At 66.4% G+C, this 56,211-nt stretch carries 48 protein-coding genes and 1 pseudogene (2 of these 49 cut by a window edge); 20 read left to right on the top strand and 29 right to left on the bottom strand.

Features of this window, described 5'->3' with window-relative positions:
- The 8 genes from IB255_RS27920 to IB255_RS27885 all read right to left on the bottom strand — a co-directional run.
- Positions 1–912: the 5' portion of a sigma-54-dependent transcriptional regulator gene (locus tag IB255_RS27920; protein WP_081517278.1), read on the bottom strand. It extends 414 nt beyond the left edge of the window; only the first 912 of its 1,326 coding nucleotides appear in the window; its start codon is at positions 910–912; its stop codon lies beyond the left edge, outside the window.
- Positions 909–2,801, bottom strand: coding sequence for a sensor histidine kinase (locus IB255_RS27915; RefSeq protein ID WP_139791557.1), 1,893 nt, complete (start codon positions 2,799–2,801; stop codon positions 909–911). Before IB255_RS27915 ends, IB255_RS27920 begins: the two co-directional genes overlap by 4 nt.
- An 80-nt stretch (positions 2,802–2,881) precedes the next feature.
- A complete protein-coding gene (gene ggt / locus IB255_RS27910; RefSeq protein WP_081517279.1) occupies positions 2,882–4,555 on the bottom strand; it encodes a gamma-glutamyltransferase in 1,674 nt (557 codons plus the stop codon).
- 85 nt (positions 4,556–4,640) lie between these two features.
- Positions 4,641–5,375 (bottom strand): amino acid ABC transporter ATP-binding protein, encoded by a 735-nt coding sequence (locus tag IB255_RS27905; RefSeq protein WP_081517280.1) that lies wholly within the window; start codon positions 5,373–5,375, stop codon positions 4,641–4,643.
- Positions 5,372–6,040, bottom strand: coding sequence for an amino acid ABC transporter permease (locus tag IB255_RS27900; protein ID WP_139791518.1), 669 nt, complete (start codon positions 6,038–6,040; stop codon positions 5,372–5,374). Before IB255_RS27900 ends, IB255_RS27905 begins: the two co-directional genes overlap by 4 nt.
- Positions 6,037–6,783 carry an amino acid ABC transporter permease gene (locus tag IB255_RS27895; protein WP_081517282.1) on the bottom strand — a complete coding sequence of 249 codons (747 nt, stop codon included), beginning with the start codon at positions 6,781–6,783 and terminating at the stop codon, positions 6,037–6,039. The genes IB255_RS27900 and IB255_RS27895 overlap by 4 nt, the downstream gene beginning before the upstream one ends.
- 194 nt (positions 6,784–6,977) lie before the next feature.
- Positions 6,978–7,886, bottom strand: a complete 909-nt coding sequence (locus IB255_RS27890; protein ID WP_081517283.1) for a glutamate/aspartate ABC transporter substrate-binding protein — start codon at positions 7,884–7,886, stop codon at positions 6,978–6,980.
- Positions 7,887–8,124: 238 nt separating this feature from the next.
- A complete protein-coding gene (locus tag IB255_RS27885) occupies positions 8,125–8,739 on the bottom strand; it encodes a phosphatase PAP2 family protein (protein WP_081517284.1) in 615 nt (204 codons plus the stop codon).
- Between the two features lie 143 nt (positions 8,740–8,882).
- On the opposite strand from IB255_RS27885, the gene IB255_RS27880 reads away from it, so the two are divergent.
- Positions 8,883–9,476 (top strand): MFS transporter permease, encoded by a 594-nt coding sequence (locus IB255_RS27880; protein ID WP_174824617.1) that lies wholly within the window; start codon positions 8,883–8,885, stop codon positions 9,474–9,476.
- On the opposite strand, the gene ada is transcribed toward IB255_RS27880, so the two are convergent.
- On the bottom strand, positions 9,420–10,508 hold the full coding sequence (gene ada, locus IB255_RS27875) for a bifunctional DNA-binding transcriptional regulator/O6-methylguanine-DNA methyltransferase Ada (protein ID WP_081517285.1): 1,089 nt from the start codon (positions 10,506–10,508) through the stop codon (positions 9,420–9,422). The two genes, IB255_RS27880 and ada, sit on opposite strands and share 57 nt — an antisense overlap.
- A 135-nt stretch (positions 10,509–10,643) precedes the next feature.
- On the opposite strand from ada, the gene IB255_RS27870 reads away from it, so the two are divergent.
- From IB255_RS27870 to IB255_RS27850, 5 genes are all read left to right on the top strand, one after another.
- The gene (locus IB255_RS27870; protein WP_081517286.1) at positions 10,644–12,995 is read left to right on the top strand and encodes an ATP-binding protein; all 2,352 of its coding nucleotides are present in this window, start codon (positions 10,644–10,646) and stop codon (positions 12,993–12,995) included.
- 101 nt (positions 12,996–13,096) lie between these two features.
- Positions 13,097–14,278, top strand: a complete 1,182-nt coding sequence (locus IB255_RS27865) for a two-component system response regulator (protein WP_081517287.1) — start codon at positions 13,097–13,099, stop codon at positions 14,276–14,278.
- Between the two features lie 72 nt (positions 14,279–14,350).
- Positions 14,351–15,247 carry a PA4780 family RIO1-like protein kinase gene (locus IB255_RS27860; protein ID WP_081517288.1) on the top strand — a complete coding sequence of 299 codons (897 nt, stop codon included), beginning with the start codon at positions 14,351–14,353 and terminating at the stop codon, positions 15,245–15,247.
- A 5-nt stretch (positions 15,248–15,252) separates the two neighbouring features.
- The gene (locus tag IB255_RS27855) at positions 15,253–15,804 is read left to right on the top strand and encodes a nucleotidyltransferase family protein (protein WP_081517289.1); all 552 of its coding nucleotides are present in this window, start codon (positions 15,253–15,255) and stop codon (positions 15,802–15,804) included.
- A 246-nt stretch (positions 15,805–16,050) separates the two neighbouring features.
- Positions 16,051–16,941 (top strand): EamA family transporter, encoded by an 891-nt coding sequence (locus IB255_RS27850; protein WP_081517290.1) that lies wholly within the window; start codon positions 16,051–16,053, stop codon positions 16,939–16,941.
- Positions 16,942–17,087: 146 nt separating this feature from the next.
- Here the strand turns inward: IB255_RS27850 and IB255_RS27845 are convergent, their stop codons facing one another.
- The 5 genes from IB255_RS27845 to IB255_RS27825 form a co-directional block, all read right to left on the bottom strand.
- A complete protein-coding gene (locus IB255_RS27845) occupies positions 17,088–17,414 on the bottom strand; it encodes a type II toxin-antitoxin system HicB family antitoxin (RefSeq protein ID WP_081517291.1) in 327 nt (108 codons plus the stop codon).
- Entirely contained in the window at positions 17,411–17,665 is a 255-nt protein-coding gene (locus IB255_RS27840) for a type II toxin-antitoxin system HicA family toxin (RefSeq protein WP_081517292.1), read from the bottom strand. Before IB255_RS27840 ends, IB255_RS27845 begins: the two co-directional genes overlap by 4 nt.
- A gap of 91 nt (positions 17,666–17,756) precedes the next feature.
- Complete coding sequence (gene cueR, locus IB255_RS27835; protein ID WP_081517293.1) at positions 17,757–18,158, bottom strand: Cu(I)-responsive transcriptional regulator; 402 nt, start codon at positions 18,156–18,158, stop codon at positions 17,757–17,759.
- 51 nt (positions 18,159–18,209) lie between these two features.
- Complete coding sequence (locus tag IB255_RS27830; RefSeq protein ID WP_081517294.1) at positions 18,210–20,615, bottom strand: heavy metal translocating P-type ATPase; 2,406 nt, start codon at positions 20,613–20,615, stop codon at positions 18,210–18,212.
- 103 nt (positions 20,616–20,718) lie between these two features.
- Entirely contained in the window at positions 20,719–21,201 is a 483-nt protein-coding gene (locus tag IB255_RS27825) for a hypothetical protein (RefSeq protein WP_081517295.1), read from the bottom strand.
- A 153-nt stretch (positions 21,202–21,354) separates the two neighbouring features.
- Here IB255_RS27825 and IB255_RS27820 point away from each other — a divergent pair, with 153 nt between their 5' ends.
- Complete coding sequence (locus IB255_RS27820; protein ID WP_081517296.1) at positions 21,355–21,552, top strand: heavy-metal-associated domain-containing protein; 198 nt, start codon at positions 21,355–21,357, stop codon at positions 21,550–21,552.
- 36 nt (positions 21,553–21,588) lie between these two features.
- On the opposite strand, the gene IB255_RS27815 is transcribed toward IB255_RS27820, so the two are convergent.
- Positions 21,589–22,221, bottom strand: a complete 633-nt coding sequence (locus IB255_RS27815) for a TetR family transcriptional regulator (protein ID WP_081517297.1) — start codon at positions 22,219–22,221, stop codon at positions 21,589–21,591.
- A gap of 156 nt (positions 22,222–22,377) precedes the next feature.
- Between IB255_RS27815 and IB255_RS27810 the strand changes: the two genes are divergently transcribed.
- The 3 genes from IB255_RS27810 (at position 22,378) to IB255_RS27800 (ending at position 28,114) form a co-directional block, all read left to right on the top strand.
- Positions 22,378–23,562, top strand: a complete 1,185-nt coding sequence (locus IB255_RS27810; protein ID WP_081517298.1) for an efflux RND transporter periplasmic adaptor subunit — start codon at positions 22,378–22,380, stop codon at positions 23,560–23,562.
- A gap of 12 nt (positions 23,563–23,574) precedes the next feature.
- Positions 23,575–26,727: an efflux RND transporter permease subunit gene (locus IB255_RS27805; RefSeq protein ID WP_081517299.1), complete on the top strand. Its 3,153-nt coding sequence runs from the start codon at positions 23,575–23,577 to the stop codon at positions 26,725–26,727.
- Between the two features lie 211 nt (positions 26,728–26,938).
- Entirely contained in the window at positions 26,939–28,114 is a 1,176-nt protein-coding gene (locus IB255_RS27800) for a multidrug effflux MFS transporter (RefSeq protein WP_081517300.1), read from the top strand.
- Here the strand turns inward: IB255_RS27800 and IB255_RS27795 are convergent, their stop codons facing one another.
- Positions 28,115–28,294, bottom strand: coding sequence for a hypothetical protein (locus tag IB255_RS27795; RefSeq protein WP_045217315.1), 180 nt, complete (start codon positions 28,292–28,294; stop codon positions 28,115–28,117).
- A 303-nt stretch (positions 28,295–28,597) separates the two neighbouring features.
- On the opposite strand from IB255_RS27795, the gene IB255_RS27790 reads away from it, so the two are divergent.
- On the top strand, positions 28,598–30,493 hold the full coding sequence (locus IB255_RS27790) for a propionyl-CoA synthetase (protein WP_081517301.1): 1,896 nt from the start codon (positions 28,598–28,600) through the stop codon (positions 30,491–30,493).
- 151 nt (positions 30,494–30,644) lie between these two features.
- Positions 30,645–31,079, top strand: a complete 435-nt coding sequence (locus IB255_RS27785; RefSeq protein ID WP_081517302.1) for a response regulator — start codon at positions 30,645–30,647, stop codon at positions 31,077–31,079.
- Positions 31,080–31,110: 31 nt separating this feature from the next.
- Here IB255_RS27785 and IB255_RS27780 read toward each other — a convergent pair whose 3' ends face one another.
- On the bottom strand, positions 31,111–32,016 hold the full coding sequence (locus tag IB255_RS27780) for a neutral zinc metallopeptidase (RefSeq protein WP_081517303.1): 906 nt from the start codon (positions 32,014–32,016) through the stop codon (positions 31,111–31,113).
- A 67-nt stretch (positions 32,017–32,083) separates the two neighbouring features.
- A complete protein-coding gene (locus IB255_RS27775) occupies positions 32,084–32,944 on the bottom strand; it encodes a PhzF family phenazine biosynthesis protein (RefSeq protein WP_081517304.1) in 861 nt (286 codons plus the stop codon).
- A 172-nt stretch (positions 32,945–33,116) separates the two neighbouring features.
- On the opposite strand from IB255_RS27775, the gene alaC reads away from it, so the two are divergent.
- A complete protein-coding gene (gene alaC / locus IB255_RS27770) occupies positions 33,117–34,334 on the top strand; it encodes an alanine transaminase (RefSeq protein ID WP_081517305.1) in 1,218 nt (405 codons plus the stop codon).
- Between the two features lie 176 nt (positions 34,335–34,510).
- Here alaC and IB255_RS27765 read toward each other — a convergent pair.
- Positions 34,511–34,962: pseudogene (locus IB255_RS27765) on the bottom strand (DUF411 domain-containing protein).
- A gap of 184 nt (positions 34,963–35,146) precedes the next feature.
- Between IB255_RS27765 and IB255_RS27760 the strand changes: the two are divergent.
- Positions 35,147–35,605 (top strand): DUF4345 family protein, encoded by a 459-nt coding sequence (locus tag IB255_RS27760; protein ID WP_081517307.1) that lies wholly within the window; start codon positions 35,147–35,149, stop codon positions 35,603–35,605.
- 101 nt (positions 35,606–35,706) lie between these two features.
- Positions 35,707–36,009, top strand: a complete 303-nt coding sequence (locus tag IB255_RS27755) for a DUF1883 domain-containing protein (RefSeq protein WP_017521653.1) — start codon at positions 35,707–35,709, stop codon at positions 36,007–36,009.
- Between the two features lie 3 nt (positions 36,010–36,012).
- Here IB255_RS27755 and IB255_RS27750 read toward each other — a convergent pair whose 3' ends face one another.
- The 3 genes from IB255_RS27750 to IB255_RS27740 form a co-directional block, all read right to left on the bottom strand.
- Positions 36,013–36,510 carry a DUF4136 domain-containing protein gene (locus IB255_RS27750; protein ID WP_081517308.1) on the bottom strand — a complete coding sequence of 166 codons (498 nt, stop codon included), beginning with the start codon at positions 36,508–36,510 and terminating at the stop codon, positions 36,013–36,015.
- Positions 36,511–36,598: 88 nt separating this feature from the next.
- Positions 36,599–37,684: a tRNA (uridine(54)-C5)-methyltransferase TrmA gene (trmA, locus tag IB255_RS27745; protein WP_015475624.1), complete on the bottom strand. Its 1,086-nt coding sequence runs from the start codon at positions 37,682–37,684 to the stop codon at positions 36,599–36,601.
- Between the two features lie 124 nt (positions 37,685–37,808).
- A complete protein-coding gene (locus tag IB255_RS27740) occupies positions 37,809–39,104 on the bottom strand; it encodes an NCS2 family permease (RefSeq protein ID WP_081517309.1) in 1,296 nt (431 codons plus the stop codon).
- A 401-nt stretch (positions 39,105–39,505) separates the two neighbouring features.
- Here IB255_RS27740 and IB255_RS27735 point away from each other — a divergent pair, with 401 nt between their 5' ends.
- From IB255_RS27735 to IB255_RS27725, 3 genes are all read left to right on the top strand, one after another.
- Positions 39,506–39,901, top strand: a complete 396-nt coding sequence (locus IB255_RS27735; protein ID WP_230986119.1) for a SecDF P1 head subdomain-containing protein — start codon at positions 39,506–39,508, stop codon at positions 39,899–39,901.
- Between the two features lie 118 nt (positions 39,902–40,019).
- Complete coding sequence (locus tag IB255_RS27730) at positions 40,020–41,723, top strand: molecular chaperone HscC (RefSeq protein WP_081517311.1); 1,704 nt, start codon at positions 40,020–40,022, stop codon at positions 41,721–41,723.
- Positions 41,724–41,735: 12 nt separating this feature from the next.
- A complete protein-coding gene (locus tag IB255_RS27725) occupies positions 41,736–43,457 on the top strand; it encodes a J domain-containing protein (RefSeq protein WP_081517312.1) in 1,722 nt (573 codons plus the stop codon).
- Positions 43,458–43,516: 59 nt separating this feature from the next.
- Here IB255_RS27725 and glyA read toward each other — a convergent pair whose 3' ends face one another.
- Both glyA and IB255_RS27715 read right to left on the bottom strand, forming a co-directional pair.
- Positions 43,517–44,770, bottom strand: coding sequence for a serine hydroxymethyltransferase (gene glyA, locus IB255_RS27720; protein WP_024763060.1), 1,254 nt, complete (start codon positions 44,768–44,770; stop codon positions 43,517–43,519).
- Positions 44,771–45,037: 267 nt separating this feature from the next.
- Positions 45,038–49,201, bottom strand: coding sequence for an EAL domain-containing protein (locus IB255_RS27715; protein WP_225595083.1), 4,164 nt, complete (start codon positions 49,199–49,201; stop codon positions 45,038–45,040).
- Positions 49,202–49,633: 432 nt separating this feature from the next.
- On the opposite strand from IB255_RS27715, the gene ettA reads away from it, so the two are divergent.
- Positions 49,634–51,298: an energy-dependent translational throttle protein EttA gene (ettA, locus tag IB255_RS27710; protein WP_192211144.1), complete on the top strand. Its 1,665-nt coding sequence runs from the start codon at positions 49,634–49,636 to the stop codon at positions 51,296–51,298.
- Positions 51,299–51,362: 64 nt separating this feature from the next.
- Here the strand turns inward: ettA and IB255_RS27705 are convergent, their stop codons facing one another.
- Positions 51,363–51,659, bottom strand: a complete 297-nt coding sequence (locus tag IB255_RS27705) for a hypothetical protein (protein ID WP_225595075.1) — start codon at positions 51,657–51,659, stop codon at positions 51,363–51,365.
- 215 nt (positions 51,660–51,874) lie between these two features.
- On the opposite strand from IB255_RS27705, the gene gdhA reads away from it, so the two are divergent.
- Positions 51,875–53,209 carry an NADP-specific glutamate dehydrogenase gene (gene gdhA, locus IB255_RS27700; protein ID WP_192211143.1) on the top strand — a complete coding sequence of 445 codons (1,335 nt, stop codon included), beginning with the start codon at positions 51,875–51,877 and terminating at the stop codon, positions 53,207–53,209.
- 42 nt (positions 53,210–53,251) lie between these two features.
- On the opposite strand, the gene IB255_RS27695 is transcribed toward gdhA, so the two are convergent.
- From IB255_RS27695 to IB255_RS27680, 4 genes are all read right to left on the bottom strand, one after another.
- Positions 53,252–54,283, bottom strand: coding sequence for a cytochrome-c peroxidase (locus IB255_RS27695; RefSeq protein ID WP_081517316.1), 1,032 nt, complete (start codon positions 54,281–54,283; stop codon positions 53,252–53,254).
- Positions 54,284–54,408: 125 nt separating this feature from the next.
- Complete coding sequence (locus tag IB255_RS27690) at positions 54,409–54,774, bottom strand: hypothetical protein (RefSeq protein ID WP_192211142.1); 366 nt, start codon at positions 54,772–54,774, stop codon at positions 54,409–54,411.
- A 102-nt stretch (positions 54,775–54,876) separates the two neighbouring features.
- On the bottom strand, positions 54,877–55,902 hold the full coding sequence (rtcA, locus tag IB255_RS27685; RefSeq protein ID WP_192211141.1) for an RNA 3'-terminal phosphate cyclase: 1,026 nt from the start codon (positions 55,900–55,902) through the stop codon (positions 54,877–54,879).
- Positions 55,899–56,211: the 3' portion of a nucleotidyltransferase domain-containing protein gene (locus tag IB255_RS27680; protein ID WP_192211140.1), read on the bottom strand. It continues 488 nt past the right edge of the window; the window shows 313 of its 801 coding nt (coding positions 489–801); its start codon lies off the right edge, out of view; it ends in the stop codon at positions 55,899–55,901. The genes rtcA and IB255_RS27680 overlap by 4 nt, the downstream gene beginning before the upstream one ends.

Genomic DNA, 56,211 nt, shown 5'->3' with positions numbered 1-56,211 from the left:
GAGATCGCTGCGGAAGCTGCCTTCGCGGCCCATGGCGGCGAGGTCGGATTTGGTCGCGGCGATCACCCGGCAGTCCACGCGGATCAGTTCGTTGGAGCCCAGGCGTTCCAGCTGCTGTTCCTGCAGCACGCGCAGCAGCTTGATCTGCAGGTTCAGCGGCATGCTCTCGATCTCGTCGAGGAACAGGCTGCCGCCGTCGGCGTGCTCGATCTTGCCGATCCGCCGCTTGCCGGCGCCGGTGAAGGCATGGGCCTCGTGGCCGAAGATTTCGCTGTCGATCAGGCTTTCCGGCAGGCCGCCGCAGTTGAGCGCGACGAAGGGTTTGGGCTGGCGCCGGCTGGAGTCGTGCAGGCAGCGCGCGACCAGTTCCTTGCCGGTGCCGGTCTCGCCTTCGATGAGCACGTTGGCGGAAGTGTCGGCGACATTGGCGATCAGTTCGCGCAGCGCCTGCATGGCCGGCGAGCGGCCGATCAGCCGGCTCTCCAGGGCCTGCTTGCCGGCGAGCTGGCGCCGCAGCTGGCTGACTTCGCGGGTCAGCGCGCGCTGGGCGAGGGCGCGGCGCGCGGTGTCCACCAGCTTCTCGGGGGAGAAGGGTTTCTCCATGAAGTCGTAGGCGCCGTCGCGCATGGCCTTGACCGCCATGGCGATGTCGCCGTGGCCGGTGATCAGCACCACCGGCAGGCTGGGGTCGAGCGCCTTGAGTTTCTCCAGCAGTTGCAGGCCGTCCATGCCGGGCATGCGGATGTCGCTGACGACGATGCCGGGGAAGTCGACGCCGACCTTCTTCAGCGCTTCCTCGGCGCTGCCCACGCTGTCGGTCTCGATGTCTTCCAGGGCCAGCGCCTGCTGGCAGCCGAGGCGCACGTGGGGGTCGTCCTCGACGATCAATACGCGCAGGGAAGGGTCGCTCATGCGGGTGTCTCCATGGCGGGCAGCAGCGGCAGGTTCAGCTCGAAGGCGGTGCCGCCGGCCTCCGGGTAGGCCACGCCGAGGCTGCCGCCGGCGGCGGTGGCGAGGCTGGCCGAAAGGGTCAGGCCCAGGCCCAGGCCGAGTTCGCCGGGCTTGGTGGTGAAGAAGGGTTCGAACAGGTGCTGGCGCGCATCCTGCGGGATGCCGGGGCCGTTGTCGCGGACCACCAGACGGTAGTGGCCGTCGCCTTCGCTGCGGCCTTCCAGCCAGAGCTGGCGGTCGACCTGCGGGCCCATGGCGTCGAGGGCGTTGGCGATCAGGTTGACCAGGATCTGTTCCAGGCGCGTCTGGTCGATGGCCAGTTGCGCGTCGGGGTAGTCGCGGTGCAGGGTCACCGGCACTTCGGAGAGTCGCCCCTGCAGCACCATCACGGCGGCGTCCACCGCCTTGCTCAGGGTTGCCTGGCCGTGGTCGTCGGCGCGTCGGGCGAAGGCGCGCAGGCTGGCGGTGATGCGGCCCATGCGGTCGACCATTTCGGCGATGGCTTCGAGGTTGCTGCTGGCGACGTCCAGCTTGCCGCGCTCGAGGAAGCGCACGCTGTTGCTCGACAGGGTGCGCAGCGCCGCCAGCGGCTGGTTGAGTTCATGGGCGATGCTGGTGGACATCTGCCCGATCACCGCCAGCTTGCCGGCCTGCACCAGGCGGTCCTGGGCCTTGCGCAGGGTGTCCTCGGCCTGCCGGCGTTCGCGGATCTGCTCGCGCAGGTGCTGGTTGCTGGCGCGCAGGTCGGCGGTGCGGTCGGCGATGCGCCGCTCCAGGGCGTTGTTGGCCTGCTCCAGTGCCTCACGGGCGGCGAGGCGGGTGGCGATGACCTTGCGCCGCTCGTTCCAGGCGATCAGCAGGAAGGCGAACAGGGCGAAGCCGACGGCGGCCAGCACGCCGTGCATCAGTGCTTCGCGGCGCAGGTCGGCCAGTGGAGTGAGCAGGGTGAAGTTCCATGGCGTGTCGCTCAGGCTGCGCGTCTGCATCAGGTAGCTGAGCGGCTTGTGGCTGTCGGCATGCTCGCCCGGCGGGAAGCTGATTTCCTCGACGCCCTCGCCCAGTGGCTGGCGTGACAGTGGCTGCCATTCGTTGAGCGCCCACCAGTAGTACTGCAGGCTGCGGGCGAGGCGTTCCTTGTCCTGGTCGCTGAGCGGGCGCACGGCCTTCAGGCGCAGGGCCGGATCGCTGGAGAGGATGATGATGCCGTTCTCGTCGCTGACGAAGGCTTGCAGGCGCGCCTTCTCCCAGCGTTCTTCGAGGGATTCCATGCGCACCTTGACCACCGCCACGCCGACGATCCTGCCACCGTGAACCAGGCCGTGGGCGAGGTAGTAACCTGGCTCGCCGGTGGTGCTGCCGATGCCGTAGAAGCGTCCGGGGCGGCCGTTCACCGCTTCCTGGAAATAGGCGCGGAAGGACAGGTCTTCACCCAGGTAGCTGTCGGCGTCCTGCCAGTTGCTGGTGGCCAGCACCCGGCCGGAGGTGTCCAGCAGGTACACGGCGCGGCTGCCAGCGCGGCGGTTGAGGCCTTCCAGGTAATGGTTGACGCGGTCGCGGTGCAGCGGCGTCGGGTCCACCAGCAGGCGGCTGACGCTGCCTTCGAGTTCCAGCAGGCTGGGCAGGTAGGTGTAGCGGCTGATCTCGCTTTCCACGCCACGGGCGTGCAGTTCCAGCTGGCGTTCGCCGGTCTCGATCAGGGTGCGGGTGCCGGCGCCTTCGCTGATCAGGTAGCCGCCATAGCCGAAGCCCAGGGTGAGCAGGAGCAGGAGGAAGGGCAACAGGTAGTTGCGCACGAGGCGTGGCTTCACGGTGAGCGGCGGCGGCAGTGGGCTGGAAGCGCATTGCAGCACAGTCGCTGGGGCCGAACCAGCCCAACGCCGGGGGGCGGCGATGGACTGGCTCGGGTACCACACGGTGCGCGTCCGCAGGCTTAGGGTTTAACCACCATGCCGACGCCGCGGCCGCGCGGATCGGAGGCGGTTTCCAGAGCCTTGCCGTTCACACGGATGGCCTGGATGTCACCCATGTTCCAACCCTGGTCTTCCAGGGTGTAGCCCATGGCTTTGAGCTCGTCGGCAACCTTGCCGGTGAGCGGCGCGTATGCGTCGTAGTAGATGGTGTCCTTGGGCAGCAACTGGTGATGCACGCGCTGCGCGGCGACGGCTTTTTCCAGGGGCAGCTTGTAGTCGTAGACGTTGTTCAGCACCTGGAAGATCGAGGTGAAGATCCGCGAGCCGCCGGGGGTGCCCAGCACCAGGCTGACGTGGCCGTCGCGGGTGACGATGCTCGGGCTCATGGAGGAGAGCATGCGCTTGCCCGGCTCGATGGCGTTGGCGTCGCTGCCCACTACGCCAAAGGCGTTGGCCACGCCCGGCTTGGAGCTGAAGTCATCCATCTCGTCGTTGAGCAGGAAGCCGGCGCCCTTGACCACCACGCCGCTGCCGAAGTCCCAGTTGAGGGTGTAGGTGTTGCTGACGGCGTTGCCGTCCTTGTCGACGATGGAGAAGTGCGTGGTCTGGTGCGGCTCCAGGCCGGGACGGACTTTCTCGGTGGCCGAGATGGCGTCCGGGTTCACTTCTTTGGCGCGCTTGGCGATGTACTTGGGGTCGGTCAGTTGGGCCACCGGCACCTTGGAGAACTGCGGGTCGCCCAGGTAGTCGGCGCGGTCGGCGAACACGCGCTTCTCGATTTCCGCGAGCAGGTGGATGTACTTGGCGGAGTTCAGTTCCACACCCTTGAAGTCGGCGGCGCGCTGTTCCTTGATGCCGATCAGCTGGGCCAGGGCAATGCCGCCGGAGCTGGGCAGCGGCGCGGTGTAGAGGGTGTTGCCCTGCCAGTCGATGCGCATCGGTTCGCGCCACTTGGCTTGGTAGCTGGAGAGGTCGTCGGCGCTGATCAGGCCGCCGTCCTGCTTCATCTGTGCGATCAGCAGCTTGGCGGTCTCGCCCTTGTAGAAGTCGTCCGGGCCCTTGTCGGCGATGCGCTCCAGGGTCTTGGCCAGCTCGGGCTGCTTGAAGGTCTCGCCCGGCTTCATGGTGCCGAAGTAGTCGCCGAAGTTGGTCTTGCCGTTGAACAGCGCGATGGCGTCCTGGCGGTACTGGTACTGCTGGTCGGCGACGCGGAAGCCGCTCTGCGCGTAGCCGATGGCCGGGGTCAGCAGCTCGCTCCACTTCAGCTTGCCGAAGCGCTTGTGCGCTTCCCACAGGCCCATCACGGTACCCGGCACGCCGGCGGCCTTGGCGCCGACCAGGCTGAGGTTCTCGATCACCTCGCCCTTGTCGTTCAGGTACATGGTCTTGGTCGCCGCCTTGGGGGCGATCTCGCGGTAGTCGAGGAAGTACGGCTTGCCGTCGACATACAGGGTCATGAAGCCGCCGCCGCCGATGTTGCCGGCTTCGGGGTAGGTGACCGCGAGGGTGAAGGCGGTGGCGACCGCGGCGTCGACGGCATTGCCGCCTTTCTTGAGGATCTCGGCGGCGACCTTCGCACCGTACTGGTCGGGGGAGGCGACCGCGCCGCCGTCGAGGGTGACGGCGAACACCGAAGAACTCGCCGCGAGGATCGCGACGCCCAGGGGCAGCTTGCTGAAGTGGAACACGCGCATGGAACTTCCTTATTTATTCTTGTGCTTGCGGTGAGGTTGAACGCCCCGGCGAACCGGGGCCTTCGGGTGAGTCAGAACGGCTGGATCAGTGCGGCAGGATCTTGGCGAGGAACTGCTGGGTGCGCTCGGCGCGGTTCTGCAGGTCGCCGAAGAATTCCTCCTTCGGGCAGTCCTCGACGATCTGCCCGCGGTCCATGAAGATCACCCGGTCGGCGACCTTGCGCGCGAAGCCCATCTCGTGGGTCACGCACATCATGGTCATGCCTTCCTGGGCGAGCTGGACCATCACGTCGAGCACTTCGTTGACCATCTCCGGGTCGAGCGCCGAGGTCGGTTCGTCGAACAGCATGACGATCGGGTCCATCGCCAGCGCGCGGGCGATCGCCACGCGCTGCTGCTGGCCGCCGGAGAGCTGGCCGGGGTGCTTGTGCGCGTGAGCCTTGAGGCCGACGCGGTCGAGCAGCTTCATGCCCTTGTCCATCGCCTCTTCCTTGCTCCGCCCCAGTACCTTGCGCTGGGCGATGGTGAGGTTCTCGGTGATGGTCAGGTGCGGGAACAGCTCGAAGTGCTGGAACACCATGCCGACCCGCGAACGCAGTTTCGGCAGGTCGGTCTTCGGGTTGGCGATGGAGGTGCCGTCGACGGTGATGTCGCCCTTCTGGAAGGGCTCCAGCGCGTTGACGCACTTGATCAGGGTCGACTTGCCCGAGCCGGACGGCCCGCAGACCACCACCACTTCACCCTTGGACACCTTGGTGTTGCAGTCGGTGAGCACCTGGAAGTCGCCGTACCACTTGCTGACGTTATCGATGGAGATCATACGGTTAACCTTTTCTGCAGGCGCTTCACGCCGAAGGACGCGGCGAAGCTGATGACGAAGTAGACGAGTCCGGCGAAGATCAGGAACTCATGGGGCTGGCCGATGATGTCGCCACGGGAGCGGGCGGCGTTGAGGAAGTCCATCAGGCCGACGCTGTAGACCAGCGAGGTGTCCTGGAACAGGATGATGCTCTGCTGCAGCAGCAGCGGGGTCATCTTGCGGAATGCCTGGGGCAGGATGATCAGGCGCATGGACTGGCCGTAGGTCATGCCCAGCGCGTAGGACGCGCCGATCTGGCCCTTGGGGATGGCCTGGATGCCGGCGCGGACGATCTCGCAGTAGTACGCCGCCTCGAACATCATGAAGGCCACCAGGCACGAGGTGAACGCACCCACGGGGGTGTCCTGGCCGGTGATCCAGCGCAGGATGAACGGCACCGCGAAGTAGAACCAGGTGATGACCAGCAGCAGCGGGATCGAGCGGAAGTAGTTCACGTAGAAGCCGGCGATGTTCGACAGCACCTTGCTGCTCGACAGCCGCATCAGCGCGAGGATGGTGCCCAGCACCACGCCGCCCAGCACGCCCAGCACCATCAGCTGCAGGGTGGTGAGCATGCCTTCCCAGAGGCCGGGGAGGGCGGGGACGATCTGACTGAAGTCCATCATTTACCTCCCACGGAGATCAGGCCCGGCACCGCTACCTTGCGCTCGACGAAGCGCATGATCAGCATCAGGCTCATGTTCAGGGTGAAGTAGATCGCGGTGGCGAGGGTGAAGGCCTCGAACAGGTTGGCGCTGAATTCGGCGGTCTGCTTGGTCTGCGCCAGCAGCTCCATGAGGCCGATCAGCGAGGCCACCGACGAGTTCTTGAAGACGTTGAGGAATTCCGAGGTCAGCGGCGGAATGATGATCCGGAAGGCCTGCGGCAACAGCACGTGGCGGTAGATCGACGGCAGGCGGAAGCCCACGGCGCTGGCGGCGGCGAGCTGGCCCTTGGGCAGCGCCTGGATGCCGGTGCGCACCTGTTCGCAGACCCGAGCGGCGGTGAACAGGCCCAGGCACACGACGACGCTGATGAAGGCCGAGGTTTCCGGGGCGATGCCCAGCTTGAACCAGTCCTGGATCGGCTGCGGCAGGTAGTCGGGTACGAAGAAGTACCAGAGGAACAGCTGCACCAGCAGCGGCACGTTGCGGAACAGCTCGACGTACGCCGTGGCGATGCCCGACAACCAGCGGTTGGGCAGGGTGCGCATCACCCCCAGCAGCGAGCCGAGCGCCAGGGCGATGACCCAGGCCGCGAGCGACACGGCGATGGTCCAGCCCAGGCCGGTGATGTACCAGTCCAGGTAGCGTTCGTCGCCGATCCCGGTGGACTTGAAGAACACGCCCCAGTCCCAGTTGTAATCCATGACGGGTTTCCCCTCGATAGCTTTGCACGGTGGCTTGGTACGGTACGGGGCCGGACGCGGGCGCAAGGTCGCCCACCACCCGCGGGTAGCGGGTGTTCCGGCATCGTCATCAGGAGTAGTGGGCTCGGGAACGCTGGCGTGCGCTCCCGATCCCCCGCGTGGCTACGCCTTGTGGGCGCAGCCGCGCGCGACCGTTACATCTGCTCGGCAGACTTGTCGGTCGGATTGGCGATCAGCTTCTTGAGCTCATCACTCATCGGGAAGTTGAGGTTCAGGTTCTTCGGCGGGATGGGCTGCATGAACCACTTGTCGTAGATCTTGTTGATCTCACCCGAGGCGAAGGTGTCGGAGATGGCCTTGTCGACCACCTTCTTGAACGGTGCGTCGCCCTTGCGAACCATGCACGCGTAGATCTCGAAGGACTGCGGCTTGCCGACCACGTGCCAGTCGTCGGGCTTCTTGGCCTTGGCCATTTCGCCGTAGAGCAGCGCGTCGTCCATCATGAAGGCCACGGCGCGGCCGGATTCGAGCATCAGGAAGGACTCGCCATGGTCCTTGGCCGAGATGATGTTCATGCCCATCTTCTGGTCGGCGTTCATCTGCTTGAGCAGGCGCTCGGAGGTGGTGCCGGCGGTGGTCACCACGTTCTTGCCCTTCAGATCCGGGAAGTCGTTGATGCCCGAGCTGGTCTTGGTCAGCAGGCGGGTGCCGACCTCGAAGATGCCGACGGAGAAGTCGACCTGCTTCTGGCGCTCGAGGTTGTTGGTGGTGGAGCCGCACTCGATGTCCACGGTGCCGTTCTGCACCAGCGGGATACGGGTCTGGGAGGTCACCAGGTTGTAGCGGACCTTGAGGTCGGGAACGTTCAGCTCTTTCTTCAGGGCTTCGACGACCTTGATCTGCAGGTCGTGGGAATAACCTTCCGGCTGACGCGGATCGCTGCCGAGGTAGGAGAAGGGGATGGAGGCGTCACGGTGGCCGAGAACGATGGTGCCGGAGTCCTTGATCTTCTTCAGGGTACCGGTGAGTTCTTCGGCGACGACGGGAGTGGCGAGCAGGGCCGCGACAATGGCGACGCCCAACGCACGGGGTGCGAAACGCATGGAGACTACCTCGACTGGTTGTGTTTGTTATTCAGTCCTGCGCCGACGAGGCTCACTCCAGGCCGGTCGCATGTTCGAGGTGGAGCAGAGCAGGCTCCGTGCCAAGCTTTTCCTGTTTTAGTAACTTATTGAATTATAAGGATTAATTGTTTTTCTTTGGGCGTAGTGAAGCAACGCCTCGTTCGGTCATCCGGATATTCGTGGAATTCTCGTTCGGAAATCCGAACGAATCGCCCGCTCAGACGTCCGGCTGGCCGGCCCACTGGCCGCGCTGATACGGCTGGTCGCGATCGGCCAGGTGCGCGGCGATGCGCTCCAGCAGTTGGTGCGTGGGGGCGCGCACGCCGGTGACCGCCTGGCCCAGCCCCAGCGCGATGACCAGCAGCAGAAGCGCGGGCTGGAAGGCCGGCAGGTGGATGCGCGTGGCGCCGAGGAAGGCTGCGCTGGTGCCCAGGCCCAGCGCCAGGCCGGCGTAGACCTCTGCCGGCGAGTGAACGTTGATCGCCAGCCGCGAGAGGCCCACCAGCACCGCGACCAGCGCCGCCAGCCCGGCGGCGGCGAGGCCGGCGCGCCGCGAGCTGAACAACTGCGCGGCCAGGGTCGGCAGCACGGCGCCGGCCATCATGCTATGGCCGGAGATGCCGGTGAAATTGAGGTTCGGAATCCCGATTCCCCAGCCCATGAAGGCCAGCTTCGAACCCACCACCAGCGCGGTCGAGAATCCGAACAGCAGCGCCCACAGCCCGGCCTTGGCGGTCTCGCGGCGGTACAGCAGCCAGCAGAAGACGAACACGGCGGCGGGCGCCAGCAGGGAGCTGTCGCCGAGGCGGGTGATCAGGGGCCAGAAGGTCATGGGGCGTCGGATGGGGGGACGAAGGCTGGCAACGGTAGCACAGGCCGGCACCGTCACTGGTCTCCAGGCGACGGGATGTGCCCCTTGGCCGTGATCCGGGTGCTGGCCCACAATGTCGGCCTCAGCCCTCAGGAATGCCTGCCATGGAAATGGAAAACCCCTACCGCGCCCCGGAAGCCCCGCTGGTCGAGGAGCGTACCGGCGCCGCGCAGGCCAATCGATTCTTCGTCATCTCCATCACCAAGATGATCGTGCTCTACGTGGCGACGCTGGGGCTGTTCAACCTGTACTGGATGTACAAGCACTGGTCGATCCAGAAGCCGCACATGCCGGGCAAGATCAACCCGCCGCTGCGCAGCCTGTTCATGATCTTCTATATCCACTCCCTCGCCCGGCGCGTGCACGAGGCCTTGCCCGAAGAGCAGCGCAAGGGCTGGAGCTACAGCAGCGATGCCACCTGGGCGGTCGTGCTGCTGATCGTCTCCAATGTCGCCGACAAGCTGACCAGCCGCATTCCCGAGCTCAGCCACTACAGCCTGCCGTTCATCGTCCTGGGGCTGGTGCCGCTCATTCCGCTGACGAACATCCAGCGCCGCGCCAATGAGGCCAGTGGTGATCCGCTGGGCCAGGGCAATGCCTCGATCACCCGCTACAACGTGCCGTTCCTGATCCTCGGCGGCCTACTCTGGGTGCTGATCGTGATTGGCTCGGTGGCGGAGTTCGCCGGCGTCGCCTGAGCCACCTTCGCGGCGCAGCAGTTCGCGCTTGCGCGGCAGGCCCCAGCGATAACCTCCTTCGCCAGTGCCGCCAACCACGCGGTGGCAGGGCACCAGCAGGCCGACATTATTGCTGGCGCAGGCACGGGCGATGGCGCGTGGGTGCGTGCCCAACTGTTCGGCCAGTTCGCCATAGCGCCGCGTCTCGCCGCTGGGGATGCGCGTGAGGGCGCGCCAGACGCGCAGCTGGAAGGCGCTGCCGTGCAGGTCCAGCGGCAGGTGCGCGGCCTGTTCGGGTTCCTCCAGCTGGGTGATCACCTCGCGCAACCAGTCGCCCAGGCCGGCGTCGTCGCGGCTGCGTTCGGCGGCAGTGAAGCGTTCTGCCAGCTGGCGCTCCAGTTCGCCTGCATCGTCGGCGAAGAGCAGGGCGCACACGCCCTTGTCGGTGGCCGCCAGCAGCACCAGCCCGAGCGGGCAGGGCGCGATGGCATAGCGCAGCCGCTCACCGGCGCCTTTCTGCCGGCGTTGCGCGGGGCTCAGCGGTGTGGCGTTTTCATAGAGGGCGCGGGTCCCGGAGTAGCCGGCTTCCAGCGCGGCGTCGAGCACCGAGCGCGCTTGCGGCAGGGCAGCGGCCAGGCGCTGCTCGCGGCGGGATTCCGCCCAGGCCCGTGGCGTGAGGCCGGTGCGGGCCTTGAAGGCGCGGGCCAGGTGCGAGGCGGACAGGCCGATGCGTCCGGCCAGCTCCTCCAGCGTCAGCGGTTTCTCGGCCTTGTCGAGCAGCTCGCAGGCCGCGGCGACCAGCGCATCCAGTTGTTCGCGCGGGCTCGGGCCGCGCGGCGAACAACGTTTGCAGGGGCGGAAGCCGGCGGCTTCGGCGGCTTCGGGGGCCGCGTGGAAGGCCACGTTCTCCCTTGATGGCCGGCGTGCCGGGCAGTTCGGCCGGCAGTACACACCGGTGGAGCGCACGCTGAAGACGAAGCGCCCTTCGTAGCGCTCATCGCGCTCGCAGACCGCCTGCCAGCAGCGCTCGGGGTCAAGTCGGGTGGTCGTCATGGCAGCTCTCCGGGGCAATGGCTGTTGGGGCGATTGTCCGTCCCGACACGAAGTGCAGCAATCCGCATCGCGTTTTCAAACTCGAAGCGCGGCGGCAGGGGCTACGCTTGCTGGGTATTCCCTGAAGAAGACCCCATGTCCTTGCGCCGATTCTGCCTGTGCTGCCTTCTGCTGCTGCTTGCACTGAGCGCCCAGACCCGTGCCGCGAGCCTGGCGCTGAGCGAGCAGGAGCGAGCCTTCATCTCAGCCCACGAGCCGATCCGCGTCGGCCTGTTCCGCGCCGGCTGGCCGCCGTTCGAGGTGATCGACGAGTTCGACCAGTTCCACGGCATCAGCGCCGATTACCTGCAGTTGCTGTCCGAGCGCCTGGGGATGAAGGTCCAGCCGGTGCTCTACAACACCTGGGAAGAGGTGCTGGCAGCGGTGAAGGCCGGCGAGGTGGACCTGCTGCCGTCCATGGCGGCCACCGAGGAACGCCAGCATTTCCTGAGTTTCACCCAGCCCTACGTCACCACCAGCAGCCTGATCTTCGCCCGGCGCGACAGCACCATCCGCACGCTGGACGACCTGTCCGGCCGCCGCGTGGCTGTTGAGCAGGGCTACGCCGTCCACGAGTTGCTGACCAAGGCGGTGCCGGGGATCGACTTCGTGCTGGTGGAGGATTCCCCCAGCGCGCTCAAGGCGGTCTCCACCGGGCGCGCCGATGCCTATGTCGGCAACCTCATCACCACCACCTTCCTGATCGAGCAGCTCAGCCTTTCCAACATGGAGGTGCGCGGCGACAGCGGGCTGGGCAACAGCCAGGTGCGCTTCGCCACGCGCAAGGCGCTGGAGCCCCTGGTGCCGCTGCTGGATCGCGCGCTGGGCAACATCACCCGCAACGAGCAGGAGGCGATCCAGGCACGCTGGCTGCCGTCGCTGGATGTCTTCGACTGGATGAACCTGCTGCAGATCGCCTGGCCGTGGGTGGTGGGTTTCCTCGCCCTGCTGACCTTCGTGCTGGTGTGGAACCGCCGGCTGTCGATCCAGGTGACCGAGCGCGCCCGCGCCGAAGCGGAGGAGCGGCGCCAGCGCAGCACGCTGCTGGCGCTGATCAACTCGATCCCCGATCCGATCTGGTTCAAGGACACCCAGGGCCGTTACCTGGGGGTCAACCAGGCGTTCGCCGATTGCCTGGGGCGCGCGCCGGAGGACATAGTCGGGCGCAGCGACCAGCAGATGTTCAGCCGTGCCGCCGGCACCGGACGCCAGGAGCGCGACCGCCAGGCGCTGACCGAGCGCGAGCCCTACGCCAGCGAAGGCTGGGTGGTCTATCCCGATGGCCGGCGGGTGCTCTTCGATACCCTGCGCAGCGCCTTTCACGATGACCAGGGGCGGTTGCTCGGGCTGGTGGGCGTCAGCCGCGACGTCACCGCACGCAAGTCCACCGAGCTGGCACTGGCCGAGGCCCGCGACCTGGCGGAAGAGGCTGCGCAGCTCAAGAGCGACTTCCTGGCCAACATGAGCCATGAGATCCGCACGCCGCTGAACATCATCATCGGCCTGGCGCACCTGCTCCAGGAAACCACCCTGGACCCGCAACAGGTGGACTACCTGGGCAAGATCCAGGGGTCGGGCCAGTACCTGCTGGAACTGATCAGCGACATCCTCGACCTGTCCCGCGTGGAGGCCGGCAAGCTGGAGTTCGAACACATCGGCTTCGACCTGGAGCGCCTGCTCGGCGAGCTGTTCGACCTGTTCAACATCCGTGCGGCGAGCAAGGGCCTGGCGGTGCGCTGCGAGATAGACCCACGGGTGCCGGCCCAGGTGGTGGGCGATTCGCTGCGCCTGCGGCAGATCCTGATGAACTATGGCAACAACGCGCTGAAGTTCACCGAGCAGGGCGAGGTGGTGCTGATCGTCCGCCTGGAAGACGAGGACGAAGACAGCCTGCAGCTCTACTTCGCCTTCCGCGACACCGGCATCGGCATCACCGAGCCGCAGCAGGAGCGCCTGTTCGAGTCCTTCCAGCAGGCGGACAGCTCGATCACCCGCCGCTATGGCGGCTCCGGCCTGGGCCTGGCGATCTGCAAGAAACTGGCGGAGGCGATGGGCGGCAGCGTCGGGGTGGAAAGCGAGCCGAACCGCGGCAGCCTGTTCTGGTGCCGGCTACCCATGGGCCGGGTGGACGACTCGGTCAGCCTGAGCCTGCAGAACATCAGCCACGAACCGCTGCCGGTGCCGATGCTGCCGGCGGCCTCGGCCGCTCCGGCGCTGCTGGAGAGCGGCAACGTCGCCGAGGTTGAGCAGGTCTGCCGGCGCCTGGCGCACCTGCTGGCGGCGGACGACCCGCGCGCCGGACGGTTGCTCGGCGAACGTGCAAGCCTGCTGCGCAGCGTCTTCAATGAGGGCTACGAAGGCATTGCCACGAGCGTTCGGCGTTTCGAGTTCGAGCGGGCCCTGGAAAGTCTGGTGAATCTCGCGAGGGAGCGCGACATCCGGATCTGACGGGGCGGATAGACAAGAAAGGTGCGACAGGAACACGCGGACAGGGCCGTGGTCCGATCACCCATGGCATGTCACGAATCTGACCGATGCGAGGAGTTGCGATGGATAGCATGCTGGACCGGCCGGAGCAGGAGATGATCCTGGTGGTGGACGATCAGCCCGACAACCTGATGCTCATGAGCGAGCTGCTCATGGACCGCTATCAGGTGCGCGTCGCCTCCAGCGGGCCGAAGGCGCTGCGCCTGATGCAGAGCGACCCGCGCCCGGACCTGGTGCTGCTCGACATCATGATGCCGGAGATGGACGGCTACGAAGTCTGCCGCCAGCTCAAGGCCGACCCGCTGACCCGCGACATCCCGGTGATCTTCCTCACCGGCATGGTCAGCGCCGCCGATGAACAGAAGGGGCTGGACCTGGGCGCGGTGGACTACCTGACCAAGCCGATCAGCCCGCCGGTGACCCTGGCGCGCATCCGCGCGCACCTGAACCTCAAGTCCAACGCCGACTTCCTGCGCGACAAGAGCGAGTACCTGGAGCTGGAGGTGCGCCGCCGCGCCCGCGAACTGCAGGCCATCCAGGACGCCACCCTGGAAGCCATGGCGACCCTCTGCGACCTGCGCGACAACCCACACAGCAACCACCTGGTGCGCATCGAGCACTACATGCGCCTGCTGGGTAGCGCGTTGTCCCTGCACAGCGAGTTCGCTGCCGAGCTGTCGGTGGAGAACATCGAGCTGCTGGTACGCTCGGCGCAGCTGCACGACATCGGCAAGGTCGCCGTGCCTGACCGCATCCTGCACAGCCCCGGCCAGCTGGAGGAGGCTGACCGGCTGATCCTCGAAAGCCACACCACCGTCGGTCGTGACGCCCTCGAGGCTGCCGAGCGCAAGCTGGGCTCCCCGGCGGAATTCCTGCGGTACGCCAAGGAGATCGCCTACAGCCATCACGAACACTGGGACGGCAGCGGCTTCCCCGAGGGGCTGGCAGGCGAGCAGATTCCCCTGGGCGCGCGGATGCTCTCGCTGATCGACTGCTATGACGAACTCACCTGCCGCCATGCCTACCGCACCTCGCTGACCCCGGATGAGGCCGCCGGACGCATCACGGCCGGCGCCGGCAAACAGTTCGACCCGCGCGTGGCCGAGGCCTTCAGCGAGGTCGCCGAAGGCTTTGCCAACATCGCCCAGCGCTACGCCGACAGCGACGAGGCGCTGGGGCTGGAACTGCAGCGGCTGGAAGACGCGGTGGTGGAAAGCATCGAGCTGACGCCGCCTGAACCCTGATCGCGCTGGGCGGTTGTCGAGGATTGCCGTATAAGGAGCGCAGCGCCCCAGAGAGGTACGCCAGGAAGCCTGATGAAAACCCCGAAACGCCTGGAGCCGTTGATCGAAGACGGCCTGATCGATGAAGTATTGCGCCCGCTGATGAGCGGCAAGGAAGCAGCGGTCTACGTGGTGCGCTGCGGCGCCGAGCTGCGCTGCGCCAAGGTCTACAAGGAAGCCAACAAACGCAGCTTCCGCCAGGCCGCCGAGTACCAGGAAGGCCGCAAGGTGCGCAACAGCCGCCAGGCCCGCGCCATGGCCAAGGGCACCAAGTACGGCCGCAAGGAGCAGGAAGACGCCTGGCAGAACGCCGAGGTGGCTGCGTTGTTCCGCCTGGCCAACGCCGGGGTACGCGTACCCAAGCCTTACGATTTCCTCGACGGCGTGCTGTTGATGGAGATGGTCGCCGACGAAGAGGGCGACGCCGCGCCGCGCCTGAACGACGTGGTGATGGAGCCTGAGCTGGCCCGTGACTTCCACGAATTCCTCATCCGCCAGATCGTCATGATGCTCTGCGCGGGCCTCGTGCACGGCGACCTGTCGGAATTCAACGTGCTGGTCGGCCCGGACGGTCCGGTGATCATCGACCTGCCGCAGGCCGTGGACGCCGCCGGCAACAACCACGCCTTCCGCATGCTCGAGCGCGACGTGGGCAACATGGCCGCTTACTTCGGCCGCTTCGCCCCGGAGCTCAAGTACACCCACTACGCCAAGGAAATGTGGGCCCTCTACGAGGACGGCAAGCTGCAGCCGGACACCCCGCTGACCGGGCACTTCGACGATCCGGAAGACGAGGCGGACGTGGATTCGGTGCTGCGTGAGATTGCCGAGGCCATGCGCGAGCAGGAGCGCCGTGAAGCCGGCCGCGCCGCCCAGGATGCCCCGCCGCAACGCGACGAGCCTCCGCCTCCGCCGTGGGAGCAGGCCTGAACCCATTGCCCGGCGAGCCAGAGTTGCTCGCCTTGATCGCTGGGCAACCTCAACGCCTGCACCTGCTGCGGGTGGTGCGCGATCACGGTCCGCAAGGCGCCTGGATCGCTGCCGGCTTCGTGCGCAACGTGGTGTGGGACGCCTTGCATGGCTATGACGAGCCCACGCCGCTCAGCGATATCGATGTGTTGTACTTCGCGGCCGACAACCTGGAGCCCGAAGCGGACTGCGCCTGGGAGCGCCGGCTGCTGGAGGCCTGCCCGGACCAGCCCTGGTCGGTGCGCAACCAGGCGCGCATGCACCTGCGCAATGGCGATGCGCCGTACAGGGATTGCGGCGATGCCATGTGTCATTGGGTGGAAGTGAGCGCAGCAGTAGCGGTACGCCTGCTCGGCGAGTCTCTGGAGTTGCTGGCTCCGCTGGGGATAGATGACATCTGGCAGCTGCGCGTCCGGCCAACCGAGCACTTCCGCGCCAAGCCGCAGATCTACCGCGAGCGCATCGCCGCGAAGAACTGGCCGGCGCGCTGGCCGAAGCTGCACATCGAGACCCTGTAAATCCTTTTCGCCGAAATCGCCGTCATGCTCTGCGTCGGATGGGTGGAGCGCAGCGATACCCGTGCTGATGGTTTCCCGGGATTGATGGGCATCGCTTCGCTCCACACCATCCTACTCACGGTTCCTGCTTTGGCCTGGGTTGGATTCCCGTCTGGTCCTGCGAAAGAACTGTAAGCCTTCAACTGTATCCATACATTTCAGACGCGGGCTGTTAGTTTTGCCTGATCCCACCCCGAGCGCTCTGCCATGCCCCTCCGCCACGTTCTTCTTGCCCTTTTGGTGACCCTGATCTGGGGCGTCAACTTCGTCGTGATCAAGGTCGGCCTGCACGACTTCCCGCCGCTGCTGTTCTGCGCCCTGCGCTTCGCCCTGGCGGCGCTGCCGCTGATCTTCCTGCGCGGCCCGCTGCCGGCGCCGTTCTGGCGTATCGTGCAGATCGGCGTACTGCTGGGTGTGGTCAAGTTCGGCCTGTTGTTCGTCGGCATGCACATCGGCATGCCCGCCGGCCTGTCGTCGCTGGTGCTGCAGAGTCAGGTGTTCTTCACCGTGCTGATCGCCGCCGCCTTCCTCGGCGAGCGTCCCAGCCCGCGCGCCCTGATCGGCCTGGCGCTGGCCGCCGGCGGCCTGCTGCTGATCGGCCTGGAGCGCCCCATGGGCGACAGCCTGGTAGCCTTCCTGCTGGTGATTGCCGCCGCGCTGGCCTGGGCCTTCTCCAACATCGCCACCAAGCGCTCCGGCGCCAGCGACATGCTGCGCCTGATCAGTTGGGTCAGCCTCATCCCGCCACTGCCGCTGCTGGTCCTCTCGTGGATATTTGAAGGCCAGGAAGCCATCGAGCACGCCGTGCTGAACATCAGCTTGAGCGGGATGGGCGCGCTGCTCTACATCGCCTTCCTCGCCACCACCGTCGGCTTCGGCCTGTGGAGTTTCCTGCTGCGCCGCTATCCGGCCAGCCAGGTCACACCTTTCGCCCTGGCGGTACCGGTGTCGGGCCTGCTGTCGGGCTGGCTGTTCCTTGGCGAAGACCTCACCACCCAGGACTGGATGGCCTGCGTGCTGGTGTTCGTCGGCCTCGCCGTGACGGTGCTGCCGGCCTCCATCTGGCGTCGCCGTGCGGTGGCCAGCGCACAAGGCTGATCGCTCCTGCGATTTTTCGTAGGGCGGATAAAGCGGAACGCTTTATCCGCCGTTGCCGGTTTCGGCGGATAACGCCAGAGGCGTTATGCGCCCTACGGTCTAGCGAGTGAGGCTGACAGGAGGATTGCAGGAGCGAGCCTGCGGTGTCAGACCGCTTCGCCGAGGCGGTCCACTACCCACTGGTTGATGCTCTGGTTGCTCAACTCCGCCTTGATCGCCACCTGCGCGTGAAGTTGCGGGTCGAGGCGCAGGCTGAGCTTGCCGGAGAATGGCCGTTGCGGCTCGCGACCAAGTTTCGCGCAAGTCGCCAGGTAGTCATCCACGGCCTCTTCGAACGCCCCGCGCAATTCGTTGACCGACTCGCCGTGGAAGCCGACGACATCGCGGATGCCGGCGATATGGCCGATGAACAGCCGGTCATCGTCGCTGTATTCGATCCGTGCGGCGTAGCCCTGATATTTCATGGGGGTCATGGGTGGATTCCTGACTGTTCGAGCAAGGCGCGTGCGTCACGCACCTGGTAAGGCTTGGCCTCCTTGGCCGGATGCGGGCGATGGAAGGTGGCGACTATGCCATTCAGCTCGAAGCGCACCCGCGAGCCATTGCCCTCGATCACCTGCGCGCCGAGCGCGATCAGCAGCGAGTCGATGCGTAGCCATTCCAGTGAAGCCGGGACGGGAAGGGAGAAGATCAGCTCCAGCGTCCTGCGGTGCCGGGCATTCATCCTGTGCTCCGGTGATTGGTATCAGATTATGCTACCAATCGATGCGGCTAGCCAGATATCGGACGCTTCGCCGAGTACGCCTGAAAATTCCTCAATGACAGCAATTCCCCGACTCCAGGTCCTTGAGGATCGGGCAGTCCGGGCGGTGGTCGCCCTGGCAGTGGTCGCTGAGCTCCTGCAGGGTGTCGCGCAGGCTGCTCAGTTCGGCGATCTTGCGGTTGAGTTCGTCGATGTGCCGGGCGGCCAGGGCCTTTACGTCGGCGCTGGCGCGGGCGCGGTCCTGCCAGAGGGCAAGCAGTTGGCCGACTTCCTCCAGCGAGAAGCCGAAGTCCCGCGAGCGGCGGATGAACGCCAGGGTGTGCAGGTCCTGCTCGCTGTAGTGGCGGTAGCCGCTGGCGCTGCGGCCGGCGGGGGCCAGCAGGCCGGTGGATTCGTAGTAGCGGATCATCTTCGCGGTCAGGCCGCTTTTCTTCGCCGCTTCGCCGATGTTCATGCCGATGTCTCCTGAACGAACGCCCCCGCTTCTCGGGCGGGGGCGTGGGGCTTATTGGTGATCACGCGGTTTCCAGCGCTTGAGCAGCAGGGCGTTGCTCACCACGCTGACACTGGAGGCGGCCATCGCCGCGCCGGCGACCATGGGGTTGAGCAGGCCGAAGGCGGCCAGCGGGATGCCCACCAGGTTGTAGATGAAGGCCCAGAACAGGTTCTGGCGGATCTTCGCGTAGGTGCGCCGGGAGATGTCCAGCGCCGCCGGAACCAGGCGCGGGTCGCCGCGCATCAGGGTGATGCCGGCGGCGTGCATGGCGACGTCGGTGCCGCCACCCATGGCGATGCCCACGTCTGCCGCAGCCAGTGCCGGGGCGTCATTGATGCCATCGCCGACCATCGCCACGACCTTGCCTTGCTGGCGCAGCGCGCCGACCACGGCAGCCTTGTCGCCGGGCAAAACCTCGGCGTGTACGTCGTCCAGGCCCAGGGCGTCGGCCACGACCTTGGCGCTGCCACGGTTGTCGCCGGTGATCAGGTGACTGGCGATGCCGCGCTCGCGCAGGGCGTCGATGGCGGTCTTCGCGCCTTCCTTGAGGCTGTCGCCGAAGGCGAACAGGGCGATCACCCGTGCCTGCGGCTCGCGTTCGATGAGCCAGGACAGGGTGCGGCCTTCTGCTTCCCAGCGCTGTGCCGATTCAGTGAGCGCGCCGGGCTGAAGCTGGGCTTCGTCGAGCATCCGGCGGTTGCCCAGTGCCAGCAGGCGGCCGTCGATGCGGCCCTGGATGCCCCGGCCGGTCAGGGCCTGGGTGGCCTCGGCGGCGGCAGGGTTCAGGCTGCGTTCGGCGCAGGCGTCGAGCACGGCACGGGCCAGCGGGTGTTCGCTGCCGCGCTGCAGGGCGCCGGCCATGGCGAGGGCTTTGGCCTCGGCGCCGTTCGCCGCGAGGTTGGTGATGCGCGGCTGGCCGGAGGTCAGGGTGCCGGTCTTGTCGAAGGCCACGGCGGTCACGGCGTGGGCGACTTCCAGGGCTTCGGCGTCCTTGATCAGGATGCCGTATTTCGCCGCGACGCCGGTGCCGGCCATGATCGCGGTCGGGGTGGCGAGGCCGAGGGCGCAGGGGCAGGCGATGACCAGCACGGCCACGGCGTTGATCAGTGCCTGTTCCCAGCCGGCGCCGGCGATCAGCCAGCCGACCAGGGTGAGCAGGGCGATGCCGATCACCACCGGGACGAACACGTTGCTGACCTTGTCCACCAGCTTCTGGATCGGCGCCTTGGCGGCCTGGGCGTCTTCCACCAGGCGGATGATTCTGGCCAGCACGGTCTCGCCGCCCAGCGCGGTGGTCTTCACGCGCAGTACGCCTTCGCCGTTGATCGCACCGCCGGTGACCGGATCGCCGACGTCCTTGGGCACCGGCAGGCTTTCGCCGGTGATCAGGGCTTCGTCGGCGTGGCTCTGCCCGGCGAGGACTTCGCCGTCCACCGGGAAGCGTTCGCCAGGGCGCACCAGCACTTCGTCACCCAGGCGCAGTTCGGCGATGGCGACGTCTTCCTCGACGCCGTCCCGCACGCGGGTGGCGCGTTCCGGGCGCAGGGCCTCGAGGGCGCGGATGGCGGCGGCGGTCTGGCGCTTGGCGCGGCTTTCCAGGTACTTGCCGAGCAGGATCAGGGTGATGACCACGGCGCTGGCTTCGAAGTACAGGTGCGGCATCTGCCCCGGAGCGGCGGCGTACCAGAGGTACAGGCTCAGGCCGTAGCCGGCGCTGGTGCCGAGGGCGACCAGCAGGTCCATGTTGCCGCTGCGGGCGCGCACTGCCTTGTAGGCGGACACATAGAAGCGTGCGCCGATAAGGAATTGCACGGGCGTGGCGAGGAGGAATTGCACCCAGGCCGGCAGCATCCAGTGCTGGCCGAACCAGTCGCCCACCATCGGCAGCACCAGTGGCAGCGACAGCAGGATGGCGGCGGCCAGCCACCAGCGCTCGCGCGCCAGACGGGCCACGGCCAGATCCACGGCGGGCTGATCGGGTTCGATGAGGCGGGCCTTGTAGCCCGCCTTGTCGACGGCGGTGATCAGCGCGGCGGCGTCCACCGCGCCGAGCAGTTCGACGTGGGCGCGCTCGCTGGCCAGGTTGACGCTGGCCGTGCGTACGCCCGGGACCTTGTTGAGGGCGCGTTCGACGCGGCCGACGCAGCTGGCGCAGGTCATGCCGTCGATGGCCAGTTCCAGGCTATGGGCCGGTACCTGGTAGCCGGCCTGTTCGACAGCGGCGACCAGCGCCGGCAGGGTCTCACCGCTGGATGGCGCGGCGAGCTGCACGCGGGCCTGCTCGCTGGCGAGGTTGACGCTGGCGTCCTGCACGCCGGGCACTTTGCGCAGGGCGCGCTCGACCCGGCCTGCACAGCTGGCGCAGGTCATCCCGGAGACGGGGAGGTCGAGTTCGATGGGGTTGGCGCTGTTCATGGGGCTTCTCCCTGAAGTTCCCCGATAGCATCAACCTTGACACGAGGGCAAGGTCAACCCTCGTTCGCTGCCAGCTTGTCGCAGGTCAAAGCCGTGGCCGGAATCAGCTGCCGCTGGAGACCGGCATGAGATACAGCCCGCTCTCGCTGTTGGCGATGCGGAACTTGCGCACTTCGCCGGCGTGCAGCTGCACGGACTGGGCGCGCAACGGCTGGATGCCGCTGCGGCAGAGGCCGGAGTTGGCGGTCTGCAGGCGCAGGGAGACCTCGCCCGGCGGCAGGTTGAGGGCGATTTCGCCTTCGGGCTGCAGGCGCGAGACCTTTTCGTCCTGCACATACAGATCGATGTCGCAGGCGGTGCCGGTGTCCAGCCGTTCACGGCTGACGATCAGCACGGCATAGGCCACCGGCTGGGCGTCGGGCACCGGCCAGGAACCGGGAGTGCTTGGCGGTGGCGTGGCCGGGGAGGTGGGTACGGGCGGCGCCGAGGGTTCCTCGGGCATGCCATCGGCCCAGGCGCTCGAAGGCAGGCCGGCGAAGGGCAGGGCGGCGGCGAAGCCGGCGGCGATTAAAAGGGAACGGCGCATGGCGTTCTCCGACGAGTCAGCTGTTTCCGCAGCTTGGCTGAGAGCCTGACGTAGGACAAGTGCAAGGCGAGTGCAACGCGAGAGGCTTGACCTTGCCACGGTGGCAAGGTCGAGACTGCATCCAACGCTTCAATCCATCAGAGGAGAGATTCCATGCACACCTTCAATGTCAAGGGCATGAGCTGCGGCCACTGCGTGCGGGCCATCACCCAGGCGGTACAGGCGCTGGACGCCGCAGCGGACGTGCAGGTCGACCTGGGCGCTGGTGAAGTCCGCGTTGCCAGCCGGCTGGACGAGCCCGCGATCCTCGCGGCGATCCGCGAGGAAGGCTACGAGGCCGAGGCGGCCTGAGGTTTCATCCCTTCCGGGCCGGCGTTCTGCCGGCCCTTACGCCTGTGCCGGGTGCCAGTCGCGCACCAGGCCACGGAACACGGCGTCGAACAGTTCGCGGGTTTCCTGCAGCGGGTCGAACAGGGCCGGGTCGCGCAGCCAGTCGCTGAGCAGGCCGAAGATCATCGCGTGCACCGCGCGCGAGGCAATCTTGGGCGTCACGCCGGGCATCAGCCGCGTGCGGCAGTCCTCGCGGCTGAACAGCTGCTCGCAAAGCTCGATGAACTGCCGGACGAACTGGTTGTGGCGCTCCTCGGCGTCGCGCAGCTCATCGGTGAACTCGCAGCGCTGCAGGAGGATGGTGAGGATGCGTCGGCGCTGCTCGTCGCGGGCGAGGTTCTCGACCACTTCCACGCTGAGCTGGAACAGCGATTCGATCGGGTCGTGACCGTCGCACCCGGACAGCCGCTGCGCCAGTTGCTCAGGCGGCAGGCGGACCTGGTTGAGCATGTCGTTGAACAGGTGCGCCTTGTTCTGGAAGTGCCAGTACACCGCCCCGCGGGTGACGCCAGCGGCGCGCGCGATCTCTTCCAGGCTGGTATTTGAGACGCCTTTCGCAAAGAAAAGGCCTTCAGCCGAGTCGAGAATCGTCTGACGGGTTCGTTCCGAATCTTCTTTAGTTCTTCGCATGGCGCTTGGTGGTATACAGGCTAGGATCACTGGGTGACAGGCAGTTTACTGATTTTATTGCGCTAACAGTGCTTTACAGACACTGGCGTAGGTAAAAGTCACGCAGTCGTCGTCTTTTTGGGGTTCCGCCGTCAGTCATTTCCATGGAGAGGTTACATGCCGTTTGCCCGTCGTTTGCCCGTCGCGCTTGCTGTCGTTGGGTTGCCAGTCCTGTTCGCTGCCTGGGCCCAGGCCGAGGACAAACCGGCTGCGGCAGCGCCCCCGCCCCCGGCAGTGACGGTCGAAGTGGCCAAGAGTGCTCCGGTGCCGCTGACCTTCGAATACGCCGCGCGGACCGCCGGCTACCGCGAAGTGGAAGTGCGCGCCCAGGTCAGCGGCATCCTGCAGCGCCGCACCTACGAGGAAGGCCGGCCGGTGAAGGAAGGCCAGGTACTGTTCCGCATCGACCCGCGCCCCTACCAGGCCGCGCTGGGCCAGGCCAAGGGGTCGCTGGCACAGACCCAGGCGCGCTACCGGCAGACCGAGCGTGACCTCAAGCGGATCCGCGAGCTGCAGGCCAAGGGCTTCGCCAGCGAAAGCGAGCTGGACCGCTACACCTCCGATTTCGAACAGGCCAAGGCCGACGTCGAGGCCGCCCGCGCCAACGTCCAGGCCAAGCAGATCGACCTCAACTACACCACGGTCACCGCGCCGATTTCCGGCATGGCGAGCAAGGAAGTGCGCTCCGAAGGCAGCCTGGTGGTGGCGAGCGACCCGAATTCCAGCCTGCTGACCAAGCTCACCCAGCTCGACCCGGTGTACGTCAACTTCGCCTACCCCGACACCCAGGCGACGCAGATGAACGATGGCGTGAAGAGCGGCCGCTACCTCCTGCCCAAGGACGGCAAGCTGACCGCCGAGCTGCGCTTCGGCGACGGCAGCAAGTACCCCATCGAAGGCGTCGTCGACTTCACCGACAGTTTCGTCAATACCGGCACCGGCACGGTGAACGCCCGCGCCGTGGTGCCCAACCCGCACAACCTGCTGATCCCCGGCCAGTTCGTGCGCATCCTGATCACCGGCATCACCCAGAGCAATGCCGTGACCCTGCCGGAGCGCGCGCTGGCCCAGGGGCCGCGCGGCACCTTCGTCTACGTGGTGGACAAGGACGGCTTCGCCCGCGTGCGCCAGGTCACCACGACCAAGACCGTGGACGGCCGCTGGATCATCGATGCCGGTGTGGATGACGGTGATCGGGTGATAGTCGACGGGCTGCTCAAGGTACGCCCCGACCAGCCGGTCAAGGCCGTGGAAGGTGGCGCGCAGGAATCTGCCGCCAATACCGCTTCGTCCCAGTCCTAAGGAGCGCCCATCGTGATTTCGCGCTTCTTCATCGAACGTCCGGTGTTCGCGATGGTGATTTCCATCGTGATCCTGCTCGCGGGCCTGGTGGCCATGCGCGCGCTGCCCATCGCTCAGTACCCGGAAATCGTGCCGCCGGAAGTCTCCGTGACGGCCTCCTACCCGGGCGCCAGCTCCCAGGTCATCGCCGAAACCGTGGCCGCTCCGCTGGAGCAGGAAATCAACGGCGTGGAGGGCATGATCTACCAGCTGTCCAACTCCGACGCCAGCGGCGCCATGAGCCTGACCGTGTACTTCGAGGTCGGCACCGACCCCGACCAGGCCACCATCGACGTCAACAACAAGGTGCAGGCGGCGCTCGCCAAGCTGCCCGAGGAAGTGCGCCGGCAGGGCGTGAAGGTGGAGAAGAAATCCTCCGATATCCTGCAGGTGGTGACGCTGTTTTCGCCGGACAACTCCCGCGACCCGATCTTCATCAGCAACTACGCGCTGATCAACGTGATCGACGACCTCAAGCGGATTCCCGGTGTCGGCGACGTCAGCCAGTTCGGTTCCAAGGACTATTCCATGCGCATCTGGCTGCGGCCGGACAAGCTGGCGCAGTACAACCTCACGCCTACCGACGTGGTGAACGCGGTGCGCGAGCAGAACTCGCAGTTCGCCGCCGGCAGCTTCGGCCAGCAGCCGATGAAGGAGCCGCAGGACTTCACCTACATGGCCACAGCGCAGGGGCGCTTCACCGATCCGAAGGAGTTCGAGAACGTCATCCTGCGCAGTGATTCCACTGGCGCCAGCCTGCTGCTCAAGGACGTGGCGCGGGTCGAGCTGGGCGCACAGGACTACTCCCTGGTTACCTCGCTCAACGGCCAGCAGAACGCTGCCTTCGGTATCTACCTGCAACCGGGCGCCAACGCTCTGGACACCGCCGAGGCCGTGCGTACCCACATGGAAGCGCTGGCCAAGCGTTTCCCGCAGGGCATCGCCTTCAAGATTCCCTACGACACCACTACCTTCGTGAAGGTGTCCATCGAGGAGGTGATCCATACCTTCATCGAGGCGCTGATCCTGGTGATGGTGGTGGTGTTCATCTTCCTGCAGAACATCCGCGCCACGCTGATCCCGGTGCTGGCGATCCCGGTGTCGCTGGTCGGCACCTTCGCCGGCATGTACCTGATGGGCTTCTCCATCAACCTGTTGTCGCTGTTCGGCATGGTGCTGGCGATCGGCATCGTGGTGGACGACGCCATCGTGGTACTGGAGAACGTCGAGCGGGTAATGCGCACCGAGAAGCTCAGCCCGAAAGAGGCGGCGATCAAGGCCATGGAGGAAGTGACCGGGCCGATCATCGCCATCGTGCTGGTGCTCTGCGCGGTATTCATCCCGGTCGGCTTCCTCGGCGGTCTGGCGGGCCAGATGTACAAGCAGTTCGCGATCACCATCGCCGTGTCGGTGGTGATCTCCGGCATCGTCGCGCTGACGCTCTCTCCTGCGCTCTGCGCGCTGATCCTCAAGCCCGAGCACAAGGAGCCGGCTGCACCATTCCGCTGGTTCAACAACGCCTTCGAACGCATCACCAACGGCTACGGCGCCGGGGTGCAGTTCTTCCTCAAGCGGGCGGCCCTCGGCCTGATACTGTTCGGCGGCATGATCGCGCTGCTGGTCATCCTGTTCGGCCGGGTGCCCGGCTCGCTGGTGCCTGACGAAGACCAGGGCTACGTGCTCAACGCCTACTTCCTGCCGCCGGCGGCTTCGCTGAGCCGTACCGAGAAGCTCACCGGCGACGTGACCCAGGAACTGATGAAGCATCCGGCCGTGGCCGACGTGGTGACCTTTGCCGGTTTCGACATCCTCACCTTCGGCACCCGCAGCAACGCCGGGGTGTCCTTCGTCACCCTGAAGGACTGGAAGGAGCGCAACACGCCCGAGCTGGACGCACGCAACCTGACCCGCGAGTTCATGAAGATGGGGGCGGGCCAGGAAGACGGTGTGGTGATGTCCTTCAACCCGCCGCCGATCACCGGCATGAGTACCACCGGCGGCTTCGAGGCCTACATCCAAGACCGCAGCGGCGGCACCTCCGAGCAGCTCGAGGAGATCACCACCAAGTTCCTTGCAGCGGCCGGCAAGCGCCCTGAACTGGCGGGGCTGAACACCACCTTCAACGCCAACGTGCCGCAGTACTACGTCGACCTGGACCGTACCAAGGCGCGTTCCCTGGGCGTGGCCATCGACGACGTGTTCACGGCCATGCAGTCCACCTTCGGCAGCTACTACGTCAACGACTTCACCCTCTACGGGCGGACCTGGCAGGTCTCCCTGGAGTCGGAGCCGGAGTTCCGCCGCAAGCCGGACGACCTCAGCCAGGTCTTCGTCCGCTCGTCCACCGGCGATCTGGTGCCGCTGACCACGCTGGTCTCGGTCAAGCGCATCCTCGGCCCGGACTCCTACGCGCGCTTCAACGTGTTCCCGGCGGCCAAGCTGCTCGGCGGCCCGGCGCCCGGCTACAGCTCCGGCCAGGCGCTGGCGGCCATGCAGGAAGTGGCCGACCAGGTGCTGGGCGAGGACTACTCGCTGGCCTGGATCGGCTCGGCCTACCAGGAACTGGCGACCCAGGGTTCGGGCAGCACCGCGTTCATCTTCGGCCTGATCCTGGTGTTCCTCATCCTCGCCGCCCAGTACGAACGCTGGACCCTGCCGCTGGCGGTGGTCACTGCGGTGCCCTTCGCGGTGTTCGGTGCGATCCTGGCGATCTGGCTGCGTGGGCTGGATAACGACGTGTACTTCCAGGTCGGCCTGGTGACCCTGATCGGCCTGGCGGCGAAAAACGCCATCCTGATCATCGAGTTCGCCGTGCTGTGCCGCGAGGAGCAGGGCATGGGCCCGGTCGAGGCGGCGCTGGAGGCGGCCAAGCTGCGCTTCCGCCCCATCGTGATGACCTCGCTGGCCTTCATCCTGGGTTGCGTGCCGCTGGCCATCAGCACCGGCGCCGGTTCCGCGAGCCGCCATTCCATCGGCACCGGGGTGATCGGCGGGATGCTCGCCGCGACCCTGCTGGCGACCTTCCTCATCCCGATGTTCTACATGCTCGTGGAGTCGGCCGCGGACAAGGTCGGCGGCCGCAAGGCCAAGGCCAAGCCCGAGCCAGAGGGCGCGCACGAAGCCTGATGCGAAAGCGGGCCCGGCCGGTGTGGCCGGACCCGCTTCTCCCATTGTTTCGGGAGTTGCCCAGGTAGTTGCTTAGGGAGCTTGCTAATTTTCCGGCGCTCGCCACAATGCAAGGCTTCGCCGCGCCTTCCCTGCGCGCCAATCCGTTAGCCACACCTGCCTGCCTGCGGTCTCTGCCGCCCTTCGGTGGACGCGTGTGACCAGGTGATCCATGAACCTCCGCATCCTGCTGATCCTCGGCGCCCTCAGCGCCTTCGGGCCCATGGCCATCGACTTCTACCTGCCCAGCTTCCCGGCGCTGGCGCAGGCCTTCGGTACCGACGTCGAGCACATCCAGCTGAGCCTGTCGGCCTACTTCGCCGGCCTCGCCATCGGCCAACTGCTCTACGGCCCGCTGGCCGACCGCATCGGCCGGCGCATCCCCTTGCTGCTGGGGGTGAGCATCTTCACCCTGGCGTCGCTCGCCTGCGCCTTCGCGCCGAACCTGGAATGGCTGATCGGCGCGCGCTTCGTCCAGGCCCTGGGTGGCTGCGCGGGGATGGTGATCTCGCGGGCGGTGGTGCGTGACCTGTGCGACCCGATCGCCGCCGCCAAGGCTTTCTCGCAGCTGATGCTGGTGATGGGCCTGGCGCCGATCCTCGCGCCGCTGGGTGGCGGGTTGCTGCTGAGCCTGTCCGGCTGGCAGTCGATCTTCTATTGCCTGACGCTGTTCAGCGCCCTGGCCGGCGGCGCCATCGCCCTGTGGCTGCCCGAGACCATCCCGAGCGGACCTCGCCCGCCGTTGCGCGGAGCACTGAAGCAGTACCGCGCGCTGTTCCGCGACCGCTCCTTCATCACCTATGCGCTTACCGGCGGCGTGGCCATCGCCGGGATGTTCTCCTACATCGCTGGCTCGCCCTTCGTCTTCATCGAACTCTACGGCGTGCCGGCCGAGCACTACGGCTGGATATTCGGCAGCAATGCGGCGGGCTTCATCCTCATGGCGCAGGTCAACGCGCGGCTGCTGCGCTATCGCGGACCGGGGTTCTGGCTGCGCCGGGCGGTGTGGGTGTACTTCGGCTGCGGCGTGGCGCTGCTGGCGATCACCCTGGCCAAGCCCGAGCACCTGTGGCCGCTGCTGGTACCGTTGTTCGGCGCCATCGCCAGCCTGGGCTTCCTGCTGCCCAACTCCTCGGCCTGCGCCATGGCCAGCCAGGGTCGGCACGCGGGCAGCGCCTCGGCGCTGATGGGCAGCCTGCAGTTCACCGTCGCCGCCTGCGCTTCGGCGCTGGTCGGTGCTTTGCACGACGGCTCGGCACTGCCGATGGCGGTGGTCATCACCGTCTGCGGCCTGGTGGCCGCGGTGCTCGGCTGGCTGAGCGGGCAGATCAGCGAACGCGCGGCCTGATCAGCTGGCGGCGCGTTGCACCAGCTCGGGTAGCCGGTGCGGGGCCTTCAGGCGGGCTTCGAGGGTCGCGACGAAACTGCGCGCCTCGAGCTCGCTGCGGAAGCCCACGGCCTGCTGGTCGAGACAGACTTCCCACGGTTGGTCTTTGCGCAAGCGGGACGGACGGACGAGGATGTTCACGGTGCTCACCCCTGTGCTGTCAGGTGAAAAGGGACTCTCAGTGTAGTCCTGTCACATGGCGGTAGTAGGTGCGACCTGTGGTCGCCGACATGCGGTGGCGGCGCTGCCGGAAAACTCGCCAGCCACCGTGCCAGAGCGCTCCATCCGCCGTCGTGCCGCTTCGCTGAAAAATCCTGCAAAGCATTACTGCCGGCCCGCTTGCGGGGCGGGCGGCAGGACTACGACCAAAGGTTGATGGTGGGGTGGCGATCCCCGTCCATACTCGTTGTTCGACCTCGATAACAACAATAAGAGGCAGTGACGATGAGTTACCGGCAGTCCCATGACCGCTCCATCGCGGAGCCTTCCGCCTTCTGGGCCGAACAGGCCGGCCGCGTGGCCTGGTACCGCGCGCCGCAGGACACCCTGCAGGCCCTGCCCGACGGCAGCCACCGCTGGTTCGCCGATGGCCGCCTGAACACCTGCTACCTCGCCCTCGACCGGCAGATCGAACTGGGCCGCGGCAACCAGGCAGCGCTGATCTACGACTCCCCCGTGACCAATACCCAGCAGCGCTTCAGCTACCTGGAGCTGCGCGATGAAGTCGCGCGCCTGGCTGGCGCCCTGCGCGCGCTGGGGGTGGAGAAGGGCGACGGGGTGATCATCTACATGCCGATGGTGCCCCAGGCGGCCATGGCCATGCTTGCCTGTGCCCGGCTCGGCGCGGTGCACTCGGTGGTCTTTGGTGGCTTTGCGCCACACGAACTGGCGTTGCGCATCGACGACGCCAGACCCAAGCTGGTGCTCACCGCCTCCTGCGGCCTGGAGTTCGAGCGGGTGATCGAATACAAGCCGCTGGTGGACAAGGCCCTGGAGCTGGCCAGCCACCAGCCGGCCCATGTGCTGGTGCTGCAACGCCCGCAGGCGATGGCGGAGCTCAAGGCCGGCCGCGACCTCGACTGGCGCGAAACCCTGGCCCACGCGCAACCGGCCGACCCGGTGGAAGTCGCCAGTGGCGACCCGCTGTACATCATGTACACCTCCGGCACCACCGGGAAACCCAAGGGCATCGTGCGCGACAACGGCGGCCACGCGGTAGCGCTGAGCTATGCACTGCCGACCATCTTCGGCCTGCAGCCGGGGGATGTCTGGTGGGGCGTCTCCGACGTCGGCTGGGTGGTCGGCCACTCGCTGATCGTCTACGGACCGCTGATGAATGGCTGCACCACGGTGTTCTACGAAGGCAAGCCGGTGCGCACGCCCGACGCCGGCAGCTACTGGCGGGTGATCGAGGAACACAAGGTCAACAGCCTGTTCTGCGCGCCCACGGCAATCCGCGCGATCCGCAAGGAAGACCCCCAGGGCGACCTGCTCAAACGCTACGACCTGAGCTCGCTGCGCCACCTGTTCCTCGCCGGCGAGAAGCTCGACAGCAGCACCCAGCACTGGCTGGAGGAACTCACCGGCAAGCCGGTGCACGACCACTGGTGGCAGACCGAGACCGGCTGGCCGGTGACCGCGCCCTGCACCGGCCTGGGGGACCACGACCTGCGCGCCGGCTCAACCAACCGCGCGGTGCCCGGTTACCACGTGCAGGTGGTGGACGACGAGGGTCGGCTGCTCGGGGCGAACGAGCAGGGCTCCATCGTCATTGCCCTGCCGCTTCCGCCCGGCTGCGCGCAGACGCTGTGGAACGATCATCCGCGCTACCTGCAGGCGTACCTGAAGACCTATCCCGGCTACTACCACACTGGCGACGGCGGCTATGTGGACGAGGAGGGCTTCGTCTACATCATGGGCCGCACCGACGACGTGATTAACGTCTCCGGCCACCGTCTATCCACCGGCGAGATGGAAGAGTTGCTGGCGCTGCACGAGGCCGTTGCCGAGTGCGCGGTGATCGCCGTGCAGGACGACCTCAAGGGGCATGTGCCGCTGGGGCTGGTGGTGCTCAAGGACGGCACGCAGGCGACCGAGGCCAACCTGCAGCGCGAACTGGTGGCGCTGGTGCGCGAGCGCATCGGGGCGCTGGCCTGCTTCCAGCGCGCGGTGGTGGTCAAGCGCCTGCCCAAGACCCGCTCGGGCAAGATCCTGCGCGCGGTGCTACGCAAGATCGCCGACGGCGAGAGCTATGCGCCGCCTTCCACCATCGACGACCCGGCGATCCTCGGCGAGATTGCCGAGCGCCTCGGTCAGGCCGGCCTGGCCAAGGCGGGCTGATATCCCACGACGCCGGTGCTGCCGGCGTATTTCCAGGGCCGCACTCGTTGCGGCCCTTTTTTATATGCAGGGTGAGTGCGGGACTGCAGGAATAAAGGCCAATCGCCATCTAGAATGATGTCAACGAGCCTCTACTTGCGGTGTGGCGTTCATGGTCAATCCTGTGGTCCTCGACGAGGAGGAGCTCGAAGCGCTGCGCGAAGTGACCGCGCGGGCGCCGCGCAAGCCGCTGGTGCTGGTGGTCGACGACGACCTTGAGGTGCTGGCCGAGCTGCGCGAACTGATCGAGGGGGCGAACCTGCGCTGCCTGACCGCCGGCAGCGCCGTCGAAGCGCTGCGGCGCATCCGTCGCGACGAGTCGGACATCGACCTGCTGGTGACCGACCTGCGCATGGAGCACCAGGGCGCGGGGCTGGACCTGATCCGCGAACTGAACGAGGTCGGCACCTTCCTGCCGATCATCGTCCTGTCCGGCCAGGCCGATGCTCGCGACGTGATCGAGGCTATGCGGCTGAACGTGCTGGATTTCATGGTCAAGCCGCTGGACCCGCTGTACTTCCTCGACCTGCTCAGCCGTTATCTGTAGGACCGTGCAACGGGCGAGCCCGATAACGGCGTTACAGCGTCTGCGCCTTGAAGGTATCGCACTTGCCCGGCGCACCGCTCTCGAAGCCGATCTTGAACCAGCGCACGCGCTGCGCGGATGAACCGTGGGTGAAGGAATCGGGCATCACCGTGCCGCGCGCCTGGCGCTGCAGGTGGTCGTCGCCGATGGCGTTGGCGGCGTTCAGCGCCTCTTCCACGTCGCCCGGCTCCAGCCAGTTCAGGCGCTGCTGGGCGTGATTGGCCCAGACACCGGCAAAGCAGTCGGCCTGCAGTTCCTGGCGCACCGAAAGCCCGTTGGCGCCTTCCATGCGCGCGCCGCGCTGGCGGGCGGCGTTGATCTTCGCGGAGATGCCCAGCAGGTTCTGCACGTGGTGGCCGACCTCGTGGGCGATCACGTAGGCCTGGGCGAAGTCGCCGGCGGCGGAGAACTTCTGTTCCATCTCGCGGAAGAAACCGAGGTCGAGGTACACGCGGTGGTCGCCCGGGCAGTAGAACGGCCCGACCGCCGAGGAGGCGAAGCCGCACGCCGAGTTCACCCCGCCGTTGAACAGGATCAGCTTGGGCTGCTCGTACTGCTGGTTGCTGCGGGAGAAGATCTCACCCCAGGTGTCCTCGGTATCGCCGAGAATCGAGCGGACGAAGTCCACCTGTGGATCGTTGCCGGTGGCCGGCTTGCCTTGCGTCGGCCGCGCCGGCGCCTGCTGCTGGGAGACGTCCATCTGGCCGAGCAGCGAGCCGAGGATGGTCATCGGGTCCTGCCCGGAGAGCAGGCCGATCACCACCACGATGGCCACGCCGCCCAGGCTCAGGCCGCGACCGCCGATGCGCATGCCTCCGCCACCGCCCATGCCACCACCGCCGCTGTCATCGCGGGCATCCACTACGTTGTCGCTGCGTCGTCCTTTGCGCCATTGCATGGCGGCATCTCCATCGAACAGGTGGGTTCAGTGTTGTCGCGGGTGGGGCTGGCCGCCAGCCCGGTCGTCAGGCGAAACGGTGCAGCAGCTCGGCGCGGGCGAGCAGTTGCACGTCGCCGCCGACGCGGACCTCGTCATCCTGGCCGACCTGCACGTCGAGCCGACTGGGGCGGCCGACGAAGCGGCCCTGGGCCAGCTGGAACAGCTCGCCGCGGCGGGCCTTGCCCAGTTCCACCAGGTAGGCGGCAACGGGGCCGGCGGCGCTGCCGGTGGCGACGTCCTCGATGACCCCGGCGCCATCCCAGGTGCGGCCCTCGCGATTATCCACATCCAGCACGAAAACGAAGGCGGCGTTGAGTTTGGCCAGCTCGGCTGCCAGATCCGTGCGCTGGCGCACGCGGCCCAGGGCCTCGCTGCGTACCGGCAGCAGCAGGTAGGGCAGGCCGGTGCTGACCACGGCGGCGGGGTAGTCGGCGAGATCGCTGGCACTCAGCGAGAAGGCCTCGGCGAACCAGCGGCGCGCGTCATCGTCGAGTACGCTGCCGAAGTCGGCGGCGCCCTGGTTCATCTCGGCGTGGAAGCCGGCGCTGCGACGGCGCGTGGCGACCTTCACCTGCTTGGCTGGCAGCTCCAGCGTCCAGTGTTCTTCCTCGCCGCGCTGGTGCAGGTGGTGCAGCAGCGCAGCCGCGCCCAGCACCGGGTGGCCGGCGAAGGGCAGTTCCTCGTCGACGGTGAAGATGCGCGCCGAGTAGGTGTCCAGCGAGGCGGACGGGAACAGGAAGATCGACTCGAACTGGCGCAGCTCCTGGGTCAGCGCCAGCAGGGTCTGGGCGGGAATGCCACGGGCGTCGGGGAATACCGCCAGGCCATTGCCGGTGAGCGGTTGGTCGGCGAAGACGTCGAGCTGCCAGTACTGTTGCGCGGACATGGGCCTCCAGATGCCGCCCTTGAGCGGCGCAAAGAAAAACTCGACAGCCAGCCTAGCGAGCTATATGTTCGCCGACAAGAAAGCGCAGGTCACAGCACCGTGCTTTCCAGGCCACCGCAGTGGCCGGCGTCGCTCGGACGGTTCCGGGCGCCTACGTTCATCAGAGGACACCATGACTGAACCCCGTTCAGCTCGTCGCTTTGCGCGCATCGATCGCCTGCCCCCCTACGTTTTCAACATTACCGCCGAGCTGAAGATGGCCGCCCGCCGCCGTGGCGAGGACATCATCGACCTGTCCATGGGCAACCCGGACGGGGCCACGCCGCCGCACATCGTCGAGAAGCTCTGCCAGGTCGCCCAGCGCGAAGACACCCACGGCTACTCCACGTCCCGTGGCATCCCGCGCCTGCGCCGCGCCATCTCGCACTGGTACCGCGACCGCTACGAGGTCGAGATCGACCCGGAATCCGAGGCCATCGTCACCATCGGCTCCAAGGAAGGCCTGGCGCACCTGATGCTGGCCACCCTGGACCACGGCGACACCATCCTGGTGCCCAACCCCAGCTACCCGATCCACATCTATGGCGCGGTGATCGCCGGCGCCCAGGTGCGCTCGGTGCCGCTGGTGCCGGGGATCGACTTCTTCAACGAGCTGGAGCGGGCGATCCGCGAATCGATCCCAAAGCCGAAGATGATGATCCTCGGCTTCCCCTCCAACCCCACTGCGCAGTGCGTGGAGCTGGACTTCTTCGAGCGCGTGGTCGACCTCGCCAAGCGCTATGACGTGCTGGTGGTGCACGACCTGGCCTACGCGGACATCACCTTCGATGGCTGGAAAGCCCCGTCGATCATGCAGGTGCCGGGCGCCAAGGACATCGCGGTGGAGTTCTTCACCCTGTCCAAGAGCTACAACATGGCCGGCTGGCGTATAGGCTTCATGGTCGGCAACCCGGAGTTGGTCTCGGCCCTGGCGCGGATCAAGAGCTACCACGACTACGGCACCTTCACCCCGCTGCAGGTGGCGGCCATCGCCGCGCTGGAAGGTGATCAGCAGTGCGTGCGCGATATCGCCGACCAGTATCAGAAGCGCCGCGACGTGCTGGTGAAGGGCCTCCACGAAGCCGGGTGGATGGTGGAGAACCCCAAGGCGTCGATGTACATCTGGGCGAAGATCCCACCGGCCTATGCGCACCTGGGTTCGCTGGAGTTCGCCAAGAAGCTGCTCAAGGACGCCAAGGTCTCGGTGTCGCCGGGCATCGGCTTCGGCGACTACGGCGACGACCACGTGCGCTTCGCCCTGATCGAGAACCGCGACCGCCTGCGCCAGGCCGTGCGCGGGATCAAGGCGATGTTCCGCGCCGACGGCCTGTTGCCGGCCAAGGGCGAGTGACAGGATCCGGAGAACGAAAAAGGCGGCCAGATGGCCGCCTTTCTCGTTGTGGAGTCCCTCACCCCATCCTGCTCGCGGAGCCATGTCGCGCGGGAACCTGGAGAGTGCCCCGCGCGTCGGAAGCCCCATCCCACCTCCACAAGCGTTCAGGGGTGAGGGAGTGCCTCGGTGTCAGGTCAGTGAGCGGGGTAGTCCGCCAGCACCTCGCGCTGGCCGGCCTTGTTCAACCCGACCACCTGGTAGGCGTCATGCCGGTCGCCCATCTCCATGCCCGGCGAGCCCATCGGCATGCCCGGCACGGCGGCGCCGACCAGATCGGCACGCTCGCGCAGCTTGAGGACGTCGGCCGCCGGCACGTGGCCCTCGACAAACTTGCCGTCGATCACGCCGGTGTGGCACGAGCCCATGCTGTAAGGCACGCCGAGTCTGGTCTTCACTGCACTCATGTCCGCCTCGACGTGGTCGTTGACGGTGAAGCCGTTGCTTTCCAGGTGCTTGATCCAGTCCTTGCAGCAGCTGCAGTTGGCATCGCGGTGCACGTCGATGGTCAGCGGCTCGGCGGCCTGGGCGGCGCCGGCGACAAGGGCGGTGAGCAGAAGCAGGGTGCGCATGGTTGGAACCTCGAAATACGAACGCGACCGAGCATACTCCCGAGCGTCTTCAGCCCCCACCCGGTGTTTGTTTCCCCATATGACGCGCTGGCCCGAACTTGCCGCGCCGTGCGGGGTCTCTAGCTGATCGGTGGTGCGTCCGCGACTCCCGGTCGCAGGTCTGGACGCTCGGCAATGGCTGCATGGCCAAGGAGAAATCGGATGCTCTTCGCCCGTCTCGTCCTGCTGGTCCAGGCTCTGGTCTGGGGTGGCCTGGGACTGCTCTACTGGATTCGCCCCTATGAGATGGCCAACCTCAGCGGCATGCTGCTGATGGAACCGTCGTCGGTGAGCGACGCCCGCGTCTTCTATGGCGGTCACCAGTTCGCCCTCGCGCTGTTCCTCGTCTTTGCCCTGCGTCGGCGCCTGCTGGTGCGGCCGGCGCTGATCCTGGTGATCCTGGTGCAACTGACCCTGACGCTGTCGCGCCTGCTGATCGCCTGGACCGAAGGCGGCATGGAGTGGGATGCGCAACTGGCCGGCGTGGTCTACCGCGGGGTGATCTCGGCGCTGGCGATCTTCGCCCTCTACTGGCTGGAGCGGCAGTCGCGCCATCGCGCCGTGGTGGTGCGCGAACCGGAAGAGCCGGAGGAGCGCAAGGCGGACTTCGAAGGACTGTGAGCTTCGGATAGGCGGCGCGGCCTGCCGGCGGCAGCGCTGCCGGGTTACCCCCGCTCCGTGCTATCGTATTGATTTCGCGGTAGAAGCAAGGCGGAGCCAGCATGAAGTTCGTACATCAACGTGAGCACCTGAACGAAGGCGACCTGGTCGTCATCGAGTGCTCCATGACCTGCAATATCCGCCTGATGACCGATGCCGCCTTCCGCAGCTTCAAGAATGGCGGGCGCCACGTCTACCACGGCGGCGCGTTCGACCGGTTCCCGGCCAAGATCAAGGTGCCCAGCACCGGCAACTGGAACATCACCATCGACACCGTCACCCGCCGCGCCATCAGCGTCACGCGCAAGGCCGACTTCAAGTACAGCATCAAGTTCGTGCGCAAGTCGCCGTCGAACTACAGCTGATCCTCAGTTCCCCGCCTGCGCGGGGAAGTCCCTGAGCAGGCGGGCGATGCCTTCGTCCACGGCCTGCTGGGTAATCTTCGGATCGTGCAGCTGGCGCGCCACCTGCGCCTGATAGAGCACCTGTCCGCTCGCCTCGTCGAGAATCTGCAGCGCCAGGCGCGCCTGTTCCTGGTCGGTGATCTGCGTCTGGGTCATCACCCCCGCGCCGGTCACCACCGGGCGCTGGACGATGCCGGTCTGGCTATCCAGTCCGACGGCATAGATCACCCGCAGCTCCCCTGAATTGTCCTGATAGTGGTAGCCCTTGGCTTCCAGCGCGCGGCGCACGGCGAGATCGAAGCGATCTTCCAGGTCCTCGCGGTGACCCTGTGCGCGCACGGCCTGGATGAAGAAGGTGCTTTGCCGGCCGTTGGCGGCGGGGGAGACGCTGATGTTGGCGGGGTCGGTGCCGGCGCACGCGGCCAGCAGCAGGCAGAACAGGGGAAGGATCAGGCGGGACATGGACGTGCCTCTTGTCATTGTCCCGCAAGCGTAGCCGCCTGGCGCTGGCTCGCCGCCCAACCCTTGGTTGGGCGGCGGCGAAGCAGGCTCAGCGGCGGGTCAGCAGGACGCCGGCTTCCATGTGGTGCGTATAGGGGAACTGGTCGAACAGCGCGCAGCGGCTCACCTGGTGGGTGTCGTGCAGCTGGGCGATGTTCTGCGCCAGGGTCTCCGGGTTGCAGGAGATGTACAGGATGTTGTCGAAGCGCCGGGTCAGCTCGCAGGTGTCCGGGTCCATGCCGGCGCGCGGCGGGTCGACGAACACGCTGCCGAACGCGTAGGACTTCAGGTCGACGTCGGCCAGGCGGCGGAACGGGCGTACATCATTCAGCGCCTGGGTCAGCTCCTCGGCAGAGAGACGCACCAGGGTGACGTTGTCCACGGCGTTGTCGGCGAGGTTCGCCAGCGCGGCGTTTACCGAGGTCTTGCTGATCTCGGTGGCCAGCACCTTGCGCACGCGGGTGGCCAGCGGCAGGGTGAAGTTGCCGTTGCCGCAGTAGAGCTCCAGCAGGTCGTCCTCGCGTTGGCCCAGGGCTTCGTACGCCCAGTTGAGCATCTTCTGGCAGACCTCGCCGTTGGGCTGGGTGAAGGCGCCCTCCGGCTGGCGGTAGCGGAAAGTACGGCCGGCGACGGTCAGTTCTTCGCTGACGTAGTCACGGCCGACGACCAGGCGCTTGCCACGGGAGCGGCCGACGATGCTCACGCCCAGTTCGGCGGCCAGTTTCTCGGCGGCGGCCTGCCAGGCGGCGTCCACCGGGCGGTGGTAGCACAGGGTGATCATGGCGTCGCCCGCCAGCGTGGTGAGGAACTCCACCTGGAACAGCTTGTGGCCGAGCGTCGGCTCGGCCCAGGCGGCCTTCAGGCGCGGCATCAGTTCGTTGATGCGCTGGCTGGCGATGGGGAATTCCTCGATGAGGATCGGCGTGTGCTTGTCGCCCTGCTCGAACATTGCATAGTGGCGGGCTTCGCCCTCGCGCCACAGGCGGAATTCGGCGCGCAGGCGGTAATGCTCGCGGGGCGAATCGAACACCTCCGGCTCTGGCGCGGCGAAGGGCGCCAGCAGCTCGCGCAGGCGCGCGGCCTTTTCGGCCAGTTGGCTGTCGTATTGGGAGGGATCGAAACGCGGACTGCTCATGGGGCGGGTAACTCGTGTGGAGGCGGCGGCATTTGATGGGTATCGCTTCGCTCCACACCATCCTACATCAGTGTCACTTGTAGGATGGGTGGAGCGCAGCGATACCCATGCCGGGAGAATCAGATCAGGCGTTGAACCAGCCCAGCTTGATCACGAACAGGATCGACAGGATCACCAGCGCTGGGTTCAGCTCGCGGAAGCGGCCGGACAGCAGCTTGCAGGCGGTCCAGGTGATGAAGCCGAAGGCGATGCCGTTGGCGATGGAGAAGGTCAGCGGCATGGCCAGTGCGGTCACTACCACCGGGGCGGCAACGGTCAGGTCGTCCCAGTCGATCTCGGCGAGGCCCGAGGCCATCAGCACGGCGACGAAGAACAGCGCCGGGGCGGTGGCGAAGGCCGGTACGTTGCCGGCCAGCGGGGCGAAGAACAGCGCCAGCAGGAACAGCACGGCGACCACGATGGCGGTCAGGCCGGTGCGGCCACCAGCGGAAACGCCAGCCGCCGACTCGATGTAGCTGGTGGTGGTGGAGGTGCCCAGCAGCGAACCGACCATGGCGGCGGAGCTGTCGGCGATCAGGGCGCGGCCCATCTTCGGCATGTGCCCGTCCTTGCCCATCAGGCCGGCGCGCTTGGCGACGCCGATCAGGGTGCCGGAGTTGTCGAACAGGTCGACGAAGAGGAAGGCGAAGATCACGCTGAACAGGCCGATGTCCAGCGCGCCCTTGATATCCAGCTGCAGGAAGGTCGGCGCCAGCGACGGCGGCATCGATACCACGCCACCGAACTGGGAGACGCCGATGGCGATGGAGATGAAGGTCACCACCAGGATGCCGATCATCACCGCGCCGGTCACGCGGCGGGCTTCCAGGGCGACGATCAGGATGAAGCCGAGGATCGCCAGCAGCGGCGCGGGCTTGGCCAGGTCACCCATGCCCACCAGGGTGGCCTGGTTGGCGACGACGATGCCCGACTCCTTCAGCGCGATCAGCGCAAGGAACAGGCCGATGCCGGCAGCGATGGCCGAGCGCAGCGCCAGCGGGATGCTGTTGATGATCCATTCGCGGATGCGGAAGATCGAAATGATGAAGAACATGCACGCGGAGAGGAATACCGCGCCGAGGGCCACCTGCCAGGTGTGGCCCATGTGCAGGACCACGGTGTAGGTGAAGAAGGCGTTCAGGCCCATGCCGGGAGCCAGGGCGATCGGGTAGTTGGCGATCAGGCCCATCACCGCCGAGCCGATGGCCGCGGCCAGGCAGGTCGCCACGAAGATCGCGCCCTTATCCATGCCCGTCTCGCCGAGAATGCTCGGGTTGACGAAAAGGATGTAGGCCATGGTCAGGAAGGTAGTGATACCCGCCAGGATCTCGGTGCGCACAGTGGTGTTGTGCGCCTTGAGTTGGAACAGCTTTTCCAGCATGTTTGGCTCCCCGTGACGCTCTCGCGCCGTTATCGTTCTGGCCGGGAAAAGCAAGGTGCATGCCCAGGTGGGCCGTGCGCCTTTTCTTGTGACCGGCAAAAGGCGCGCATGATACCAGCTCGTCCTGCGCCGGAGAATTTCTGACCGGACCGCCAGCATCCGTTCGTCTGCAAGCTTAGACGCGAGCGGCGACCAAGGGAGTGCAACTTGTGCGCTGTGGGTGGTCTGACTGTTCATGACCTTGGCAATAACCCTGGCCTGACCGGGCCATCCTGTCCGATTCTCCGTCGATGAAACGCTCTATTCCGATCCTCCTTGCCTCATTGTTGGGCGCCTCTTTGCTGGGTGCGTGTGCCGGTGCGCCGCCGTCGGCCCCGCAGCATACGTTCGATGTCCATGCCGTGGCCCAGAAGCCCACGGCCAGCACCCGCACCCTGGCCGACCCGCAGGGCAAGGCCGTGCTGGTGACCACTCATCCCGCCCTGACCCAGCGCGACGTGCAGCGGGCCGAACTGGCCAGCGTGGCCGATGGCGCGCCGGCCGTGCGCGTGCTGTTCACTCCCGAAGCCAGCCAGCGCCTGGCGAAACTGACCCGGGAAGAGCAGGGCAAGGCCCTGGCGGTGGTCATCGACGGGCAGCTGCGCCTGCTGCCCAGGGTGACGCGGGTGGTGACCGATGGGCAGGTGCTGCTCAAGGGCTTCGCCAGCCCGGAGGAGGCGCAGACGCTGGTGCGTCGGCTCAATGAGCTGCGTGACGTGCCGGTGCAGCCGGAGCAGAAGTCCGGCGGGCAGCCCTGATTCGCTCCCTGTGGGCTTTACCCGGTAAAGGCGAGTCGCTGTAATAGCAGCTTTACATTCCGATGGATCGGGCAGTGAGGCGACCGGGTTCGCCGTGCCCCGCAAGGAGAGCGCCAGAATGATTGTCGGCATAGACCTTGGCACGACCAACAGCCTTGTCGCCGTATGGCGCGACGATGCAGCGCAGTTGGTGCCCAACGCCTTGGGCAGCGTCATCACCCCCAGTGTCGTGGGCCTCGATGAACTGGGGCAGGTTCTGGTCGGTCAGGCCGCCCGCGAGCGCCTGCAGACCCATCCACAGCTCACTGCCGCGCTGTTCAAGCGGCACATGGGCAGCGCCCAGGAAATCAGCCTCGGGGCTCGCCGGTTCCGCCCGGAGGAATTGTCCGCGCTGGTTCTTCGCAGCCTGAAGGAGGATGTCGAGCGGGCCTTCGGCGAGCCGGTCAGCGAAGCGGTGATCAGTGTCCCGGCCTATTTCAGCGACGCCCAGCGCAAGGCGACGCGGATTGCCGGTGAACTGGCCGGACTCAAGGTCGAGAAGCTGGTCAACGAACCGACCGCCGCGGCGCTGGCCTACGGCGTGCACCAGAAGGACCGGGAAACCTCCTTCCTGGTCTTCGACCTGGGTGGCGGCACCTTCGATGTGTCCATTCTCGAGCTCTTCGAGGGGGTAATGGAGGTTCGCGCCAGCGCCGGCGACAACTTCCTCGGTGGCGAGGACTTCGACGCCGCGCTGGTCCAGCATTTCCTGTCGAGCCAGCGCCAGGGCAAGGCCTTCCACGACCTCGAGTCGCCCGGCCTGCGCAATCGCCTGCGCCGGGAGGCCGAGCGTGTACGTCAGGTGCTGGGGCAGGAAGCGACCGCTACCTTCTGTCTGTCCCATGCGGGGCAGCAGTGGGAGCAGGCGATCAGCCAGGATGAGCTGCAGAAGATCTGTGCGCCGCTGCTGGAGCGGCTGCGCGTCCCTATCGAGCGAGCCCTGCGTGACGCACGCATCCGTGTCGCTGATCTCGACGAGATACTGCTGGTCGGCGGCACTACGCGGATGCCCCTGATCCGCAAGCTGGCCGCCGGGCTGTTCGGGCGTTTCCCCTCCATGCACATCAACCCCGACGAAGTGGTGGCCCTGGGGGCTGCCGTGCAGGCGGCGCTCAAGCAGCGCGCGGCGGCACTGGAAGAGGTTGTGCTCACCGATGTCTGCCCCTACACCCTGGGCATCGAGACCACCGAGCAGTTCGGCCGGGTATACGAAGGCGGTCATTACCTGCCGATCATCGAGCGTAATTGCGTGGTGCCGATCAGCCGAGTGAAGACCATCCAGACGCTCCACGATAACCAGACCCAGGTTCTGCTCAAAGTCTTCCAGGGCGAAAGCCGCCTGGTGAAGGACAACATTGCCTTGGGCGAACTCAGCATCCGGGTGCCTCCCCGGCCAGCGGGCGAAGTGGAGCTGGACGTGCGTTTCACCTATGACAACAACGGCATCCTCGAGGCCGAGGTGAAGGTCCCGGCAACCGGCGAGATGCACCACCTGGTGATCGAGAAGAACCCGGGGGTACTGGCGCCGGAGGAAGTGCGCCAGCGCCTGGCGCAGCTCGCGGAGCTGAAGGTCCATCCGCGCGAGCAGATGGTCAACACAACGCTGCTGGCGCGCCTGGAACGGCTCTATCAGGAGAACCTGGGTGAGTTGCGGGAAATGCTCGGCAATATGGCCGGCAGTTTCCAGCAGGTGCTCGCGACCCAGGACCTGCAACGCATCGAGCAGATGCGCGCGGACATCGCACACCGACTCGACGAGCTGGAACGCTCGCCCTGGCAGTAAAAGGACGGAACCATGAATTGTTGGGAAATCCTCGGCCTCGACGCTGAGGCAGACGAGCGCGCGATCAAGCGCCACTACGCCCGGCTGCTGAAGACCACCCGCCCCGACGAGGACCCCGTCGCCTTCCAGGCGCTGCGTGAAGCCTATGAGCAGGCGCTGCGTCTGGCGCAATGGCGCGCAGATGAGGGCACGGAGGCGGTCGAGGTACTGGCTGCTGTCGTCGAAGCAGGCGATGTGGCGCTGGCTGTGCGGCCGGTGATGGAATTGGCCGTGCCGGTGGCGGAGGTCGATCAGCGACCGCGCCAACTGGCTGAGTGGCTGACGGACCTGCGTCCCTCGCAGCTCACTGAGCGTCGTCTGCAGGCTGAAGCGGCTGGCATGGCGGTGGAGTTCGAGCGCGGGGTTCTGCGCCTTTGCCTGAAGGAGGAGTGGGAGTCCATCCTGCGCGATGCAGCCTGCGCCGAATATGGCTGGCTGGAAGTACGCGAGAAGCGGGGCTTGAGGGCTGCGGAGCTGCTTCCTTTATATGAGCGGATTCTGCAGAGCCATCTATTCCAGGTGCGAGCATTGCACAATCGAAGTGAGCCGCAGGCCTTGATCGATGGGGTACAGACCCTGCTCGGACAGTCCTGGTTACAGAGCTACGACGGCCGCGCTTTGCTGGAAAGCTCCGTGGTGTCGATGCTGCTGGAGATGCCTTATTGGTCCTGCGAGACGCTGGATGCGATTGCGGCGGTGTTTGGCTGGCGCGAGGGCGCGCGCGAGGCTGGCTGTCCGGAGCATCAATGGCAGGCTCTTCTGCAACGTTGGGATGCGGAACGCTTCTATTCGAAGCTAACCAGCGATGCGCAGCGCTGGGATTTGACGCCTGAATGCCGGGCGGCGCGGCTGCTGCTGGCGCCGTTGGATCGGTTCCAGAGGCGTCGTTTCAGCCGAGACTTTGGTGACGAAGACAGACAATGCAGTCGGGAGATCGGCGAAATACTGATCTACCGCTATCCGCATCTGCTGGAGCGCCTGCCGGGTGCACCGCTGGATGAGGCGTTCTGGAGTGACCTGTCAAAGAGCGGGCCGGCCGTTGGGCGTATGCCGTTGCTCTGGGGGGTGTTCATGGTGTTCTTCTACCTGTCCTCCATTCCCCGTGAACTGGCCAAGCCTCAGGCGGACATGGGTTTACTGTTTATCTTCATTCCCATGTCATCGGCTATTGCGGCGGGCGGAATCAGCCGTCTGATCGACTGGGGCCAAGCCCTGACGGGTAACTGGTTCAACCGGTTCGACTACAGGCTGAGCGGCATGTTGCCCGTTGCCTGGCATGAGTATGGCGCTGGTGTCCGACCACTGATGCTGGGGATATCCAGCTATGTGGTGGCCATTGCAATCGCGGGGCTGATTGGCCAGGGCAACGGGGTGCCTCTGTATTGGGCGCCCATGCTTGCATTGCCGGTTGCACTGGTGCTGGCGCTTGCCTGCCGGGCGAGCCTGATCGAGAGAGCTCGGTTGATGCTGGAAAATCTGCTCGCTCGCCGCCAGCAGTCCATGGGCGTCATTGTACTGATAGTGGTTGCGGTCCTGGCTGTCGGCGGTTTCGTCTACAAGCGCCTGGACACCGCCGCCTCGCGTCAGCCGAGTGCGGAGGAAGTCGAACAGTTCTGCAGTGACGCCAAGAACAGCAAGGAATTCGTTTGTTACATGCACGGCGTGGAGCGGAGGGCGCGCGAAGCAGGACATTGAACCCATGAAAAAGCCCGGCATCTGCCGGGCTTTTTCGTTTCGCGGTTCGCGGGCTGGGCTTAGGCGCCGTAGACCGGGAACTTGGCGCAGATGGCCTTGACCTTCTCGCGCACGCCGTCCACCACGGACTCGTCGCCCATGTTGGTCAGGATGTCGCAGATCCAGCCGGCCAGCTCGCGGCACTCGGCTTCCTTGAAGCCGCGGGTGGTCACGGCGGGGGTGCCGATGCGCAGGCCGGAGGTGACGAACGGGGAACGCGGGTCGTTCGGCACGCTGTTCTTGTTCACGGTGATGAAGGCACGACCCAGGGCGGCGTCGGCGTCCTTACCGGTGATGTCCTGCTTGATCAGGGACAGCAGGAACAGGTGGTTCTGGGTACCGCCGGAAACCACGTCGAAGCCGCGCTCGATGAATACGCTGGCCATGGTCTGGGCGTTCTTCAGGACCTGCTGCTGGTAGGCCTTGAACTCGGGCTGCAGGGCTTCCTTGAAGCACACGGCCTTGGCGGCGATCACGTGCTCCAGCGGGCCACCCTGGGCACCCGGGAAGACAGCGGAGTTCAGCTTCTTCTCGATCTCTTCGTTCTTGCGAGCGAGGATCAGGCCGCCGCGCGGGCCGCGCAGGGTCTTGTGGGTGGTGGTGGTGACCACGTCGGCGAACGGCACCGGGTTCGGGTAGACGCCAGCGGCGACCAGACCGGCCACGTGAGCCATGTCGACGAACAGGTAGGCACCGACCTTGTCCGCGATGGCGCGGAAGCGGGCGAAGTCCAGCACCTGGGAGTAGGCGGAGAAGCCGGCGACGATCATCTTCGGCTTGTGCTCGACGGCCAGGCGCTCGACTTCGTCGTAGTCGATCAGGCCGGCGTCGGTGATGCCGTACTGAACGGCGTTGTACAGCTTGCCGGAGGAGGAAACGCTGGCGCCGTGTGTCAGGTGACCGCCGTGGGCCAGGCTCATGCCCAGGATGGTGTCACCGGCCGACAGCAGGGCCAGGTAAACGGCGGCGTTGGCCTGGGAGCCGGCGTGCGGCTGGACGTTGGCGTAGTCGGCGCCGAACAGCTCCTTGGCGCGGTCGATGGCCAGCTGCTCGACGACGTCGACGTACTCGCAACCACCGTAGTAGCGCTTGCCCGGGTAGCCTTCGGCGTACTTGTTGGTCAGCACCGAACCCTGGGCTTCCATCACCGCCGGGCTGGTGTAGTTCTCGGAGGCGATGAGCTCGATGTGCTCTTCCTGGCGCTGGGCTTCCTGCTCCATCGCGGCGAAGAGTTCGGCATCGTAGCGGGCGAGGGTCAAATCACGGCTGAACATGGCGGTCCTCTTAAGGATCGGGTGCTGGGGAAAGGCGCGCATTCTAACCCAAGGCGCCGGTGCTGGCACATGAAAGGCGGTCATGTGGCTGACAAGCGGGGTTCAAGGCCCGGATCGCGTAGCCGAAGTAGCCTGGAGGAAGTGCAGGAAGAACTCGACGTAGGATGGCGTGGAGCGCAGCGATACCCATCGGTCCGCATTGCGACAGCATGCGTATCGCTGGGCTCTGCCGATCCAGCAAAGGCGCTCATTGGCGCCGTTGTGCAGTCAGCCCAGCAGGAACAGCGCGTTGCTGGCGAACAGCGCGGCGAACTGGTCGGCCGGCACCGGGCGGCCGAAGAGGAAGCCTTGTACCTCGTCACAGCCGTGTTCCCGCAGGAACTCGAGCTGCTCGTGGCTCTCCACGCCCTCGGCGATCACCATCAGGTTCAGGCTATGGGCCATGGCAATGATGGCGCGGGCGATCTGCGCGTCCTGCTCGCCGTGGGGCAGGCCGTCGACGAAGCTGCGGTCGATCTTCAGCACGTCGATGGGGAACTGCTTCAGGTAGTTGAGCGAGGAATAGCCGGTGCCGAAGTCGTCCACCGCAATCGCCAGGCCCAGGCGCTTCAGGCCCTGGAGTATCTGCATCGCCTGGGAGACGTCGCTCATCAGGATGCTTTCGGTCAGCTCCAGTTCCAGGCAGGCCGGGGCGATGCCGGTGTCCGCGAGGATGCCGGCGATGCGCTCGCCCAGCTGGCCGTCGGCGAACTGCCGGGCCGAGAGGTTCACGGAAATCTTCGGCACCCGAACCTTGTCCCGGTGCCAGGCGCGCAGTTGCAGGCAGGCCTGCTCCAGCAGCCAGTCGCCGACCTGGGCGACCAGGCCGAGCTCTTCCAGCACCGGGATGAACTCCGCTGGCGGGATCAGCCCGCGCTTGGGGTGCTGCCAGCGCAGCAGCGCCTCGGCACCGGTCAGGCGGCGGCCGTCGCCAGTGAACTGCGGCTGGTAGTGCAGGACGAACTCGTGCAGCTCGATGGCGCGGCGCAGGTCGCTTTCCAGCTCCAGGCGCTCCAGTGCGCGGGCGTTCATCTCGGCCTGGTAGAACTGGAAGTTGTTCTTGCCCATTTCCTTGGCGTGGTACATCGCCGTGTCGGCGTTCTTCATCAACTGGCTGAGCTCGGCGCCGTCCTGCGGCGAGAGCGCAACGCCGATGCTGGCGGTGACGAAGAACTCGCGGCCTTCCAGGGTGAAGGGGCGGGCGAGGCTGGAGAGAATCTGCTCGGCGACCTGGATCGCCTGGCGCAGCGCCTTCTCGCGGTCCTTCTGGCCGGGCAGCAGCAGGGTGAACTCGTCACCGCCCATGCGCGCCACGGTGTCGTCGTCGCTGACGCAAAGGCTCAGGCGCTCGGCCACTTCCTTGAGCATGCGGTCGCCTGCGGCATGACCGAGGGAGTCGTTGATCGGCTTGAAGCGGTCGAGGTCGAGGAACATCAGCACCACCCACTGCTGGTGCCGTTCGGCCTGCAAAAGAGCGGTGTGCAGGCGGTCCTGGAACAGCGTGCGGTTGGGCAGATGGGTCAGGGCGTCGTAGTAGGCCAGGCGATGGATGCGACGCTCGCTGGCCTTGCGCTCGCTGATGTCGCTGAAGAAGCAGACGAAGCTGACCAGGTCGCCGTCCTCGTCATGCACCGCGGTGATGCCGACCCAGCTGGGGTACAGCTCGCCGTTCTTGCGCTTCTGCAGGATCTCGCCTTCCCAGCTGCCGCTCTTGAGCAGGCTTTCCATCACGTGCTTGAGCTGGTTGGCTTCCTGGCGGTCGGCGGTGAGCAGGCGCGGCAGTTGGTCCAGCACCTCCTCGGCAGAGTAGCCGGTGAGGCGGCTGAAGGAGTCGTTGATCTGCACGATGTAGCCGGCTGGGTCGGTGACCATGATCGCCGCCGTGGAGTGCTCGAATACCGTCGCCGCCATGCGCATCTCGCGCTCGGCGCGGCGCTGCTGGCTCACGTCGCGAGCGACGCCGAGCAGGCCTTCGAAGCGGCCGTGGTCGTCCCACATCAAAGCGATGCGCAGCTCCACGGGAATTTTGTGGCCGTCGGCGTGCAGGCAGTCGAGGCTGAACAGCTGCGGTTCGGCACTTTCACGCAGCTCGGCCAGGCGCTTGGGCTCGCCGATGGCGCCCTGCACGCGGTTCAGCAGTTCATCCAGGCGCTCCAGCTGAGCCGGGTTGGCGGCCACCTGCTGGAAGCCGTTGGACAGCACCCACTCGGGGCTGTAGCCGAGCACCTGGTGGATAGACGGGCTGAGGTAGTTGAGCTTGACCTGGGCGTCGGTGGAGAGGATCACGTCGCTGATGCTCTCGGCGAGCATGCGGTAACGGCGGCCGCTCTCGCGCAGGGAGTTGTGCGCCTCGACCGTGTCGGTGATGTCCTTGGCCACGCCGATCAGCCGCGCCACGCGGCCGGAGGCGTCGCGGGTGAAGGCCTGCTCGCGGATGTCGAACCAGTGCCAGCTGCCGTCGCGGTGGCGCCAGCGCAACTGGCTGTCCAGCAGCAGGCCGTCGCCTACCACCTGCTGCAGGTTGCGCACGCGCCAATAGTATTCGACGTCGTCCGGGTGCAGCACCTTCTCCCAGAAGCGCTCGCCCATCTCGCGCAGCTCGTCGTTGTCGTAGCCGAGCTGGTGGCCGAGGTTGTGGTTGCTGAAGATGACCCGGCGCGCGGCGATGTCGTGGATGTAGAGGGTGTCGGGCACCGCGCGCACCGCGTCGGACCAGAACTTCTCGCGCTCGATCAGCGACAGCTCGACCTGCTTGCGGCTGGTGATGTCCGACAGGCTCAGGGTGACGGCGTGGAAGTCCTGGATCATCTCCGGCACGCGCAACTGCAGCCACAGGTGGCGTTGCTCGCCCTGGCGGGTATGGATGCAGGCTTCCAGCTCGACCATGCCGTGGCCGTGCAGCACGGCTTCGAGGACCTTGCTGCGCACGCCGTCCGGACGCATGCCGGCGCCGCCGACGAGAACCTGCCAGGCCTGTTCGGTGGTGCTCACGCCCATCAGGCGCTTGGCGACGTTGTTGATCTCGGTGATGCGTACCTGGCGCAGCAGCCAGGGCAGGCGCTCGGGCTGCGAGGCGATCCACTCGCGCAGGTCGCTCTGTCGGCGCAGGTTGAGGTCCACCAGGCTCTGGCGCAGCGCGGAAAGGTCGAGCACGCAGAGGGCGACGCCGACGCCGTCGAAGATGTCCTGGTAGCGCCGGCGGGTCTCTTCGAGGATGTGCAGCGCCTGCTGTTCCTCGGTGACGTCGCGCAGTACCCAGACCTGCCCGCCCTGGGGCAGGTTGCCGCGCAGCACCCAGGTCTGCTCCGGCGACAGCGGGCTGTCGTCCAGGGAATGGTGGCTGACGGCGAACAGCCGGGCCTGGCCGGTATCGTTGACGCGCACCAGTTCGGAGCCGTTCTCCGCCGCGGCATCGCCGCCATGCAGCAGGCTGCCCAGGCCGGGCAGCAGCTCCAGCAGGTGATGCTCGCCGGCCTTGTCGGCGCTGATGCCGAACAGCTGCTCGGCCTGTGGATTGAGGTAGGCGAGGCGCCCGTCGGCGCGGGTCACAAGCACCCGCTCGTCGATCGCGCCGAGAGCCTGCGCGGCCTGGCGCAGACTCTGCTGCGACTCCACGGTCAGTGCCCGCAGGTTCTGCTGTTCGCGCTGCAGGCGCAGCAGGGCGGCGCCTGCAACGCCCGCCAGTACCAGCAGCAGAGCCAGCTCGCCGGCCAGGCGCGGCAGCAGGGTGGCGCGGATCTGCCGGTCGTCGAATTGCGGGTGCAACTGCCAGTCGGTGTTCTGGATGTCCAGGCCGTCCAGGCTCTGCGCCTGTTCCAGCGGCGAGGCGGCGGACAGCGGGCCGGGGCGGAAGCCGCTGGAACGGCCGAGGACCTTCTGCTGGACGTCATCGACCAGAATCCAGTCCGGTGATTCGGGGCGGATCTGCGCCGCCCAGCCACGTCGGGCAGCCTTTTCGTCAAGGCGGATAACGCTGTCGCCTTCGCCCGCCTCGGTGGCCTTCAGCCAGACATAGAAGTGGCCGCCGTTTTCCTCGCTGAAGGCGTAGTGATAGGTCTGCTGCGTGCTGCGCTGGCGCAGGGCCTCGATGAACGCGGTGTCCTTGATGCCGCTGGCGGAGTCATGCACGGGCACGCCGCTGGCGTTCAGCCGGACCAGGCTGTGGAAGGACGGGTAGATGTGTGTCAGGCCGGCGATCAGCGGCGCGTGGACGTCGCCGGGGTCGCGGTCCTGCTCCTGCTGCAGCAGGGCCTGGGCCGCCACGGCCTTGAGCTCCAGGGTCAGGGAGATCCGCTGGGCCATCTGTTCGCCGTGCAGCACCACCCGCTCGCGCTCGAAGCGCTCCTGGCTACGGAACTCCTGATGCAGCTGCCAGCCCAGCAAGCCGAGCATGAACAGCACCAGCAGCACCAGCGCGGTCCGGGTCGCCACGCGGCCAGGCCTGGCCAGGGCGTCCGGAGGAGTACGGGGGAAAATAGACAAGGACTTAAGGACCTGGGGCGATACGGCTGAATTCGGCGCAGGCTAGGATGCCCGGAAAGGCGGCGAAGTGCCAGTATGGCCGACGAGCGTCGTTTGCCCTTCCCGGTTCATTCCGGTAGCTTTGCCGCACGCGCGCGTGATGTGCAGCGAAAAGTTCGACGCATAAAGTACATCCCCGCAGAGTCCCGCGCGAAGGGCCGTCCATCGGCCGTTCGCGCCCGCCGGCAGCCCGCTCGCGAGCGTTCGAGCGCTGCCGCTCCGGCCAGTGAGCCGGCGTCCCGGAACCTGCCGTCGTCCGTTCCGGCCATCCCGATCACAATTCATCCCAGAAGTCAGGTATCCATGGCTCAATACGTCTACACCATGCACCGGGTCGGCAAGGTCGTGCCGCCCAAGCGTGAAATCCTCAAGAACATCTCCCTGTCGTTCTTCCCCGGCGCCAAGATCGGCGTGCTCGGCCTGAACGGCGCGGGTAAATCCACCCTGCTGCGCATCATGGCCGGCGTCGACACCGAGATCGAAGGTGAAGCCCGCCCGATGCCGGGCATCAACGTCGGCTACCTGCCGCAGGAGCCCAAGCTCGACCCGCAGGCCACCGTTCGCGAGATCGTCGAAGAAGCCGTCGGCCAGATCAAGGCCGCCCAGGCCCGCCTGGACGAGGTCTACGCCGCCTACGCCGAGCCGGACGCCGACTTCGACGCCCTGGCCGCCGAGCAGGCCAAGCTGGAGGCCATCCTCCAGGCTTCCGACGGCCACAACCTGGAGCGCCAGCTGGAAGTCGCCGCCGACGCCCTGCGCCTGCCACCGTGGGACGCCAAGATCGAACACCTTTCCGGTGGTGAGAAGCGCCGTGTCGCCCTGTGCCGCCTGCTGCTGTCCGCCCCGGACATGCTGCTGCTGGACGAACCGACCAACCACCTGGACGCCGACTCCGTCGCCTGGCTGGAACACTTCCTCCACGACTTCCCGGGCACCGTGGTAGCGATCACCCACGACCGTTACTTCCTCGACAACGTCGCCGGCTGGATTCTCGAGCTGGACCGTGGCCAGGGCATCCCCTTCGAAGGCAACTACTCCGGCTGGCTGGAATCCAAGGCCAACCGCCTGGCCCAGGAAGCCAAGCAGGAAGCCTCCCACGCCAAGGCCATGAAGGCCGAACTGGAATGGGTTCGCCAGGGCGCCAAGGCTCGCCAGTCGAAGTCCAAGGCCCGTCTGCAACGCTTCGAGGAAATGCAATCGCATGAATTCCAGAAGCGCAGCGAGACCAACGAAATCTACATCCCGGCAGGTCCGCGCCTGGGCGACAAGGTCATCGAGCTGCACAACGTCAGCAAGGGCTATGGCGATCGCCAGCTGATCGACGATCTGTCGCTGAGCATTCCCAAGGGCGCCATCGTCGGCGTGATCGGTGGCAACGGCGCGGGCAAATCGACCCTGTTCCGCATGCTGACCGGCAAGGAGCAACCGGACTCGGGCAGCATCGAGATCGGCGAAACCGTGCAGATCGCCAGCGTCGACCAGAGCCGCGAAATCCTCGATGGCAACAAGACCGTGTGGGAGCAGGTGTCCGACGGCTTCGAGCAGATCAGGATCGGCAACTACGAAGTCCCGTCGCGCAGCTACGTCGGTCGCTTCAACTTCAAGGGCGGCGACCAGCAGAAGTTCGTCAAGGACCTCTCCGGTGGTGAGCGTGGCCGTCTGCACCTGGCCCTGACCCTGAAGCAGGGCGGCAACGTGCTGCTACTCGACGAACCGTCCAACGACCTCGACGTGGAAACCCTGCGTGCGCTGGAAGAAGCGCTGCTGGACTTCCCCGGCGCCGCCATCGTGATCTCCCACGATCGCTGGTTCCTGGACCGCATCGCGACCCACATCCTCTCTTACGAGGACGACGGCAAGGTGGTCTTCTTCGAAGGCAACTACACCGAGTTCGAAGCTGATCGCAAGAAACGCCTGGGCGACGCTGCCTCGCAGCCGCACCGCGTGCGTTACAAGAAGCTGGCGTAAGCCGCTTCTGCAGGAAAACGGGGCCCTCGGGCCCCGTTTTTTTTGCGGCGCGCGCCGACAACGGTCAGCGGCTGCGCTTGAGATCGTCCAGGGCGCGACGCTGTTCCTCCAGCTGGCGCTGCAGTGTGTCGATTTGCCGCGCCTGGTCCTGCAGGGTGCGTTGCTGTTCTTCCAGCTGGCGCGACATGCGCTCCAGGTCGTCGGTGCTGAACTTCGACTTGTGGATCACTTCGCCGTCGAATGTATCCGCCACCACCAGCGCGCCGGATTCGGTGAAGTTGCCCAGTTTCATGGCCCCGTGGGCAGGCAGGGCGAGGGTGCAGGTGAGGGCGGCGAGAAGCGCGAGCGGGCGTGTGGGCATCATGGGCGTCCTGGTGACATGAGTTGTTGAGTGCAACTTCCTATTGATTTTGTATACAGGAATCTGTTTTTCTGCCGGTCCGGCAGAAGTGGGATTTATATTTTTGCACCATAAAGATTCATAAAAGCGTCACGCTGCACTATCTCGGGGCGGCGTGGATTGTTAGAGTCTGCCGGCAAAAAGCATCACATAATCAGAAAAGTACCGGTGTAGACATGACGCAATCCGTTGACTCGTTCCTCGAGCGCCTAAAGCGGCGCGACCCCGATCAGCCCGAATTCCACCAGGCGGTGGAAGAGGTGCTGCGCTCCCTCTGGCCCTTCCTCGAAGCCAATCCGCACTACCTGCAGGCCGGCATCGTCGAACGCATCGTCGAGCCCGAACGCGCGATCCTGTTCCGCGTACCGTGGGTGGATGATGCCGGACGAGTGCGGGTCAACCGCGGTTTCCGCATCCAGATGAGCAGCGCCATCGGCCCGTACAAGGGCGGCCTGCGCTTCCACCCCTCGGTGAACCTGGGCGTGCTGAAGTTCCTGGCCTTCGAGCAGGTCTTCAAGAACTCCCTGACTTCGCTGCCCATGGGCGGCGGCAAGGGCGGCTCGGACTTCGATCCCAAGGGCAAGAGCGACGCTGAAGTCATGCGCTTCTGCCAGTCGTTCATGAGCGAGCTGTTCCGCCACGTCGGCGCTGACCTCGACGTGCCGGCCGGCGACATCGGCGTGGGCGCCCGCGAGATCGGCTACCTGTTCGGCCAGTACAAGCGCCTGTCCAACGAGTTCACCTCGGTGCTGACCGGCAAGGGCATGTCCTACGGCGGCAGCCTGATCCGCCCGGAAGCCACCGGCTACGGCTGCGTGTACTTCGCCCAGGAGATGCTCAAGGCCCGCGAGAGCGGCTTCGACGGCCAGCGCGTGGCCATCTCCGGTTCCGGCAACGTGGCCCAGTACGCCGCGCAGAAGGTCATGGAACTGGGCGGCAAGGTGATCTCGCTGTCCGACTCCGAAGGCACCCTGTTCTTCGAGGCCGGCCTGACCCTGGAACAGTGGGAAGCGGTGATGGAGCTGAAGAACGTCCGTCGCGGTCGCCTCAGCGAGATGACCGGCCCCGGCCTGCGCTTCATTGCCGGTGAGCGCCCGTGGTCGCTGGCCTGCGATATCGCGCTGCCCTGCGCTACCCAGAACGAGCTGGACGCCAACGACGCGCGCACCCTGCTGGCCAACGGCTGCATCTGCGTGGCCGAAGGCGCGAACATGCCGTCGACCCTGGAGGCTGTGGATATCTTCCTCGAGGCCGGCATTCTCTACGCGCCGGGCAAGGCTTCCAACGCCGGCGGCGTCGCCACCAGCGGCCTGGAGATGAGCCAGAACGCCATGCGCCTGCTGTGGACCGCCGGTGAAGTGGACCAGCGCCTGCACGGCATCATGCAGAACATCCACCATGCCTGCGTCGCCTATGGCGAGGAGAATGGCCGGATCAACTACGTGAAGGGCGCCAACATCGCCGGCTTCGTCAAGGTCGCCGACGCGATGCTGGCTCAGGGCGTGGTCTGACCACTCCCCGGAAATGAAGAACGGGCCCGTTTTTCATTTCGCTCAGTCCACCGGCTTCGGCGTGGTCGCCGTGCTTGGCGGCAGCAGCGGGTATTCCACCTTCGGCTGCTTGCCGGTGGCGGTCTTGAGGAAGGCGACGATGTCGCCGACTTCCTCGGCGTTCAACTGCTTGCCCAGTTGCGCGGTGCCCATGATCGCCACCGCTTCCTCCAGGTCCCAGACCTGCCCGCTGTGGAAGTACGGCGCGGTCAGCGCGATGTTGCGCAGGGGCGCGGCGCGGAACACGTACTGGTCGTTCTGCGTCTTGGTCACCTCGAAGCGGCCCTTGTCGCCGGTGGGCAGGATCTTGCCGTCGGGCTTCTTCACCAGGCCGAACGGGAAGTAGGCCTGGCCGCCCAGGTTCACGCCGTTGTGGCAGCTGATGCAGCCCGAGCTCATGAAGGTCTGCAGACCCTTTTTCTCCCTGGCATCGAGGGCGTTGTCGTCGCCCTTGAGGTACAGGTCGAAGCGCGAGTCCGGGGTGATCAGGGTCGACTCGAAAGCTTGCAGCGCGCGGGCCATGTTGTCGAAGCTGACCGGTTGCTTGTCGCTGGGGAAGGCTTTTTCGAAGGAGGCGACGTACTCCGGCATGCTACGCAGCGTGGCCTCGACGTTCTTAGGCGTGTTGTGCATCTCCACCGGGTTCTGCACCGGGCCCTTTGCCTGTTCTTCCAGGTCCTTGGCGCGGCCATCCCAGAACTGCGCAACGTTGAACACCGCGTTGAACACGGTGGGCGAGTTGCGCGCGCCTTTCTGCCAGGCATGGCCGCTGGACGCGGGCACGTTGTCGGCGCCGCCGGTGCCGATGTTGTGGCAGGTGTTGCAGCTGATCACGTGGCTGGCCGACAGGCGCGGCTCGAAGAACAGCTGCCGGCCCAGTTCGATCTGGTTGGGGTCGAGCTTGTCGCTGGCCTGCTCCGGGATGGGCTTGAAGATGCTGTTGGCGTTGTCGCGCAGGACGTCGGCGTTCGCTTGCGCCGCCGCCGTGCTCACGGCCAGCAGCAGACTGCCCAGGGCCAGTTTGATGGGCTGCATGTGGAGTCTCCTTGTCTCAGGCTTTTGGTTTCTTCTGAGTTCAAGGAGAGGCCAGGTGGGCGGGAGCCGGCTTGACCGAAATCAAGCGGGCGTTCCGGTGTGGGTGCGGATGGTTGCCGCAGCGGTCAGTTGCCACGCAGGGCGCGGGACAGCGCGCGGTCTTTCTGCTGTTCCCAGTCGCGGTCCCGGTCGCTGTTGCGTTGTTCCTCGTACTCCTGGCGTTCCTGGCTCGCGCGCATGGCCTGGCATTGCTGGAAGCCGTCGTTCCAGCCCAGGGCGTACTTCGGCTCATCGAGGTAGCGCGGCACGTTCTTGCGGAACTCGCCGGTAATCGCGCCGGCCGCCTGGCGACCGCTACCGCAGCCGTCGTCATAGCCGTCGGCATAGGCGGGCGGATAGCCCTGGGCGATGAGGCTTTCATGGGTGGTTTCGCAGCCGACGAGCAGCGCGGCGCAGAGCAGGGCGAGGGCGAGGGCGGCGCGCTGCGCCATGGAGACTCCCGTGTGCCGGTAGGGCGGGCACACACGCCGGAAGAGTTGGCGCCACTCGAGGTGACATGGCGCGACTCTATTGGGCGGCTCGTGAGGAAAGCGTCAAGCCGGTGTGATGTGGATGTGCTGGCCAGCTGCCTGCCCTGCCGTGCAGTCGATCCGCACCGGCAGGAAGGCTTCGATCACCGCGCGGTTGCTCAAGAGATGATCGCTCGCAACCGGCGTGCTGAAGCTGCCGCCGCCGGCCAGCGCCATGGGCAGCAACAACTGGTCGGCGAGGTGTTCCTCGACGCTGGTGCCGCTGCGGCGCCAGTCATCGGCCTGGCGCAACGCCTGGCTGGCGACACGCTCGGCGCTGACCCCGGACTGGCCGAAGGCGCAGAACACCAGGGTGAGCTGCTCGCATTCGACTTCCAGCAGCAGGGCGTTGCCCGGGCCCCGGTCTTCCGGCAGGCGGACGACCTGTGCGGAGGCTGCGTGCCAGTCCTGATGCCGCTTCACCTTCTCCAGTTCGCGTTCCGCCACATGGCCGGGAACGGCCGCCAGCAGGGCGCGGGCCGAGCGCGAAAGTACGGCACCGGGCTGCGGCAGATGCAGCGGCTGCAACTCGCCGGGCTTCACCTGTACCCGCAATTCGCCGCCGCCGGCGGGCATGAAGCCATGGCGCAGCAACTCGAAGGCCACCGTCGCACCCATGCGCCGCAGCAACGGCAGCCAGCTGCGCTCGATGAAGTCCGCCGGCGGCGCCAGCGGGTTGTGCGTACCACCGCTGATCGCCAGGCTGCTCGGCCCATCGGCGAACAGCAGGGCTGGCAGCAGCGTCTGCAATACCAGCACGGCGCTGCCCGCGCTGCCGATGGCGAAGCGGTAGTCGCCGCCGCGAATCGTGCCGGGGCGGAAGGTCAGGCTGCGCGAGCCCAGCTCGTCGCCTTCCACCACCGCGCCGCAGATTTCCGCCGCCGCGCGCACGGCCGTCAGGTGCTGGCGCAGCAGCCCCGGCCGCGAGCGGCGTCCACGGATGTTGACGATGCGCAGGGCCTTGCCGGTGATCATCGACAGGCTCAGCGCGCTGCGCAGAATCTGCCCGCCGCCTTCGGCGCCGTCGAGTTCGATCAGGTGCTTGTTCATCTCGCGTGCTTCCTTACCTGTTCGCGCAGGAAACGGTCCAGGCGCTCCGGCTCGTGGCAGCCGCCACGGGGTGCGCCGAGGGCTTCCGCGCGTTGCAGCTGTTCCTCGATCAGCCGGTGCAGGGCCGGGCGCGCCGGGCCATATTCGGCCTCGACCGCCTGGCGCTTGAGCACCAGCAGTTCCTCGACTTCGGCGCGCTGCGCCGCGTCGTCGAGGGTCGCTTCCATCAGTGTCTCGAAGACCATCGGCGGCATACCGAGGCCCTGGTCGATCCAGCGCACCGCCAGCAGCGGGCGCAGCACATAGAGG

It is taken from the genome of Pseudomonas sp. PDM22, from assembly GCF_014851965.1.
Lineage (GTDB): Bacteria > Pseudomonadota > Gammaproteobacteria > Pseudomonadales > Pseudomonadaceae > Pseudomonas.
The sequence above is the reverse complement of the archived record's forward strand: the minus strand, read 5'-3'. Positions and strand labels throughout refer to the sequence as shown.

Excerpts from the sequence above, each read along its gene's own strand:
- IB255_RS27785 (WP_081517302.1), top strand. The coding sequence starts at position 30,645 with ATGGTCAATCCTGTGGTCCTCGACGAGGAGGAGCTCGAAGCGCTGCGC.
- IB255_RS27870 (WP_081517286.1), top strand. The coding sequence starts at position 10,644 with ATGTCCTTGCGCCGATTCTGCCTGTGCTGCCTTCTGCTGCTGCTTGCA.
- IB255_RS27900 (WP_139791518.1), bottom strand. The coding sequence starts at position 6,040 with ATGATGGACTTCAGTCAGATCGTCCCCGCCCTCCCCGGCCTCTGGGAA.
- IB255_RS27780 (WP_081517303.1), bottom strand. The coding sequence starts at position 32,016 with ATGCAATGGCGCAAAGGACGACGCAGCGACAACGTAGTGGATGCCCGC.
- IB255_RS27840 (WP_081517292.1), bottom strand. The coding sequence starts at position 17,665 with ATGAATGCCCGGCACCGCAGGACGCTGGAGCTGATCTTCTCCCTTCCC.
- ettA (WP_192211144.1), top strand. The coding sequence starts at position 49,634 with ATGGCTCAATACGTCTACACCATGCACCGGGTCGGCAAGGTCGTGCCG.
- IB255_RS27730 (WP_081517311.1), top strand. The coding sequence starts at position 40,020 with ATGATTGTCGGCATAGACCTTGGCACGACCAACAGCCTTGTCGCCGTA.
- ada (WP_081517285.1), bottom strand. The coding sequence starts at position 10,508 with ATGACGACCACCCGACTTGACCCCGAGCGCTGCTGGCAGGCGGTCTGC.
- IB255_RS27820 (WP_081517296.1), top strand. The coding sequence starts at position 21,355 with ATGCACACCTTCAATGTCAAGGGCATGAGCTGCGGCCACTGCGTGCGG.
- alaC (WP_081517305.1), top strand. The coding sequence starts at position 33,117 with ATGACTGAACCCCGTTCAGCTCGTCGCTTTGCGCGCATCGATCGCCTG.
- IB255_RS27860 (WP_081517288.1), top strand. The coding sequence starts at position 14,351 with ATGAAAACCCCGAAACGCCTGGAGCCGTTGATCGAAGACGGCCTGATC.
- IB255_RS27810 (WP_081517298.1), top strand. The coding sequence starts at position 22,378 with ATGCCGTTTGCCCGTCGTTTGCCCGTCGCGCTTGCTGTCGTTGGGTTG.
- IB255_RS27845 (WP_081517291.1), bottom strand. The coding sequence starts at position 17,414 with ATGACCCCCATGAAATATCAGGGCTACGCCGCACGGATCGAATACAGC.
- IB255_RS27895 (WP_081517282.1), bottom strand. The coding sequence starts at position 6,783 with ATGGATTACAACTGGGACTGGGGCGTGTTCTTCAAGTCCACCGGGATC.
- IB255_RS27890 (WP_081517283.1), bottom strand. The coding sequence starts at position 7,886 with ATGCGTTTCGCACCCCGTGCGTTGGGCGTCGCCATTGTCGCGGCCCTG.
- rtcA (WP_192211141.1), bottom strand. The coding sequence starts at position 55,902 with ATGAACAAGCACCTGATCGAACTCGACGGCGCCGAAGGCGGCGGGCAG.
- IB255_RS27815 (WP_081517297.1), bottom strand. The coding sequence starts at position 22,221 with ATGCGAAGAACTAAAGAAGATTCGGAACGAACCCGTCAGACGATTCTC.
- IB255_RS27885 (WP_081517284.1), bottom strand. The coding sequence starts at position 8,739 with ATGACCTTCTGGCCCCTGATCACCCGCCTCGGCGACAGCTCCCTGCTG.
- trmA (WP_015475624.1), bottom strand. The coding sequence starts at position 37,684 with ATGAGCAGTCCGCGTTTCGATCCCTCCCAATACGACAGCCAACTGGCC.
- IB255_RS27740 (WP_081517309.1), bottom strand. The coding sequence starts at position 39,104 with ATGCTGGAAAAGCTGTTCCAACTCAAGGCGCACAACACCACTGTGCGC.
- IB255_RS27760 (WP_081517307.1), top strand. The coding sequence starts at position 35,147 with ATGCTCTTCGCCCGTCTCGTCCTGCTGGTCCAGGCTCTGGTCTGGGGT.
- IB255_RS27705 (WP_225595075.1), bottom strand. The coding sequence starts at position 51,659 with ATGCCCACACGCCCGCTCGCGCTTCTCGCCGCCCTCACCTGCACCCTC.
- IB255_RS27790 (WP_081517301.1), top strand. The coding sequence starts at position 28,598 with ATGAGTTACCGGCAGTCCCATGACCGCTCCATCGCGGAGCCTTCCGCC.
- IB255_RS27690 (WP_192211142.1), bottom strand. The coding sequence starts at position 54,774 with ATGGCGCAGCGCGCCGCCCTCGCCCTCGCCCTGCTCTGCGCCGCGCTG.
- IB255_RS27715 (WP_225595083.1), bottom strand. The coding sequence starts at position 49,201 with ATGCTCGGCTTGCTGGGCTGGCAGCTGCATCAGGAGTTCCGTAGCCAG.
- IB255_RS27865 (WP_081517287.1), top strand. The coding sequence starts at position 13,097 with ATGGATAGCATGCTGGACCGGCCGGAGCAGGAGATGATCCTGGTGGTG.
- IB255_RS27830 (WP_081517294.1), bottom strand. The coding sequence starts at position 20,615 with ATGAACAGCGCCAACCCCATCGAACTCGACCTCCCCGTCTCCGGGATG.
- IB255_RS27725 (WP_081517312.1), top strand. The coding sequence starts at position 41,736 with ATGAATTGTTGGGAAATCCTCGGCCTCGACGCTGAGGCAGACGAGCGC.
- IB255_RS27775 (WP_081517304.1), bottom strand. The coding sequence starts at position 32,944 with ATGTCCGCGCAACAGTACTGGCAGCTCGACGTCTTCGCCGACCAACCG.
- ggt (WP_081517279.1), bottom strand. The coding sequence starts at position 4,555 with ATGCGCGTGTTCCACTTCAGCAAGCTGCCCCTGGGCGTCGCGATCCTC.
- IB255_RS27695 (WP_081517316.1), bottom strand. The coding sequence starts at position 54,283 with ATGCAGCCCATCAAACTGGCCCTGGGCAGTCTGCTGCTGGCCGTGAGC.
- IB255_RS27880 (WP_174824617.1), top strand. The coding sequence starts at position 8,883 with ATGGAAATGGAAAACCCCTACCGCGCCCCGGAAGCCCCGCTGGTCGAG.
- gdhA (WP_192211143.1), top strand. The coding sequence starts at position 51,875 with ATGACGCAATCCGTTGACTCGTTCCTCGAGCGCCTAAAGCGGCGCGAC.
- IB255_RS27850 (WP_081517290.1), top strand. The coding sequence starts at position 16,051 with ATGCCCCTCCGCCACGTTCTTCTTGCCCTTTTGGTGACCCTGATCTGG.
- cueR (WP_081517293.1), bottom strand. The coding sequence starts at position 18,158 with ATGAACATCGGCGAAGCGGCGAAGAAAAGCGGCCTGACCGCGAAGATG.
- IB255_RS27755 (WP_017521653.1), top strand. The coding sequence starts at position 35,707 with ATGAAGTTCGTACATCAACGTGAGCACCTGAACGAAGGCGACCTGGTC.
- IB255_RS27750 (WP_081517308.1), bottom strand. The coding sequence starts at position 36,510 with ATGTCCCGCCTGATCCTTCCCCTGTTCTGCCTGCTGCTGGCCGCGTGC.
- IB255_RS27800 (WP_081517300.1), top strand. The coding sequence starts at position 26,939 with ATGAACCTCCGCATCCTGCTGATCCTCGGCGCCCTCAGCGCCTTCGGG.
- glyA (WP_024763060.1), bottom strand. The coding sequence starts at position 44,770 with ATGTTCAGCCGTGATTTGACCCTCGCCCGCTACGATGCCGAACTCTTC.
- IB255_RS27825 (WP_081517295.1), bottom strand. The coding sequence starts at position 21,201 with ATGCGCCGTTCCCTTTTAATCGCCGCCGGCTTCGCCGCCGCCCTGCCC.
- IB255_RS27905 (WP_081517280.1), bottom strand. The coding sequence starts at position 5,375 with ATGATCTCCATCGATAACGTCAGCAAGTGGTACGGCGACTTCCAGGTG.